43 protein-coding genes and 1 other RNA gene (1 of these 44 cut by a window edge) are annotated in these 55,748 nt (G+C 46.9%); 24 read left to right on the forward strand and 20 right to left on the reverse strand.

What is annotated here, in order from left to right; translation table 11 throughout:
• From L0U89_RS15495 to L0U89_RS15515, 5 genes are all read left to right on the forward strand, one after another.
• Positions 1–195: the 3' end of an ROK family protein gene (locus tag L0U89_RS15495; protein WP_234862352.1), read on the forward strand. 690 nt of this gene lie to the left of the window's left edge; only the last 195 of its 885 coding nucleotides appear in the window; the start codon falls outside the window, past its left edge; the stop codon is at positions 193–195.
• 101 nt (positions 196–296) lie between these two features.
• On the forward strand, positions 297–1,664 hold the full coding sequence (locus tag L0U89_RS15500; RefSeq protein ID WP_234862353.1) for a cystathionine beta-synthase: 1,368 nt from the start codon (positions 297–299) through the stop codon (positions 1,662–1,664).
• A gap of 171 nt (positions 1,665–1,835) precedes the next feature.
• Entirely contained in the window at positions 1,836–4,556 is a 2,721-nt protein-coding gene (locus L0U89_RS15505; RefSeq protein WP_234862354.1) for a PSD1 and planctomycete cytochrome C domain-containing protein, read from the forward strand.
• A gap of 2 nt (positions 4,557–4,558) precedes the next feature.
• On the forward strand, positions 4,559–6,067 hold the full coding sequence (locus tag L0U89_RS15510) for a DUF1501 domain-containing protein (protein ID WP_234862355.1): 1,509 nt from the start codon (positions 4,559–4,561) through the stop codon (positions 6,065–6,067).
• Complete coding sequence (locus L0U89_RS15515) at positions 6,067–7,458, forward strand: c-type cytochrome domain-containing protein (RefSeq protein WP_234862356.1); 1,392 nt, start codon at positions 6,067–6,069, stop codon at positions 7,456–7,458. Before L0U89_RS15510 ends, L0U89_RS15515 begins: the two co-directional genes overlap by 1 nt.
• Here the strand turns inward: L0U89_RS15515 and L0U89_RS15520 are convergent.
• The 5 genes from L0U89_RS15520 to L0U89_RS15540 all read right to left on the reverse strand — a co-directional run bounded on the left by L0U89_RS15520 (position 7,455) and on the right by L0U89_RS15540 (position 13,191).
• Positions 7,455–7,802 carry an ArsC/Spx/MgsR family protein gene (locus L0U89_RS15520; protein ID WP_234862357.1) on the reverse strand — a complete coding sequence of 116 codons (348 nt, stop codon included), beginning with the start codon at positions 7,800–7,802 and terminating at the stop codon, positions 7,455–7,457. The genes L0U89_RS15515 and L0U89_RS15520 overlap by 4 nt on opposite strands.
• Before the next feature lie 279 nt (positions 7,803–8,081).
• The gene (locus L0U89_RS15525) at positions 8,082–9,509 is read right to left on the reverse strand and encodes an AAA family ATPase (RefSeq protein ID WP_234862358.1); all 1,428 of its coding nucleotides are present in this window, start codon (positions 9,507–9,509) and stop codon (positions 8,082–8,084) included.
• Between the two features lie 174 nt (positions 9,510–9,683).
• Entirely contained in the window at positions 9,684–10,979 is a 1,296-nt protein-coding gene (gene hemL, locus L0U89_RS15530; RefSeq protein WP_234862359.1) for a glutamate-1-semialdehyde 2,1-aminomutase, read from the reverse strand.
• 7 nt (positions 10,980–10,986) lie between these two features.
• Positions 10,987–12,660 carry an ABC transporter substrate-binding protein gene (locus L0U89_RS15535; RefSeq protein WP_234862360.1) on the reverse strand — a complete coding sequence of 558 codons (1,674 nt, stop codon included), beginning with the start codon at positions 12,658–12,660 and terminating at the stop codon, positions 10,987–10,989.
• Between the two features lie 150 nt (positions 12,661–12,810).
• Positions 12,811–13,191, reverse strand: a complete 381-nt coding sequence (locus L0U89_RS15540; protein WP_234862361.1) for a hypothetical protein — start codon at positions 13,189–13,191, stop codon at positions 12,811–12,813.
• A 293-nt stretch (positions 13,192–13,484) separates the two neighbouring features.
• On the opposite strand from L0U89_RS15540, the gene ssrA reads away from it, so the two are divergent.
• Positions 13,485–13,889: a transfer-messenger RNA gene (gene ssrA, locus L0U89_RS15545) on the forward strand.
• Positions 13,890–14,019: 130 nt separating this feature from the next.
• Here the strand turns inward: ssrA and L0U89_RS15550 are convergent.
• The 3 genes from L0U89_RS15550 to L0U89_RS15560 all read right to left on the reverse strand — a co-directional run bounded on the left by L0U89_RS15550 (position 14,020) and on the right by L0U89_RS15560 (position 16,659).
• Positions 14,020–14,232 carry a hypothetical protein gene (locus L0U89_RS15550; protein ID WP_008627144.1) on the reverse strand — a complete coding sequence of 71 codons (213 nt, stop codon included), beginning with the start codon at positions 14,230–14,232 and terminating at the stop codon, positions 14,020–14,022.
• 247 nt (positions 14,233–14,479) lie between these two features.
• Positions 14,480–15,175 (reverse strand): ABC transporter ATP-binding protein, encoded by a 696-nt coding sequence (locus L0U89_RS15555; RefSeq protein WP_234862362.1) that lies wholly within the window; start codon positions 15,173–15,175, stop codon positions 14,480–14,482.
• Positions 15,172–16,659, reverse strand: a complete 1,488-nt coding sequence (locus tag L0U89_RS15560; protein ID WP_234862363.1) for a DUF5687 family protein — start codon at positions 16,657–16,659, stop codon at positions 15,172–15,174. The genes L0U89_RS15555 and L0U89_RS15560 overlap by 4 nt, the downstream gene beginning before the upstream one ends.
• 95 nt (positions 16,660–16,754) lie before the next feature.
• Here L0U89_RS15560 and L0U89_RS15565 point away from each other — a divergent pair, with 95 nt between their 5' ends.
• Positions 16,755–17,486: a nitroreductase family protein gene (locus L0U89_RS15565; protein WP_234862364.1), complete on the forward strand. Its 732-nt coding sequence runs from the start codon at positions 16,755–16,757 to the stop codon at positions 17,484–17,486.
• Positions 17,487–17,624: 138 nt separating this feature from the next.
• Here the strand turns inward: L0U89_RS15565 and L0U89_RS15570 are convergent, their stop codons facing one another.
• Positions 17,625–18,887, reverse strand: coding sequence for a replication-associated recombination protein A (locus L0U89_RS15570; RefSeq protein ID WP_234862365.1), 1,263 nt, complete (start codon positions 18,885–18,887; stop codon positions 17,625–17,627).
• Positions 18,888–19,094: 207 nt separating this feature from the next.
• Between L0U89_RS15570 and L0U89_RS15575 the strand changes: the two genes are divergently transcribed.
• Complete coding sequence (locus L0U89_RS15575) at positions 19,095–20,525, forward strand: SLC13 family permease (protein WP_234862366.1); 1,431 nt, start codon at positions 19,095–19,097, stop codon at positions 20,523–20,525.
• Between the two features lie 2 nt (positions 20,526–20,527).
• Here L0U89_RS15575 and L0U89_RS15580 read toward each other — a convergent pair whose 3' ends face one another.
• Positions 20,528–21,448 carry a sugar phosphate isomerase/epimerase family protein gene (locus L0U89_RS15580; protein WP_234862367.1) on the reverse strand — a complete coding sequence of 307 codons (921 nt, stop codon included), beginning with the start codon at positions 21,446–21,448 and terminating at the stop codon, positions 20,528–20,530.
• A 375-nt stretch (positions 21,449–21,823) separates the two neighbouring features.
• On the opposite strand from L0U89_RS15580, the gene L0U89_RS15585 reads away from it, so the two are divergent.
• From L0U89_RS15585 to L0U89_RS15605, 5 genes are read left to right on the forward strand one after another with little or no spacing between them, the layout of a single operon-like run.
• Positions 21,824–22,528: a hypothetical protein gene (locus L0U89_RS15585; RefSeq protein ID WP_234862368.1), complete on the forward strand. Its 705-nt coding sequence runs from the start codon at positions 21,824–21,826 to the stop codon at positions 22,526–22,528.
• Positions 22,525–25,278, forward strand: a complete 2,754-nt coding sequence (locus tag L0U89_RS15590) for a TonB-dependent receptor (RefSeq protein WP_234862369.1) — start codon at positions 22,525–22,527, stop codon at positions 25,276–25,278. Before L0U89_RS15585 ends, L0U89_RS15590 begins: the two co-directional genes overlap by 4 nt.
• The gene (locus L0U89_RS15595; RefSeq protein WP_234862370.1) at positions 25,278–26,426 is read left to right on the forward strand and encodes a DUF4249 domain-containing protein; all 1,149 of its coding nucleotides are present in this window, start codon (positions 25,278–25,280) and stop codon (positions 26,424–26,426) included. Before L0U89_RS15590 ends, L0U89_RS15595 begins: the two co-directional genes overlap by 1 nt.
• Positions 26,427–26,430: 4 nt before the next feature.
• Entirely contained in the window at positions 26,431–27,612 is a 1,182-nt protein-coding gene (locus tag L0U89_RS15600; RefSeq protein ID WP_234862371.1) for a DUF4249 domain-containing protein, read from the forward strand.
• Position 27,613: 1 nt separating this feature from the next.
• Positions 27,614–29,218 (forward strand): hypothetical protein, encoded by a 1,605-nt coding sequence (locus tag L0U89_RS15605; protein ID WP_234862372.1) that lies wholly within the window; start codon positions 27,614–27,616, stop codon positions 29,216–29,218.
• Positions 29,219–29,233: 15 nt separating this feature from the next.
• Here L0U89_RS15605 and L0U89_RS15610 read toward each other — a convergent pair whose 3' ends face one another.
• From L0U89_RS15610 to tilS, 4 genes are all read right to left on the reverse strand, one after another.
• Positions 29,234–31,942, reverse strand: a complete 2,709-nt coding sequence (locus L0U89_RS15610) for a hypothetical protein (RefSeq protein WP_234862373.1) — start codon at positions 31,940–31,942, stop codon at positions 29,234–29,236.
• A 92-nt stretch (positions 31,943–32,034) separates the two neighbouring features.
• Positions 32,035–32,973: a malate dehydrogenase gene (gene mdh / locus L0U89_RS15615; protein WP_008627171.1), complete on the reverse strand. Its 939-nt coding sequence runs from the start codon at positions 32,971–32,973 to the stop codon at positions 32,035–32,037.
• A gap of 179 nt (positions 32,974–33,152) precedes the next feature.
• Positions 33,153–33,677, reverse strand: a complete 525-nt coding sequence (locus tag L0U89_RS15620; protein WP_008627175.1) for a Crp/Fnr family transcriptional regulator — start codon at positions 33,675–33,677, stop codon at positions 33,153–33,155.
• Positions 33,674–34,996 carry a tRNA lysidine(34) synthetase TilS gene (gene tilS / locus L0U89_RS15625; protein ID WP_234862374.1) on the reverse strand — a complete coding sequence of 441 codons (1,323 nt, stop codon included), beginning with the start codon at positions 34,994–34,996 and terminating at the stop codon, positions 33,674–33,676. Before tilS ends, L0U89_RS15620 begins: the two co-directional genes overlap by 4 nt.
• A 49-nt stretch (positions 34,997–35,045) precedes the next feature.
• Between tilS and L0U89_RS15630 the strand changes: the two genes are divergently transcribed.
• The 6 genes from L0U89_RS15630 to porD all read left to right on the forward strand — a co-directional run bounded on the left by L0U89_RS15630 (position 35,046) and on the right by porD (position 41,013).
• Positions 35,046–36,665 (forward strand): OstA-like protein, encoded by a 1,620-nt coding sequence (locus tag L0U89_RS15630; RefSeq protein ID WP_234862375.1) that lies wholly within the window; start codon positions 35,046–35,048, stop codon positions 36,663–36,665.
• A 178-nt stretch (positions 36,666–36,843) separates the two neighbouring features.
• Positions 36,844–37,551, forward strand: coding sequence for a T9SS type A sorting domain-containing protein (locus L0U89_RS15635; RefSeq protein WP_008627191.1), 708 nt, complete (start codon positions 36,844–36,846; stop codon positions 37,549–37,551).
• Between the two features lie 71 nt (positions 37,552–37,622).
• Positions 37,623–38,534 (forward strand): outer membrane protein assembly factor BamD, encoded by a 912-nt coding sequence (locus tag L0U89_RS15640; RefSeq protein WP_040480006.1) that lies wholly within the window; start codon positions 37,623–37,625, stop codon positions 38,532–38,534.
• Positions 38,535–38,547: 13 nt separating this feature from the next.
• Entirely contained in the window at positions 38,548–38,862 is a 315-nt protein-coding gene (locus tag L0U89_RS15645) for a DNA-directed RNA polymerase subunit omega (RefSeq protein WP_008627197.1), read from the forward strand.
• On the forward strand, positions 38,863–40,071 hold the full coding sequence (coaBC, locus tag L0U89_RS15650) for a bifunctional phosphopantothenoylcysteine decarboxylase/phosphopantothenate--cysteine ligase CoaBC (protein WP_234862376.1): 1,209 nt from the start codon (positions 38,863–38,865) through the stop codon (positions 40,069–40,071). It begins immediately after the preceding gene.
• A 39-nt stretch (positions 40,072–40,110) separates the two neighbouring features.
• On the forward strand, positions 40,111–41,013 hold the full coding sequence (porD, locus tag L0U89_RS15655) for a type IX secretion system protein PorD (protein ID WP_234862377.1): 903 nt from the start codon (positions 40,111–40,113) through the stop codon (positions 41,011–41,013).
• A 51-nt stretch (positions 41,014–41,064) separates the two neighbouring features.
• On the opposite strand, the gene L0U89_RS15660 is transcribed toward porD, so the two are convergent.
• Positions 41,065–41,883: an NAD(P)-binding domain-containing protein gene (locus L0U89_RS15660; RefSeq protein ID WP_234862378.1), complete on the reverse strand. Its 819-nt coding sequence runs from the start codon at positions 41,881–41,883 to the stop codon at positions 41,065–41,067.
• Positions 41,884–41,955: 72 nt separating this feature from the next.
• On the opposite strand from L0U89_RS15660, the gene L0U89_RS15665 reads away from it, so the two are divergent.
• Entirely contained in the window at positions 41,956–42,399 is a 444-nt protein-coding gene (locus tag L0U89_RS15665) for a hypothetical protein (RefSeq protein WP_234862379.1), read from the forward strand.
• Between the two features lie 31 nt (positions 42,400–42,430).
• Here L0U89_RS15665 and L0U89_RS15670 read toward each other — a convergent pair whose 3' ends face one another.
• The 3 genes from L0U89_RS15670 to L0U89_RS15680 all read right to left on the reverse strand — a co-directional run bounded on the left by L0U89_RS15670 (position 42,431) and on the right by L0U89_RS15680 (position 47,413).
• Entirely contained in the window at positions 42,431–43,069 is a 639-nt protein-coding gene (locus L0U89_RS15670; protein WP_234862380.1) for a sterol desaturase family protein, read from the reverse strand.
• Between the two features lie 123 nt (positions 43,070–43,192).
• Positions 43,193–44,338: an N-acetyl-alpha-D-glucosaminyl L-malate synthase BshA gene (gene bshA, locus L0U89_RS15675; RefSeq protein WP_234862381.1), complete on the reverse strand. Its 1,146-nt coding sequence runs from the start codon at positions 44,336–44,338 to the stop codon at positions 43,193–43,195.
• Between the two features lie 99 nt (positions 44,339–44,437).
• Positions 44,438–47,413: a serine hydrolase domain-containing protein gene (locus L0U89_RS15680; protein ID WP_234862382.1), complete on the reverse strand. Its 2,976-nt coding sequence runs from the start codon at positions 47,411–47,413 to the stop codon at positions 44,438–44,440.
• A 162-nt stretch (positions 47,414–47,575) separates the two neighbouring features.
• Here L0U89_RS15680 and L0U89_RS15685 point away from each other — a divergent pair, with 162 nt between their 5' ends.
• From L0U89_RS15685 to L0U89_RS15700, 4 genes are read left to right on the forward strand one after another with little or no spacing between them, the layout of a single operon-like run.
• The gene (locus tag L0U89_RS15685) at positions 47,576–47,980 is read left to right on the forward strand and encodes a hypothetical protein (RefSeq protein WP_234862383.1); all 405 of its coding nucleotides are present in this window, start codon (positions 47,576–47,578) and stop codon (positions 47,978–47,980) included.
• Positions 47,977–49,851 (forward strand): DNA mismatch repair endonuclease MutL, encoded by a 1,875-nt coding sequence (gene mutL, locus L0U89_RS15690; protein WP_234862384.1) that lies wholly within the window; start codon positions 47,977–47,979, stop codon positions 49,849–49,851. Before L0U89_RS15685 ends, mutL begins: the two co-directional genes overlap by 4 nt.
• A 3-nt stretch (positions 49,852–49,854) precedes the next feature.
• Positions 49,855–50,646 carry a rhomboid family intramembrane serine protease gene (locus L0U89_RS15695; RefSeq protein WP_234862385.1) on the forward strand — a complete coding sequence of 264 codons (792 nt, stop codon included), beginning with the start codon at positions 49,855–49,857 and terminating at the stop codon, positions 50,644–50,646.
• Between the two features lie 7 nt (positions 50,647–50,653).
• Complete coding sequence (locus tag L0U89_RS15700) at positions 50,654–51,577, forward strand: rhomboid family intramembrane serine protease (protein ID WP_234862386.1); 924 nt, start codon at positions 50,654–50,656, stop codon at positions 51,575–51,577.
• Positions 51,578–51,617: 40 nt separating this feature from the next.
• Here the strand turns inward: L0U89_RS15700 and L0U89_RS15705 are convergent, their stop codons facing one another.
• Together L0U89_RS15705 and rlmN are read right to left on the reverse strand one after the other, a co-directional pair.
• Entirely contained in the window at positions 51,618–54,308 is a 2,691-nt protein-coding gene (locus tag L0U89_RS15705) for a Plug domain-containing protein (RefSeq protein WP_234862387.1), read from the reverse strand.
• 143 nt (positions 54,309–54,451) lie between these two features.
• A complete protein-coding gene (rlmN, locus tag L0U89_RS15710) occupies positions 54,452–55,519 on the reverse strand; it encodes a dual-specificity RNA methyltransferase RlmN (RefSeq protein WP_234862388.1) in 1,068 nt (355 codons plus the stop codon).
• Positions 55,520–55,748: the final 229 nt, after the last annotated feature.

The following is a 55,748-nucleotide window of genomic DNA, read 5'->3' on the forward strand; positions in this document are numbered from 1 at the left end:
GGTGGATCGATTAGAAAAGCTTACCCCTTTTTCAGGGAAAGTATGCTGGCCAATATCGCCACATTCAAGTATCCCTCCGTGAGTGCCAACCTCAAAATCTTGATTTCGGAACTGGATGAAACAGGCATACATGGTGCAGTGGCGCTAGTGGATGAATATGCCGTACCCGCGGAGCCAGTTGAAAAAAGCATCTGAGGCAACCGTTATTTTTTCAGAATAATATTTGGATTCGTCTGCCACGACTCACTTGGGTCTGTAATAATTCGTACCTTTCGGCAGATTTGAACCCAAATAGTATGATCTACAATTCCATTATCGAGACCATTGGCAACACCCCCATGGTTCGCTTGAACAGAATCAATAAGGGCATCAAAGGAGAAATCCTCGTCAAAGTTGAATACTTCAATCCCGGGAACTCCATGAAAGACCGGATGGCCATCAAGATGGTAGAAGACGCCGAAGAGGCCGGAATCCTAAAGCTCGGAGGCACCATCATCGAAGGCACGAGCGGCAATACGGGAATGGGCTTGGCCTTGGCGGCAATAGCCAAGGGATACCGCTGCATCTTCACAATGGCAGACAAACAATCCAAGGAAAAAATCGATATCCTCAAGGCCGTCGGGGCCGAGGTTGTCGTTTGCCCAACCAACGTGGCACCCGAGGATCCTCGATCATATTATTCCGTAGCAAGACGTCTCAACCAAGAAATCCCGAATTCATTCTACCCCAACCAATACGATAATCTTTCCAATTCACTGGCGCACTACGAAACGACCGGCCCCGAAATCTGGAAAGATACGGAGGGTAGGATTACGCATTACGCGGCGGGCGTCGGTACAGGAGGCTCGATGTGCGGTACCGCAAAGTACCTCAAGGAACAAAACCCCGATATCGTGACCGTGGGCATCGATACCTATGGCTCAGTTTTCAAAAAATATAAAGAAACAGGAGTATTCGATGAAGATGAGATATACCCCTATCTGACCGAAGGTATCGGCGAAGACATTCTCCCAAAAAACGTAGACTTCTCACTCATTGATCATTTTATCAAGGTCACGGACAAAGACGCTGCCGTAATGACAAGGAGGCTTTCCCGTGAGGAAGGGCTCTTCGTGGGCTGGTCCTGTGGATCGGCTGTACACGGTGCCTTGGAGTATGCCAAAGAAAACCTCAAGGAGGGTGACGTGATGGTCATCATCCTCCCAGACCATGGCACACGCTATCTCGGCAAAATCTACAACGACGATTGGATGCGCAACCACGGCTTTCTCGAGGACAAATCCTTCGGCACTGCAAGGGACATCATCGCCTCTAGAAATGGCAGCTACAGGCTGGTTGTCTCCCAGAAAAACGACACCGTAAAGGACGCTATCCACCTGATGAATCAAAAGGGCGTATCCCAGATTCCCGTGGTGGAAGATGGTCAGGTTGTCGGGAGCATAACCGACAGCAAGCTGCTTTCCAAAATCATCGAAAACCCGGAGTTGAAGGATGCAAAAGTCTCCGACGTGATGGAAAATTCGATGAAATTTGTAGCCTTGGACAGTACGCTCGATGTGCTCAGTAGTATGCTCGACAAGGAAAAAGCGGTCCTTGTCAGGGACGACAAACACCAGATACACATCGTCACCAAGCATGATCTCTTGGAGGCCATGACCAAATAAAGATTTTTCAGCAATTCATGAAAAAGATACAGGAGGCGCAATACGGTTTCGAGGCCATTCGTCGCAGAAATCGAGAAACCCTGCGTCTCCTACTCCCATTTTCCCCGATTCTCACATCCTGTTTGCGAAAACTCCAAAATTCTGTAATTTGACCGAAATAGCGTCAATTACATGTTTCCCAAAGGATTACCTGTTTTTATCACCCTTGCCTTTCTTTTCCTTGTCGGATTGGTCATTTGGCTTTGGCCGGAAGACCGCGTTGACTTCAGTACGGAAGTAAAGCCAATCCTGAACAAACATTGCATTTCCTGCCATGGCGGTGTCAAAAAAAACGGTGGCTTCAGCGTACTGTTTGAGGAGGAAGCATTAGCCCCGACCGAATCAGGGATTCCAGCCATTATCCCCGGCAGTCCCAACCAAAGCAACCTCATCAAGCGGCTCCATGAAACCGATCCCGAGTTACGGATGCCTTACCAAAAACCCCCGCTTTCTGAACAAGAAATTGAAATCCTGAGGAAATGGATCAAACAAGGCGCAAAGTGGGGAGATCATTGGGCCTATGAAAAAGTAGCAAAACCAGAAGTACCGAATCGTCCACAATGGAAAGAGGGGATCAAAGCATCTACCTTGGATGCCTTTGTAATGGAAAAACTGGATGAAAATGGGCTTCAGTCCTCCGCACCGGAATCCAAAGGCAGGTTGCTGAGAAGGCTTTCTTTGGATATCACAGGCTTGCCACCCTCCGAAGGCCTCGCCAAAGAATGGAAAACCGGGCAAGTGGACTTGGATCAAGTCGTTGACAGGCTGCTTTCTGACAAGGCTTTTGGCGAAAAATGGGCAAGCTGGTGGTTGGATTTGGCGCGCTATGCAGATACCAAAGGCTATGAGCGGGATGTGTCACGGACGATGTGGCCTTACAGGGATTGGGTGATCGACGCACTGAATGCGGATATGCCCTTTGATCAATTTACCATCGAGCAGCTCGCCGGGGACCTTCTTCCCCAACCGACGGACACGCAATTGAAAGCCACAGCCTTTCATCGAAACACCATGAACAACGATGAGGGCGGAACGCAAGATGAGGAATTCCGGGTAGCTGCCGTGCTGGACAGGGTCAATACAACCTTTGAAGTCTGGCAAAGTACCACGATGGCATGCGTGCAATGCCATAGCCATCCCTACGATCCGATACGGCACGAGGAGTATTTTCAAGCAGCAGCCTTTTTCAACAATTCCAGGGACGAAGATACCCACGATGAGGAACCCAAGCTGCGCATGTATGAAGCGACTGATTTGGCTGAAATTGAAACCGTCAAAAATTGGATCAAGGACTTTGGCAAAAAGGAAGATGTTAGATTCTACGGTGATTTCCTCAGATTCCAGGAGCCCAAATACCATGCGCATCTCTGTGAGGACTTTGACAAGGCCGAGCTGATCGATACCAAATGGCTGGGCCTTTGGCCTGGCGGATCAACATATCTGAGAGATGTTTATACAGGCCGCTCCGACCTTTTGCTGCTGAATTATTGGGCGGATGTGGACGGAACCAAGATGAGTATCCGTGAAGACGGTCCAGACGGACGGGTCCTCAGCCAATTTGTCATCAACAAAACCAATGGTCGAGTGACGCGGGCGATACCCTTTTTACCCGTAGATGGAAAGGTTGACCTTTTCATTTCGGCCGAAAATCCAAGAGCCAAAGCCCAACAAAACACCTCAGCGATCGTATGGTTTGCCTTCGTCCCTTCACTTCCCGGAAAAGACAATACGGGACACGCAGGCATGCAGGAGAAGTTTATCAGCCTGCTCAACCAAAAACCGCTCACACTACCGATCATGGGTGAAAACCCAAGCTTCATGCAGCGGGAGACAAGGGTATTTGAAAGGGGAAATTGGTTGCTGCTTGGCGAAAAAGTAGAGCCGAAGACTCCGGCGGTCCTGAACCCTTGGCAAGAAAAATGGCCCAAAAACAGACTTGGATTGGCCTATTGGCTAACTGACGAAGAGAACCCCTTAACAGCACGCACGGTCGTCAACCGGGTTTGGCAGCAGCTGTTTGGTAGGGGCTTGGTCAACACCTTGGAGGACATGGGTACCCAATCCGATACGCCATCACACCAGGAATTGTTGGATTATTTGGCTTGGCAACTGATGCACGAATATGATTGGAGCCTCAAAAAGCTGATCCGGGAAATCGTGCTTTCCAATACCTATCGACAAAGCTCACAAATCACACCGGCAATCCTTGCCGCAGACCCGGAAAACCGCTGGTATGCCCGAGGACCGAGGATAAGGCTTAGCGCCGAACAGATCCGCGATCAGGCTCTGGCAAGTACCGGTTTGCTGAGCAGGAAAATGTATGGCCCGCCAGTCATGCCTGAGCAGCCTGAGGGCGTTTGGCAGACGGTCTATAACGGTGAATCCTGGACAACGAGCGAAGGCGAAGACAGGTACCGACGCGCAGTCTACACCCTGCTGAAAAGGACAAGCCCCTACCCTTCCTTCATCAGCTTCGATGCCGGTAGCAGGGAGGTCTGTCTCAGCAAACGCATCGTCACCAACACACCCCTGCAGGCACTCGTCACCCTCAACGACCCAGTCTACATCGATGCGGCGCGCGAGATAGCAAAAAAAATGCATACACTCGGTGAGAAACCCCAGGAAGCGATCGCGTCAATGTATGGATCGATGATGCTGGAAGAAATCCCACCTGCAAAACTCCAAGCTTTGACAAAATTGTACGAACAGGCATTGGAAAACTATCGCCAGAAACCCGAAATGGCCATTGAGTTGATTTCCCAATCTGAGCAAAAAAATAAAAATACACTTGCCGCTTATGTGGTGGTAGCCAATGCCCTGTTGAACCTGGATGAATTCCTAACCAAACCCTGATTATGCTAGGACTTGAGAGACTATTAAAAGAACTCCAGCACCGCCAATTGGAAGAGCAGACGAGGCGGCACTTTCTCCTCGAATGTGTCAGCAAAATGGGTGGATTGGCACTGGCGCCGCTGCTTTTCTCCTGTGAATCAAATCCCAAAATACCCGCGACTCAGCAGGTTGCCTTGAGTCAGCGTACCCTAAATCCCCTTTCCCCCCAGCCTCCCCCGCACTTGCCCAAGGCGAAGTCGATCATCTACCTCCACATGGCAGGCTCGCCTTCACAGCTAGAATTGTTTGATTTCAAACCTGAATTGGTGAAATACGATGGAAAAGCCTGCCCAGAGTCGCTATTGGAAGGGAGAAAATTCGCCTTTATCCGCGGTGTCCCCAATCTTTTGGGGCCCCAGTCCAGTTTCCGGCAACACGGTGAATCCGGCGCATGGGTCTCGGATTACCTGCCGCACTTTTCCAAAGTCGTGGACGAAGCAGCATTTCTCAAAGCCGTCCATACCGACCAATTCAACCATGGCCCCGCCCAACTATTCATGCATACCGGTAGTCCGCGTCTCGGAAGACCAAGCCTCGGGAGTTGGGTGACCTATGGCCTCGGAACAGAAAACCAAAACCTGCCAGGCTTTGTCGTGTTGACCTCGGGCGGAAAAACCCCCGATGCAGGCAAAAGTGTTTGGGGTTCAGGTTTCCTGCCTTCTGTCTACCAAGGTGTACAATGCCGCTCCAAGGGAGACCCTGTGCTTTACTTGCAGGATCCAAAAGGGATCTCACGGGATTTGAAACAAAACATCATCAGTGCCATCAATGATGTCAACAAATTGGAATATGAGCAGTACGGAGATCCTGAGACACTGGCCCGGATCAATCAATACGAAATGGCCTATCGGATGCAGATCGAAGTCCCGGAAGTGATGAATATCAACGATGAGCCCGCATACATCCACGAACTCTACGGCACCAAGCCAGGTGAGGAAGCATTTGCGAACAATTGCCTCCTGGCCAGAAAGCTCGTCGAAAAAGGCGTCCGCTTTGTCCAGCTTTTCGATTGGGGATGGGACAGCCACGGCACGGATCATTCGACGGCGATCGACTTGGGCTTCAGAAACAAATGCAATGAGATCGACCGCCCGATTGCAGCGCTATTGATGGATTTGAAGCAAAGGGGAATGCTCGAGGATACGCTCGTCGTCTGGGGCGGGGAGTTTGGCCGAACGCCGATGCAGGAAAACCGGGAGGGAAAAACCATGGGCTACAAAGGCCGCGATCACCACGTGGAAGCTTTTACCATGTGGATGGCCGGAGGCGGGATCAAAAACGGCAGCTCCTTTGGCGAGACGGACGAATTGGGTTTTGGCGCAGTCAGTGGCAAGGTCTCCGTGCACGATATCCATGCCACCATCCTCCAACTGATGGGATTCAACCATGAGCAATTTACCTATGATTTCCAAGGGAGACCGTTCAGGTTGACAGATGTAGAAGGCCATATCATCCAAGAAATCCTCGCTTGATGGCATTTCTCGCACTCATAGAACTACTAGGAAGAATGCATCCCCTATTGGTACACCTGCCAATCGGGTTCCTCATTTTTGGGATTTTCCTGATTTTCTATTCCAAAAAAGAGAATAACTTACTCCCGGCCGTACGCCTTGCGGTGATACTTGGGCTATTGGCGGCTATTGCGTCCGCGATAAGCGGCTGGCTGCTCTACCAATCGGAGGGATTCGCGTTTGAAACTGTCCGTGGGCATTTGATAGCTGGTGTGATCACCAGTATACTTTCAGGATGGCTACTTTGGGTATCCCACCGAAGGACAGCGGTCGACCGCAGTATCAAATGGATATCCGCCGCCTTGGGAATCGCGTTGCTGATCACAGGCCATCTTGGCGGCAACCTGACACATGGAGACGATTACCTGGTGGAGGTTCTTCCAGAACCGGTTCAATCATGGCTTGGATATGAACCAGAAGCCCCCAAACCCATTGCCTTGGATCCAGATCAATGGCAGGAGGCCTTGGTCTATGAAGATCTCGTGATGCCCATTCTCCAGCAAAACTGTGTAAGTTGCCACAGTCCCAAAAACAAAAAAGGTGGCTTGATGCTGACTTCCATCGAGGCAATCCAGCAGGGAGGGGAAAACGGGCCTGTTTTGACAAAAGAGAACCCACTTGAAAGTCCCTTGGTCGCGCGCATGCTTTTGCCTTTGGACCACGAGGACCACATGCCTCCAAAAGAAAAACGGCAGCCGGAGAAGGCCCATATCGAATTGCTGAAGGCCTGGATCGCTGCCGGGGCGGACTTTTCAAAAACGCTCGGAGCAGCAGGGATCGAAAAAAACTTGCTTATCCCATTTTTCAAAAAAGAATCCATCCCCGACTTTCCCATCACGGACCTCCCCCCTATTCCGGTGGATAGCCTGAAAGTTTTTGCCGAAAAGGGAATCCTTGTCGAACCCATCAGCCTCGACAACAGCTTACTCAAGGTATCCTGTATCAACTTTGCTGACTTTACCGACGCTGATTGGGAAATGTTGGAGGGTATCGGTTCCCACATCGCTTGGCTGGACCTCAGCGGGACAGCGGTAAGCGACAGCCTAATGGTACATGTTGCAGGGCTTCCCAACCTCACCGTCCTGAAACTCAGCAACACTGCCCTGCGGGGTATCCTTTTGGAAAAACTGAATGCAAATACCAACCTAAAACGGCTCTACCTCAATCAAACGGAAGTCGACTGGAACACTTTGGAAGTATTGAAAACCCATCCCAGCCTCATGGGATTATTCGCCTACAACACACCAGCTTCCAAGAGCGAAACACCCGATTGGGCGAAAAAATGGGGAATCAAACTGGAGACAGGCGGCTATCAGTTACCTGTGGTGGAGACAGAGAAGGTGGTTTATTAAGGTAGCTTCTCCATGAGCCCCTCAAGCCCCGCCACGACACTTCCATCTGGGAACAAAGCGATCGGCCTTTTGATTATGCTGCTCTTTTGTATGAGTAAGGGGAGACCTGTGGATGGGCTATCCATCAAGGCTTTTTCCGCATCCGAAAGCTGGCGAAAGGTGCTTCCCTTGCGGTTGACGAGCGTATCGTAGCCCAGCTTTTCCGCAAAGCTCGACAGCAAAGCGCTATCTGGCGCTTTCTTTTTGTAATCCATCAACTCGTACGCGATCCCCTTTTCTTCCAGTAAATGGAAAGCTTTCTTCATGGTATCACAGTTTTTGATGCCGTAGATTTTGAGTGACATGGTTATGGGTAAAATTTCTTGGAGAATATATTTTTCAATTCTTGAGGCTTTCTTTTTGTCGAAATCGCTTTCAAAAATCAGAAACCTCAACTCGCTAAATCGTTACCAATTTGGCAAGAAATATCTATCTATTGGTCAAAAAGGTCGGGTTCTTCACCAAAATTATCCGTTTTTGAATGGCACAGCATCCTACTTTGGTATAAAAATCCTTACGGTGCCAACCACCAGACTACGGCTGAAAGTCTGCTTGTCAAACTGTTTGGCCTCCGAATACTTCCATTATATCCCTACAAACAAATCATCCATCGTCACTTCACTCTGCACCAGCAGGTTACTGTAAGTGTTGCGATGAAGGCCATAGGTACTGACAAAGGTGAAATGGACTGCTTTCCGCGTTTTGGAGATTTCCTTAAACGTGGAGATCTTGGCCCGCAACTGGTCTGCGTATTCCTTGGTAATCGTAAAGGTATCGAGGTGATACTTGCATTCGCACACTGTGATCACATGATCCCGACGGTCAATCAGGAGATCGATCTGGGCGCCTTTGCCTTCCATCGTCCCTCGCCAGGCAGCATGCTCCGCCTGGATACCGCTGATACCCAGAGCCTTTTTGATCTGTGGAACATGGTCGAGACAAACCTGCTCAAAGGTGAAACCTTGCCATGCCCGATGACTGGGCTGATCGATGAGCTGTAGCCAGTCGGTGCTTTGGGGCCTTTGCAGAAAACGGAAATAAAATGCAGTGAAATAATCCGACAACCTGTAAAGGGTATTTTTTTGTTTCCTGTCCAAGGACGGATAGGAAGTGATAAAGCCGCTCTCTTCCAAATCCTCCAAGACTTTGCTTAGCGTTCCGCCAGACTGGATTCCCGAGACCTTGATGATTTCACTCCGGGACATGCCGTATGTTTTGCTCGAAATTGCCTCCACCACATTTTCATAGACTTCATGCCGCTTGAAGAGTGCTCTGTACAGGTTGTGAAACTCATTGCGAAGCAGACCATTCTTTTCAAAAAAGAGACTTTGAATCGTTTGGGCAGCACTTTTTCCAGGCTCCACGGCACTCAGGTAATAGGGAATTCCACCCATACACATGTAGAGTTGGGTGATTTGGTACCGGTCGAGTTGGCAGTTATTTGACTGCAATAGTTCCTCCGCTTCGCTGAGGGTAAAGGGCTCGATCTTCATCTGGGCAGTCACGCGGTTGTGAAGGCCTCCCGTGCTATTGATGACTTCGGTCAGCATCCAAGAAGCTGCCGACCCGCAGACAATCAGCAAAACGTCCTGCCTATGTGTAGCCCAAGCATTCCAAAAATGCTCCAAAGCGATCAAAAAATCAGACCCGTGGGTTTGCATCCAAGGAAGTTCATCTATGAAAATGACTAGTTTGCCATCTTTCTTTTTGTCTTCCAGATAGGATCTCATTCGCTGAAATGCCTCCAACCAATTGGCGGAGGGCTTATCAAAAAACAAGGGAGACTGCCTGTTCATCTCCGAATCGAAGTTGAATAACTGTTGCTCGGTAGTCGCATTGGCCAATCCACTGATAAAAAAATCAAATTGGTATTCGAAAAATTCCTTGATAAGAAAGGTCTTACCGACCCTTCTCCGGCCATAGACAGCCAAGAATTCGGATTTCTTGCTCTCCAGCAATTTCCTCAGTCGATCCTGAGGAGCTCTTCTCCCAATCAGGTGCTTGTTTCGCATACGTGAAATATTTACAGCCAAAACTTACACAAATAAACAGTTTTTGGCTGATAAAAATATATTTATCAGCCAGAATTGAATGAATTTATTCACTTCTGGCTGCAAAAATTCATTTTTGATTCAAAAAAAGAGGGAACAGATCCCCTTTTTTTATCAATCTGCTCAAAAGACTTACTATCTACCCATCACCTCTATGATCGACTCCCCATGCGCTGTTACGATTTTTCCAACCAAGTCCTCAGTGAGCGCGGTGGACAAAAACAGGGATTCGTATTGGGATGGCGCAAGGTAGATCCCTCGGCTTAGCATGGCTTGGAAATATCTTCCGAAAAGCGCAGTATCTGATTTTTTGGCAGTCTCGAAGTCGTAGACCTCTTGATCCGTGAAAAACAAAGTGTACATACTTCCCAACTGATTGATGGTGAAGTTCAGACCCAACTCATCCAACACCGATCTAAAGCCAGTCACCAGACTATCTCCGATCGCATTGAGCTGCAAAAAAACCTCCGGATGGCTGTCCAAATGCCGCAGCATCGCCAATCCGGCTGCCATCGCAATCGGATTCCCGGACAAAGTTCCTGCTTGGTAAACCGGTCCAGAAGGTGAAACAAAGTCCATGATTTCCTTTTTGCCTCCATAGGCACCGACAGGCATCCCGCCTCCGATGATTTTACCCAGCGTGGTCATGTCGGGAGTAACACCAAAAAGCTCCTGTGCTCCGCCCTTTGCCAATCTGAATCCTGTCATCACCTCGTCAAAAATCAACACGATGCCTTCGCGGTCGCATATCTTGCGGAGTCCTTCCAAATAACCAGGTTTTGGCAATACCAAGCCCATATTGCCGGGAACTGGCTCAAGGATGATGGCCGCGATTTCATTTGGGTTTGCGGCAACAAGACTTTCAATGGCTTCAAGGCTATTGTAGGGAGCGAGCAAGGTGTCTTTTGCCGTGCCGAAGGTCACGCCGGGGGAATCCGGATTGCCCATGGTAATGGCACCGCTGCCTGCAGAGATCAGGAAAGAATCCCCGTGCCCATGGTAATGGCCCTCCATCTTGATGAACTTGTCCCTTCCGGTATATCCACGCGCGACCCGAATGGCGGACATCGTAGCTTCTGTACCCGAATTGACCATCCGGACTTTTTCGACCGAAGGCACCATCGAAATGATCAGCTCTGCAATCTCCACCTCCCGGGCCGTGGGAGCACCAAATGATGTCCCGTTTTCCAATGCCCTCACGATCGCCTCGCGGATCATCGGATGGTTGTGTCCGAGGATCATTGGTCCCCAACTGTTGATCAACTCAATGTAGGCGTTGTCATCCTCGTCATAGATGAAGGCGCCATCGGCCCGCTTGATGAAAAGCGGGTCTCCGCCAACCGCCCTAAAAGCACGAACGGGAGAATTGACTCCTCCCGGTATGAATTGTTTTGCCTTTTCAAAAAGGGCCTTACTCCTGTCTTTTCGCATTTGAGATTTATTTTTCTACAAGCACGCCGTTCTCGAGAAATAAAACTGGAACGTAGCTATTGTTGTTGCTTTGATTGAAATCTGACCCATATAAAATCCTTCCTTTTTGGAATCCGCGCTGGTCAAGATTTTTCCTAAAGTCAAAACCTTTGCTTGGACCGATGGTCTCGGTTACCCAATACAATAACTCGTATCCAAGGTAGGCATTGGCGGGTGGTTGGCTAAGGAACCTTTCCTGAAAACTGGTCCTGAACTTTTCAAGGTTTGGGTTGGAAAAATCCACTGCGTTGTTGCCGATGAAATGAAAGATTTGGTTTTCTAGCATTTCATAGCTGGCAAAATTGAAATACAGCCAACTGTCCATCACCAAAATCGGGGTTTGGATGTTCTTCGCCTCCATAAATCCAAAGGTACTTTGGGCCAAATTGGGATCATCTGAAAGGATCATTACGAGATCCACATCGGCCCTCTCCCCATTGCGAAGTCGAACTTTGTCAAAAAAACCGTTAATTGTTCTTGGATTGACTTGCTCGGCGACGGCAATACGATAACCTTTTTTGTTTGCAATCTCCTCGACTCGTTTGGCAAGTTGCTCGTCTCTTGTGGCATTGGAATAGGCAATTGCAATCCGTTTTCCGGCAATATTGCCACCTGCAAATTCCATGACTCTCCCTGCAATGGATGCCACAGAGGGCCTAAACAAATATGCAAATTCCAATCCCTCGATTTTGTCATCCACATTTGAAAGCGGATTGACAAATGGAATGTCATTTTTCTCCGCAAACTGTGCCACCAATTCGGTCTCTTCAGGATAAATGGGTCCAATAATCAGATCCGCATCCGTCACGAAACTGTCTGCCAAAACTAATCTTAACCTGTTAAGATCCCGTTGGGTATCATAGCTTCTCAAGTTTATTTTGTAGCCCACTTGTTTCAATTCATCTAAGGCAAGCCTAAGTCCTTGGTAAAACTCAAGCACAAAATTTCCCGATCCAAGGCTTGCAATGTCTGTGACACCGGCATAATTGAAGGGTAAAATGATCGCAATATCCAAAGTTTGGGGATTTTTTGTGGTAGGTATATTGCCTGGGCCCGATGAACTGCTTAGCTGTTGCAAAACCCTGCGCTCGTCGGCAGACAGGATCGACTGTTTTTCAAGTTGGCCTTTCATTGCAAGTCGATAGCCTTGGTTTTTTTGGAATTTGCTGAAGTTGGCAACCAAAAAACTAACCGAGGCATTCTCAAGGTATTTCAAACTTGCCTTTTCTGCCTCTGCGTAAATCTTGGTATCCTTGATGTTTTCTATTTCTGTCAGAGCGGCCTGAAAGTTGCCATCTTTGAAGTGAATCAGCGCCAAAAGATACCTGACATCGTCTTTTTGTTGCCAGGAAGCATCCTGGGCCAATGGCATGAGGACGGATTTTGCCAATTCATTTTGATTGTTCTGGAATGCCGCCCGTGCAAAGTGATAATTGGCGTACTTGGATAGCGCTCCGTAGTCTCCCTCCATGTAGGGCCTAAGCAGATTCATGGCGTCATTGTAATTGCCATAGCTGATCAATGTTTTTGCCCTTTTGTAGGAGGCAAGCTGGTCTTGACCGAAACTATAACTGGAAAAAATCGACAAAGACAGGATCAACAGGAAACTGACCTTTAGGGGGGATATTTTCAAGTGGTTCATTGTTTCTTCCTACCAAAATTGGTTCCGAAATTACAGGATTTTTGGCCAAATGAAAAAGAAAGACATACGGGCAAGGGTACATCGCCCCTCCAAAAGCACGCGATATTGACCAAAAAGTGACCTTGAGGAGTTGCAAACAAATCTCTCCTGTTAGGAAGTCATTCGGTTTTTACGGGTAAGATTTTTTATAAAATCCACTTTCCTAAACCGCAACGCTGACCAATCCGCATCAATGGCAATCTGTCTCACGCCTTCGAATCCGTTTTGCCCCAAGACTTCCCAACCCGTATCCCGGTTGATACTGGCTTTATACTTCTTCGAAGTACCCTTTGGATAGGCCATCCAAAAAACCTGGTCATTTTGGATATTGTCCTTGATCTGCGAAAAATTGCGGGCGATTCCCTCTGCAGTAGTCGCGAAAGAAATGAAAAAATCAGCGGCTGCAGGCTTCTCGACCACAATGCCTAGATTTGTCCATTGCATGGCTGTGGGAAGGAACTCCGATGGTATCTCCGCCATGAAAATTTTCATTCCTTCTTTGAAATTTAGTTTGCTGAGTAGTTCGGTCATAAATCCAGATCTTTGAAAGCGAGTCTTGACACAAAAAAGGCTTGTTTAAAACACTCCCATTCCTAAAAATAGGGCTTTTTTTCCTTTCAAAACTCAACCTCAGTAAGAAATTCAATTTGGAAAAACATCGCCAAGAGACACCGCCGACGGCTTCTTCTACAAATCGAACATGCTTCCCCCATTGCGATCCAAAGATGACAAAGGTCTGTTTTGGGAACTAATTTGGGTCTATCTTTGTCACCACGTTACAATTTGGGGCTGACCGGTTTTGACAGTAGGTGTGAAGATTGGGCCCGCATGCAGGCTGAAGTATGTACGGCCTTGAAAGATTCATACGAACACAACTGGCGAAACTTCTTACGCCATGGCTGCCTAATCTCTCCTTAACTCGGATGAGACCGGCTTAAAGGGTTGAGTACCGATAGGCGCTCCCCGGCCACATCCCGCTACCTGTTGCGCTGTCCGGGTGGACTTGGGGTGTCGACTAGACAGCGATGCTCCCTGCGAGGCTGCTAAGCAGGGCTAAGACAAGCGGCTAAGCCAAACATAGGTGTGTCACCCAGCAGTGTTTTGGTCGAAAACCCAACCGGTGACTAAGCATGTAGACGGTACAGTGTTTCCCTATCTGGACGCGGGTTCGACTCCCGCCAGCTCCACAAAAAAATTCCCCCACCCTAACTCCTTCAAATAGGGTGGAGGATTTGGTAAATGGTTAAAAAATACTCCTTCAATCGTATGGGTCAGCGACAGTCCAAATCGTCTGCCTGATACCCAAATTCCCTTTTTTATTTATAAAAGCAGTGCGCTTTTCAGGCCTGCGGCGATTTTTTTGCTGAATGAACTTTGTACTTCTCTTGCGTCGTCCTTTCTGATCGAAAGGAATGAAGTCCTGTCCCTGATGATGTCCCAAGCCATGTCTTTGGCTTCTCGTTCTGTGCCGGCGTCGGTTTGGATTTGAAACTCGATTCCGTTGATTTCCAATTTGATATAGTACTTTGCCATAACCTAAGTGTTGAAACAGTGAGTGATTTTTTGCGAGATATTTAGATTCAACAGCTTTCGCTGTACCGGGCACTATCAAACTGTCTAAAACATATTTGATGGTTCAAAGTACATTTTTTTATATTTCAAAAACAAATATTTCGCAAAAAAAATTTCCAACTTTTTTCAAAATCCCCTTCTAATCATCATTTAGGGGGTTTTTGCCCAAAGTTGGAAATCGTAAAAATTTGGAATCTATTTAAGCCGATCAGGTTCCAAAGTAGCTGTTCAGCGTTTCCACCATGTGTTCTTTCTCCTGCAAATCCTTGATGACCTTCCCTTTTTCGAGCAAGACAATCCTGTCACAGATCTCCGTCACATGGTTGAGGTCATGGCTGGAAATCAGGAAAGTGACCTGTCTTTCAGACTTTTCCTGGAGAATCAATTTTTTCAGGCGCACTTGGGAACTAGGGTCCAGGTTTTCGAAGGGCTCATCCAGCATCACAACCTCGGGATTGCCCAGCATGGCGGCCGCAATTCCCACTTTTTTGAGGTTGCCCTTGGAGAGGTCCCGGATGTATTTCTTTTTTCCCTGGATTTCATCATTAAACAATTCCTGGAATTTCCCAAGGTGCAGCTTCAAATCCTCCACGGAGAGTTTGTAAATCTTCCTGAGCGTCTCGAAATACTCATCTGGTGTCAAGTAGGAAAGCAACATATGCTCGTCCAGAAATGCACCTACCCTTGATTTCCAGTTTTCCGTTTTGCTCACATCCATCCCGTCCAGCAATACACCGCCGCCGGTGGGCCTCACGAGGTTGAGCATAATCCTGAATAGCGTCGTCTTTCCTGCGCCGTTGTTACCTACCAGCCCAAAGCATTCTCCCTTGGGAATCTGAAGCTCCTCCACATCCAAGACAACCGCGTTCTTGTATTGTTTTTTGAGTCCCTGTACCGATATCATAGTTCTTGTCTAAATGAAGATGAAATTTCGTATTGATTGGCCATTACTTTCCTTACTGCGATTTTGGACAAATAGGGATACGCCACCAAACCCGCTGCACCCACTACGCCCAATGCGAGCAATCCGACATATTGGTCAAAAATCAAGGCAAACGGCAGGTAAATCGCATAGGGTGCCCCCATCATCGGAATGATCATCAGAAACTGGGCAACACCCACGCCTTCGTAGTTGAACATTGCACCTTTGTTGAGATCCATGGGTTTGGGTTTCCAAAGCGCCAGGTTGATCACCATATGGATAATCACGCCCACATTGAAAAGAAACGTGGCGATGTGGATCAGCAATATTTCCAAACCGAAAAACACGTAGGGAACCGATGCGAGAAAACAAATGACGGAAGTACCGATGAAAAGAAGGTATTTCCCCTTTACCAAAGCCTCCAACCCGCCTTCTTTCAACATGTAGAAATCGAAATTGGAAGAATTCCAGCTGAGGAAAAGCTGCCCGTACTGAAGCATAAATATCCCCGTGATAAATGACCCTACAAATACAAAGAAGTGGCTGAAGCCCTCCTCCGTCTTGTATTGTGGATTTGCATAGAAAATCAATCCGTACAGCAGGAAAAATCCAGCCAACATGAGATAGGTGCGGCTTTTCTTATGGCGAATTATAAGTTTCCATTCCAAATTGGCGAGCTCGCCAGCCAAGCCGAATCTATTGAATACGCCAAATTCCTGATTGACAAAGCGGACCTGTTCCTCTTCCATCAGGTCTTCCAGATAGGCATTTTGGTAGTAAAACTTATATGCCAAGTAATACATGCCGAGAAAAACCCCAAAGAGACAAATCACCGGAACAGCAGAAACCAGAGACCAATCAAACAGAGGCTTCACCCAATCGCCCAAATTGAACCAACCGAAATAGGTAGAGCCTGAAGTCAGCAACAAAATGCCAAATATCACCGCGAGGCCTTTCCAACTATCCTCAAACTTTTGCTTGAACCATAGCATCAGCCAATGCAGCGACCAACTGCTCAGGCAGACAGAAGCCAGCCAAGAAAACGCCGCAAAACTCCCGAACCTAGGACCTACCTCTTGAAAGGCAAATGGTGTAAACATCAGCGGAGCAATCAGGCTGAGCGGAGAAACAAATGACCTACCAAGCAAGAAATGGATGATTTTGCTCTTTTTGATCGGCAAGTGCAGAAACCGCTCCAGCTCAATCACAGGAAGTTTCTGGACAAAATACCGATAGATAAACTCAAACAAAAAGAAAAACACCAAGTAGCTCGATAGGGTGGCGTAGGAGTCTTCCTTCTCGAATCCTTTTTCGATGATGACTTTAAGAAATAATCCCAAAGCAAGGACATATCCCAACAACAAAACAGCCAAAAACGCCAAGAAAACAGCCACAAGGGCGCTCTTGGCAAAGGCGGTAGAGCGGATTGTTTTCAAAACCTCAAGTCTGATCAATTCTACAACCATAGCAAAAATGGATTTAATAGGTTTTCAAGTAACTTTAGCGACAATATAGCCAAAGATGGCCATTGCCGTCAACTCACAATATTTAATTTGACCCAATGAAGGAAAATTTACAGGAATCAGGATTTTTCAGTTTGGTGCAGGCACGGCGCTCCGTGCGGGTGTTTAACCAAACCGAACCTTTTGATTTTTCGGCTGTAGGCCGCAGCATCGAAGCTGCCGTGCTGGCACCCAACAGTTCCAATATGCAGCTATGGGAGTTTCATCGGGTCAAGGAAACCTCTCCATTGAAGGCGCCCCTAGCCAAACTTTGTATGGGGCAAAAGGCCGCAACCACTGCAAGGGAACTCGTATTGATCGTCACAAGAAGGGATTTGTGGAAAAAAAGGGCGGCTGCCAACTATGCATACATTGATGATTGCTACAAAGACTCCGACCCTGTCAAAAGAAAACGTGGCCTATCCTATTACAGCAACTTGGTGCCGAAGCTTTATGCTTGGTACCCATTTTGGTCCCTCCTCAAGCAAATAGCCGCTTGGGCTATTGGACTGAAAAGGCCCATGGTGAGGGAAGTCTCAGAGGCAGACGTCCGCGTATCGGTGCACAAAAGTGCCGCCCTGGCAGCGATGACTTTTATGTATGCCATGAAAGCCGAAGGGTACGACACCTGTCCTATGGAAGGATTTGATTCCAAAAGGGTGAAAAAATTGCTTGGCCTACCAAAATCCGCCGAAATCAACATGATCATCGGCTGCGGCAAGTCGGCACCGGACGGCGTATATGGTCCAAGGTTTAGGGTGCCAATGGAAGATGTTGTGGTGGAATACTAGTTTGGAAGTACGAAGTCGGAAGTTTGATTCAAGAAGTGAGATCCAAGAATTGAAAGTCGAAAGAAAAGGACTATCGACTTGGGGCTTCCCAAACCTCGAATGCCGAATATCCAATTTCGAATCACGAATCACAAAAACCTAATACCCATACTTTCCCTTCCACCTTTCCTTCAAAAACTTTCTCAATTCATTCTCTCGAGCATTGTTGCCGGGATCATAGAACTTGGTGTTTTTGAGCGTATCCGGCAGAAATTCCTGTGCGAAAAAGTTGTTTTCGTAGTCATGGGCGTATTGGTAGTTTTTCCCATAGCTCAAATCCTTCATCAACTTGGTCGGCGCGTTGCGCAGGTGCAGCGGCACGGGCAAATCCCCTTTTTCGGCGACTGCGGCTTGGGCTTGGTTGATGGCAAGGTAAGAAGCATTGCTTTTGGCGGAGCTCGCCAAATAGGTCACACATTGGGCAAGGATAATCCGGGATTCGGGATAGCCGATCATTTTCACTGCCTCGAAGCAGTTGGTAGCGAGCAGGAGCGCATTTGGATTGGCATTTCCGATATCCTCAGAGGCCAATATCACCAAGCGCCGTGCGATGAATTTCACATCCTCCCCGCCTTCGATCATCCTCGCCAGCCAATAGACGGCCGCGTTTGGGTCGGAACCCCGAATGGATTTGATAAAGGCGGAAATGATGTCATAATGCTGCTCGCCCGATTTGTCGTACAAGGCGATTTTTTGCTGGGCAATTTCGGTGACTTTTTGATCGGTGATGATGATTGGCTCTTCCTCGATGCTATCCACCACGATTTCAAACAAATTGAGCAACTTTCTCCCATCCCCACCCGAAATCCGCAACAAGGCCTCCGTTTCCCTCAGCTCGATTTTCTTTCGCTTAAGAAACACGTCCTTTTCCATGGCCTGATACAGCATGGCCTCCAATTCGCTTTTCCCAAGCGGATTCAGCGTGAAAACCTGACAGCGTGAAAGCAATGCGGCATTGACCTCAAAGGAAGGATTCTCGGTCGTCGCACCAATCAGTCGGATAATTCCTTTTTCTACCGCACCAAGTAAGGCATCCTGTTGGGATTTATTGAAGCGGTGGATTTCATCGATAAATAAGACAACCCCAGTCTGGAACTTGGCCTTGTCGATGACTTCGCGAATTTCCTTCACTCCGGACGAAATCGCACTCAGCGTGTAAAATGGCGCCTTGATCTCATTGGCGATGATATTGGCAATCGTAGTCTTGCCGACTCCAGGAGGTCCCCATAAAATCAACGAAGGGATATTGCCCGCACGGATTGCCCTAAAAAGAAAAGAATTTGGACTCGAAAGGTGCTCCTGACCAATCAAATCCTCCAATCGGTGGGGCCGCATCCGTTCGGCAAGGGGAGTCTGTTGCATCGTAGAAATCAATTGATGGGGAGATTTCAAAGGTACAAATTCCCTTGTCAAACCATCAATTTCGCAATTTCAAAACCACGCAATCGGTAGCGAAATAGAGGTTTTTCAATAGGCTACCCTTATTGGTACAAGAACTGCAATTCTTCATGTCAATGATTCAATAGTTTACAGATTTGATTAACTTGACTCGGTCGAAATTGCATTTTTATGTCCCACACGGATTCTCGAAAAGCCTCAATAAGGCTTTATAAAAAACTCAAATACGGTTGGATACTCGCCACCACCACCTTCACGGGAAACTTTATTCTCGCTTTTTTGACCACCTACTTCTTCCGAAGCCTGGGCTATGCCGATGATGTCAATTATGTGTTTTTCTTGGCGATTCTGGCTGTAGGACTTTGGGTAACGGAAGCCATTCCACCTTTTGCGGTGGGCATATTTATTTTCTCAGGACTTTTGCTCGGCTTTGGTACGGACTTGATCCTAGTCGAGCACAAAACACCGGTCGAAATGTATCTCGGTACCTGGACAAGCAACGTGATTTGGTTGCTTTTGGGCGGGTTTTTCCTCGCCGAGGGCATGAGTATCGTAGGTTTGGACCGCTCTTTATTCCGGTTTACAATGCGGAAGTTTGGAAATCAGCCCAACCGATTGCTCTTAGGTATCCTGCTTACAACGGGCGTTGCCAGTATGGTCATGTCCAACACCGCCACTACGGCAATGATGGTTTCCTCCATTCTACCCTTGGTAAGGCTTCTCGGCAAAACCTCTCCCTATTCCAAAGCCCTATTGGTAGGGATACCCGCAGCGGCGACACTTGGAGGAATGGGTACCATCATCGGTAGTACACCCAATGCGATCGCTGTCGGCGCACTACAAGAAAAGGGACATTATTTGACATTTGTAGACTGGATGGTTTTTGGTATCCCAATGGCTTTTGTGACTTTGCTGATTTTTTGGTGGTTTTTGGTCAAAACACTAAAACTAGGTGAGGTCACTTTGGACTTGACGGAGTTAGCCAACAAGCCGAAAACCCCCTTCACATTCGAACGTGGAGCGGTGGTTTTTACCCTTGTTATAACGGTCGGCATGTGGCTGACCGAGTCCATACATGGCCTTCCGATTGCTGCGACCTCCGGCATTCCCATAGTTCTCTTGACATTGTTTCAGGTCGTGAAAGCAGAAGATGTACGGAGGCTTCCATGGGACACGCTGATGCTGGTGGCTGGTGGCTTGGCACTAGGCATTGCCATGGTGGACGTGGGTCTTACGGACATAATCATGGATGGGATCACCCACATGGACATCCCATTGGCTGGAGTTGCGGTGATTCTCTCACTCGTCGCGGTTGGTATTTCCAATATCATGAGTAACACCGCGGCTGCGGCGATATTGGTGCCATTGGGGTTATCTTTGCCGGGTGTGTGGGGAATTGCCACACCGCTGGTTGTTTCGCTCAGCTGTTCGTGTTCCTTGCTTTTACCTGTTTCTACGCCTGCGAATGCGATTTCCTATTCCACAGGATTGATCGAGCAGAAAAGCTTCTTCCCTGGCGGTGTGTTGATGATGGTTTTGGGACCGCTGATGGCTTTTGGAACGGTGATGCTTTACGCGTATCTGTTTGGCTATTTTTCCTGAAATCAAATGGATTTGACCAAAGCTTTCATTTTATCCAGCCCAGTCTTTGCTACTTGAAAAGCATCCTCTTTCCAATAGGTTTGGTTGAAAAGCTCTAAGGAAAGCACTTTCGGCCCACCCATATTTTTCAGGTCGGTCAATATCTGCTTCATCGGTGCCGCTCCGTCACCCGGATACACCCGATCCTTATCTTCCTGTTTTTCCCTTGGAATACTTGAAACAAAATCATTCATGTGAAAAATCTCCACCAAATTCCCATTGAGCATCTTAAGCCCTTCATAGCCCGAACCTCCCCGAAACAAATGGTAAACATCCGGCAATATCCTTGCATCCTTGTCATTGGCAACAGCCGCCACCATAAGCACCTGGCCTAAGTGGTGAAAATACGGGAAGGCGCCCCAAAATTCCAACTGCGGCATTACGCCTGTTTTTCTTCCCAAATCCAGCAAAGCCTTGTAACGCTCGCCTGCCTTGAACAGGTCCAGAGGTGCGGTCACACCTGCCGCAGGTGCAGCAACCCTCGTGCAGCCAAGTGAGGCCAATAGGTTCATTTCCTTTTCCATCTGTTCCATGCCGACCTTTCTTTTGGCATCGTCATCCACCATCCATGGCGCAAATCCAATCGCATTTTCAAAAGTCAATCCAGCATCAGAAATCAATTTCTTCAAACTTGCGGCGGTATTCCCTTGGGCAATAAATTCCTCCAGATCACGGATCCACAATTCGACCCCATCATATCCCGCTCGGGCAGCAATATCCAAATAGCCTTTCAGGCCGGGCTTTTGGCCCATAATGGTGCTGGTATTGAGGCAAAAGCGAAACTCGGATTTTGCTTTTGGGGGCGTTGCTGGTATAGCCGATGTAAGTATCGCAGCACCAGCGCCGAGTCCGATGGATTTTAGGATGTCTCTTCTTGTACTCATGGTTGGAGTATATTGGTTATTGGTTATTGGTTTCTTGTTCAAGGTCCGCCGTTTCTATGATCCATCCAATTCACTTGAAGCGCGATGTAGGCCTCAGAGCGACGGCAAAGGGATTGGTTTTTTTGTTGAACCTAGCCAATCGTCGATCCGAGGCTCCGATAATAGGCGATTGACGTATAGTCCTGCTTTTTGGTTCTTGAATCTTTTTTCCCAAAAAAGAAAATTTACATTTGCCACAAAAACCCGAATCTGTGCCTTGAAAATAGTTTTTTGCCAAAAGAAAAATCAACCATTTATGTAATTGGGGCGTAAAATGGGAATACTCCAGACAATTATTACCTATCTTATCCTGCCTATTGAACCTAAACCAACCGCATGAAACACATTTTTACGCTAGCTCTTTTTCTTTTTGGATTTTGGGGAGTCTCGGTTTCACAGGAAGGATCGGTTGTTTCAAATATCTACCAGTCAAATATCCCACTCCACCAGGAGACGATCAGCGGCGGATTCTATGTGGACCCACCACCCAGCATCCAAGGTGATCCTTACTTTTCTTCAAAAAACTTCGAAATCGGCAACCTGACCGTCAACGGGATTACCTACCAAAACGTCCCGCTGCTATACAATATCTATTCCGACGAAATCATTACATTCCATCCTGAGCACAGGCAAAGAGTGCTTATCAAAACAGACAAAATCAACGCGTTTTCTTTTCTGGAGAAGTCAAAATCGAATTTTGTCAAAATTGCCGAGAACCCCGATTACAGTCACCACGGAAACGGATTTTATGAGATTATCGCTTCCGGAAAGGTCGACCTACTTGATAAACATTACAAGACTCGGAAAGAGAAACGTGAACTGAGCAAATACACCAGTGAGTTTCTGGAAAAAAATGATTTCTGGTTGCGAAAAGGCGGTGAGATGCGTCTTGTGAGAAAGAAAGGTGAAGTCTTCGATTTTTTGGACTTGGAAAAAAAAGAGGTACGGAAAATGGCCAAACAGCAAAACTTGATTTTCAAATCCGACAAACGAGCCTACCTGTTAATGGTCGTATCACACTATAACGACCAGAATCCATGAGCATCCGGGCAATCATCTTACTCATCCTCATTGGAATTGGGAGGCTTGGTTTCGCACAGGAAATAAGCCAAGACGGACAGCGCATTACGGGCCTTTTCCCCGGAATCAGCTTCGAACGCTTCGCCAGCCAAATCGAATCAAAGACCGAATTCAGGTTCTATTTTGACGATAAGGCACTTTCAGAAACCCAGGTCAATATCAGCGCCAAGGAAAATACGCTTTCCCAAATCCTGACAGGGATTTTTGAAGGCTCGGAATTCAGGTTTTTCATCGATGAAAGAAAACGGGTATTCATCACTCAAGGAGCTCCCTTGGACAATAGCCTCAACCCGGACTTTTTCAAAACACTCGAAGACCAACAAACCCTCGACAGCCTACAGCGGCAAAAGGACATCGACAGGGTGTATTCGAGAAACAAGCTCTACATCCTCGGCGAAACGAATCCCAGTAAAACAGGGACTGCAACTCTCCGCGGCAACATCACTTCACTTGAAAATGGGACGCCCGTCAACGGCGCCATCGTTTTCGAAAAAGTCAACTACACCCGCGCTATTTCCAACGACAAGGGGAACTATGAAATCAAGTTGCCGACTGGGAGACATGTCCTGTTTATACAAAACCTCGGCGGTTTTGTGGAGCAGCGCCAAATCAACCTCATGGGAGACGGTATTCTCGATATTTCGATCGAAGAAAACATCATCTCACTCTCCGAGGTGACGATTTCATCCGAGAAAATGAGCAATATCGGCAGGCCTGAAATGGGCGTACAAAAGCTCAATATCGCCTCGATGAAAAAAATCCCGGCGGTCTTGGGAGAAGTGGACGTCATCCGTAGCATCCTGACCTTGCCGGGCGTACAGACTGTGGGAGAAGCAAGCGTAGGCTTCAACGTCCGAGGAGGTGCAGCCGACCAAAACCTGATTCTCTACAACCATTCGACGATTTACAATCCCTCACACCTTTTTGGACTCTTCTCAGCATTCAACCCAGATCTCGTGGAGTCAGTTGACTTGTACAAGGCCGGCGTGCCCGTCAAATACGGCGGCAGGCTGAGCTCGGTCCTCAATGTCAACGGCAAGTATGGAAATCCCGACAAGGTGACCGTTCGTGGTGGGATTGGCTTGCTGACAGGTCGATTATCAGTCGACGGACCGCTTGGTCCCAACACCTCATTTTCCCTGGGCGCTCGCTCCACGTATTCCGATTGGCTCTTGAAAATCCTGGAGGAAAACACTGACTTCCAAAATGGTGCGGCCAATTTCTACGACTTTGACCTCCATTTTTCACAAAAAATCGGTCAAAAAAATGTTATCCGCTTCAACGGCTATGGCAGCAGGGACCGCTTCCGATTTGATCCAGACACAACTTTCCAATATCAAAACCAGAATTTCAACCTTGGCTGGACACATTATTTCAACGAAAAGCTAGAAATGGAAGTGGTGCTGGGCAGGGATTCGTATGAGTTTGGAATCGAAGGTCGGGACAATCCCTCCAATGCCTACAACTTTGGATTTGATATCAAACAGAATTTCGCAAAGGCCAATTTCCGGTATGAATTGGACGAACGGCATACGCTTCAGTTTGGTATCAATACACTTCAATACCAACTGAGTCCAGGATCGATAGCGCCCGAGGGACCGGAATCCATCGTCGTTCCAAAGACAGTAAGTCAGGAACAAGCTTTCGAAACGGCCATCTTCCTCGGCGATGATTTTGAGGTCAATGACAAACTCACGGTCAATTACGGCGCGCGATACGTTTTCTACAGCTTTGTAGGCCCCAATACGGTCAACCTCTACCAAGAGGGAGTCCCGCGAACCCCGGCTTCCTTGATTGGTGAAAGGACCTATGGGTCGGGTGAAACTATCCAATCCTACAGCGGCCCTGAGTTCAGAATCTCGGGTCGCTATGCGATCAATAATATTTCCTCGGTGAAATTGGGCTACAACACCAATAGGCAGTTTATCCATTTGCTGACCAATAATGCGGCCATCGCGCCGACGGATATATGGAAACTCAGCGATCCGCATATCAAGCCGCAATGGGGAGATCAGATATCCTTGGGCTACTATCGAAATTTCAAAGTTGACAAATATGAGTTTTCGGTAGAGGCTTACCACCGAAACATGAGAAACCTTATCGACTTCAGGTCAGGTGCGGTTTTGATTTTGAACGAAGCATTGGAACAAAGCGTCCTCAATACCGATGGCAGGGCTTATGGTGCGGAGTTTTTGCTGCGCAAAAACCAAGGAAAACTCAGTGGGTGGGTATCATACACTTATTCCCGCTCACTCCTGAGAACGGCCGCTGCCGAAACAGCCGAAAAAATCAACAACGGAGAATGGTATCCAAGCAATTTCGACCAGCCTCACAATGTCGTTTTGGTAACAAATTATGCCTGGAGCAGAAGGTTCAGTACTTCCCTTCTGGGCAATTACAGCACGGGTAGGCCAATCACCTTGCCCGTTGCCAAGTTCAGCTATGGAGGTTCGGAGCGGGTATATTTCTCCGAAAGGAACGCCTACAGGATCCCAGATTATTTCCGCTTGGATTTTTCGATGAATATCGAAGGAAATCACAAAGTGCGAAAACTGGCACATTCCTCTTGGTCCATCGGGGTATATAACCTGTTGGGGAGGCGTAACCCGTATTCGGTTTATTTCACTCCTGTCAACGGCGTGCTGAAGGGTTATCAGTTGTCGATTTTCGCCGAACCGATTCCATTTATCACTTACAATTTCAGGTTCTGATGGGAAGAAAGCCCGCCTTTTTGTTCGATTTTCTGGTCCTGATCGCAATTGCTACCGCGTGCAGGGACCCATTTGAACCCGAAGTAACGGATGCTGATTTGGGAATATTGGTTGTGGAGGGATTTATAGAAACCAACGGGGAGGAATCAAATATCACGCTAAGCAGGACCACCCCCATCGGCCAAGCTGCTGCAAGTAGGCCAGAAACGGGCGCAAGCGTCAGACTTCTGTCTGAAACAGGTGACATGTGGCTATTTTCGGAAACAGCCGCGGGCGAATACAAATTATCGGAAACGCTGGACAATTTGAAATTATATGAGCTGGGCATATCACTACGTGACGGAAGCAAATTCAAAAGCAAACCGATGAAACCGATCGTTTCGCCTGAGATCGAAGAGGTCGGATTCCTACGTGATGAATTTGGTGTAGAGATTTTTCTTAGCACCCAGGGCAATGAGGAAGCAGAGTATTTCCTGTGGGAATATAAGGAGCACTGGATATTTTTCCCTGGGGTGATTTCTTTCCTAAAGTTCGAAAACGGAAAGGTATCAACCCGAGGCGAACATGAACGGATTGACAGGTGTTGGACTTCGAATATTTTCCCGAAAATCATCCTGCAGGATGCTGCGCGATTTGAAAACAACACAATACTCCAGCGGGAACTAGTCCGCATCCCCAATATGTCCGAAAAGTTGAGCCGTAGATATAGCATTGAGATAACCCAAAGGGCATTGGACCGCGAGGCCTATGATTTTTGGGAAATCCTGCGAAAAAACTCGGATGACATCGGGGGTATTTTCAGTCCGCTCCCGTCTATTATTAAAAGCAACATTATTCCCGTCGAGGGAACTTCCCGCGAGGCGATTGGCCATATCGGCATCGGCAAATCATCGAGCAAACGGATCTATATCAACAATGCTGATGTCGCCCCATGGCGAGTGTTTATACCGGAATATGAGCTTTGCATTATTTTCCCTGACACAATCCCCCCAAGCCAAGCACCACTTCTCTTTAACAACAATACATGGGTCCCTGCACGGGAAATTTGGGACGGACCCGCTCTCTTGGGCTACCATGCTGCGACTAGACAATGTACGGACTGCACCCTGAGAGGAACAAACAAAGCCCCGGACTTCTGGGAAAATTGAGACGATGAAACGAATTGGAAAAACATATTGCCTACCGATTACCAAGCTGACAGTACTTTGTTCCGTAATTGGAATCATGCTTTTGGGAGCTTGCCGCGATCCATTTGAGCCTGAAGTGACGGAAACGGATTTGGGGATTTTGGTCGTGGAAGGATTTATCGAAACCAATGGGGAGGAATCCAAGATTATCCTCAGCCGCACTGCTCCTGTCGGACAGTCCAGCCAATTTTCAAAAGAAACTAGTGCATCGGTAAGACTCAATTCCGAATCCGGCGAAACCTGGTTTTTTGAAGAAAAAAACATGGGGGAATACTCGCTCACCGCCACCTTGGACAACAACGTCAGGTACCGCTTGGAAATAAACTCTGCAGGTGGACGTCAATACCTCTCCGAATGGATGCAGCCCGTCGTTAGTCCTGAAATCGGCGAATTGGGTTTTATCCGTGACCAAAACGGAGTGGAAATCTACGTCAGCGCCCAGGGCAATGAAGCCGCGCAGTATTTTTTGTGGACATATGAGGAGCATTGGATTTTCCGTCCGGCGGTGAGGACAGTGTTCAAATATAACCCGGAGACCAAGAACGTGGAGTCACGCAGGGACGATGAGCGCATCGATCTTTGCTGGAATTCCAATGTCTTCCCAAAGATCATCCTTCAAAACGCTGCTAGATTTGAAAACAACACGATACTCCAAAGGGAGTTGGTGCGCATTCGCCCTAACGACGAGCGCTTGATGCAGCGTTACAGCATCTTGGTGAAACAACGCGCCATCAACCAAGAGACTTATGATTTTTGGGAGATTTTGAGACGGAACTCTGATGATATCGGAGGCATTTTCAGCCCGCTTCCCTCCCTTATCCGCAGCAATATCGAGCCGATTTCAAATCCCGATGAAACCGTCATCGGCTTTGTCAGTATCGGCCAATCGGCAAGCAAAAGACTATATATCGATAATGCGGATGTGGCACCTTGGCCAGTCACCATTGAGGACTATAAATTTTGCAGGATGGAAACGGACACTATTTTAGTGGCAAACTATTCCTCCGCTTTTGGTTCGGGGCAAAGACTGCCTGCAGCACCAGTGATGGTGGAGACCACCACAATCGGCTTTTACCCCGTCAGGCGAGACTGTGCGGATTGTACGCTCAGGGGCTCCAATGTAAAACCAGAATTTTGGGAGGATTGAGATGAAAATAAAGAAAATAGGTATGCTTTTGGCGTTGACCCTGTGGTCAATATCGACTTTTGCGCAATCCGTGGAACCCGAAATCCTACAGGCGGTCATTGGGCAAAATATCGCCGTCACGGGAGAAAAAGTCTGGTTTTATGTCGAGGCGAAAGACAAGACCGGCAAAAGCGGCTCAAATATCGGCTATGCCGAACTGGTCAATCGCAACGGAATTCCTTTGTTTCAAACCATTTTCCAATTGGCAAATGGTGAAGCCCAAGGCTATTTGGACATACCCTCCCAGATTGATTCTGACCATTATTTGGTAAGATTTTATACCCGAATCAGCCCGCTGTTAGGTACCGATGGAGTGTGGAACCAGTTCATCACGGTCATCAACCCGAAGTCACAACAGCGAAAAATCACCCAAAATCAAGTTCACAACAGGTATCAATTCAAACAGCCGAGCACTGACGGCAACTTGGATTCGACCAAACCAAATTCAAAACTCAACCTTGTAGAGGCTTGGACCGAACAACCTGTCCTCCTGAAATCAGCATTGGTCAATCCCTTTCTGCCAAATAACGCCAAAGGCTATATCGGTGGGGAGATTTATGACGCGCTACCGAGTGATTACCCGCTGATTCCTGAGCCGTTTGGACATGTCGTCTATGCAAAAAACCTCCAAGAGTCCCAAAATCCTTCGGAGACGTTTTACCTTTCAGCCCATGGCGAGAAATCATTCTTAAACTCAGCCAAGGCTAAGCCAAACGGCGATTTGTTCTTCGAACTTGGTGCCATGAAAGACTACCGGTTTTTGATCGTCCAATCCAATCAGGCCGAATCACCGATGAGTTTTGCGCTGCAATCACCTTTTGTGCCGCTAAGTTTGAAAAGCGATTTCCATTTCCCACCCTTCGTCGTGGAAGAAAGCCAAAAAGAATTCTTGTTGGATTTGGTGACGGCTTCCAAAGTCACAGCGGCCTACTATCCAAAGCAAACGCTCGAGAATTTCCCCATTGTAGTAGGTTTTGACGAAGACAGAATTTACAGACTCGACGATTATACCCGGTTCGAAACTTTTGAGGTTACGCTGAGGGAATATGTGCCGGAAGTAATGGTCAGACGCCAAAACAAAAAAGCACTGCTGAAAGTCCTTAACAAACCTTTGGGCACGGTATTCAATGAAAATCCATTGGTTTTGCTAGATGGCATGCCCGTGTTTGATATCGATGCGCTCATAGAATTTGATCCGGTGAAGATCGAAAGCATGGAAATCATGGCGCGTGAATTTTTATTCAACCATGAAAAGTTTGACGGGGTGATCAATATCCATTCTTTCAAAAATGATTTTGGCGGATTTGAATTGCCCCCAAATGCGATTTACCTGAATTATCCCCTAATTCAGCAGCCAACGACGCTGGTGTCACCCCATGTGAATTCCAATTTGGGTACGGCGCGTTTTCCAGATTTCAGAAATTTGTTGCATTGGGAAATGTATCCAAACAAACCCTCAGCAGTCTTCACCTCCGAGGTCGAAGGCAAATATGAACTGACGCAGGTCTTGCGCGATTCAGATGGCAGATTGAAGCTCGTACAGGAAGAATTTGAGGTGAAAAACTGATTGTACCCAAAATAATCAAAGGGGAACACGGTATTCTATCCATTGGCTACCGTGAATGGAAAAAATGGCATATTCATTCTTCCCTGCGGGCAAATCAATCGCCAGTGGAGAAGTACCGGGCAGTGGTCTTTCCAAGTGCATTTTGCCAGCCAAATCATAGAGATAGATAAACTCCTGCTGCCGGTCGATTACAACCAAGATCTCATTGCTGGGACCAAAGTGGAAATATTGGAAAGACAAATCTTTGGCATCGATGCGCTGCGAAAACAGCGTTTGGTAGGACTCATCCAAGACCGTTAATTGATTGAACTCCTGTACGACCAACAGGTATCTCTCATTTTTTGGATCTTTCACCAAGTGGAAGCTGCTCTCGCGGTCAGGTCTTGGCAACTGTGTCCGCTCCGTAATTTCTCCCCGAAAATTAGCCATCACCACTTCCCCATTTGGACTGACGGTCACGATACGAGTTTCCTTGGCAGAATTCCCCTCAAGGATTGCATATTGGGTTAGGATTTCGTCAGCAAGCTTAAATGGCGCGCCCGGCTCGTACTCTCCCCTCCTGTTGAACAAATGCCAATGTCCCTTTCGGTCGATTACAAACATACGGTCACCCAATCCGGGAACCCGGAAATGCGTCGGATTTGACACAATCGGGTCAGGAATCACCTTGGGATTCCAGCCATCCAAAATTTTTCCTTCCCTGTCCAATAAGTAAATCTCGCCGGACGCGCTGGCTAGAAAATACCGATAGTTGCGGTCATTCTCGTAATCCACCAAGTTGAGGTAGGAAATCCTGCCAGTTGGAATATTGACTGGAAAACCAGGCAAAAACTCACCCAAACGATCCACAGCATACAGACTGTTGGCCGTGGCAAAAAGTAGTTGAAGCTTGTTGTTTTTATAGTAATCGATTTGGAAAATGTCCGAAATGATCGGTCCATCTAGCATTTTGGAGAAGACTTCCTCCCCTTCCTCGGTAATCAAGTGCACCTTATCCGATCGATTCTGGACAAGGAATTCCAGACTGGCATCATTGAAATTCCGCAACCCTTTGGTACCGAAAGTCAGCTCTTCTTCGAAGGTAACCGTCTTGATTTCATGCATTGCGAGCTGCTGTTCTCCACCTGTCTTTGTGTCCCGATAGCTAACCTTTCCTGTCAAGAAATGGGAAGAATTCGACACTGAGACCTGAAGGCTAAGCTTTTCGAACTGAAAAGCGACCGCAGCATATTTCTGAAAAAATGCCGCCCACGATGGACTCACGAAATCCATCCATGTCGGCCATGTATTGGAGAAATCCAGCTCCCAATAGGTCTGGAATCGGGATATGTCGCTATTTTCAGAAGGAAATCCGGTCGATGTAATGCTTTTGCCATTCCCTGAATCCATTTCGTCCAAATAACGCTTCAAAACACTGTTGCTGTTGGCCATCAAGATATTTCCTTCCAACACCGTGATGAAGGTATTGGGAAAGCCCGAAAAATTGGCCCGAAACAAATGGGTCGGAAATTGATCCAAATCGATCAGGAAAATTTCCCTTCCCCGATAAAAATCAACGTAGGTTGATCGTTCCATCCCTTCGGCAATTCCAATGACAAAATCCCGCAGCATCTCTGTCTGTCGGGCTGCAGAATCTGTCTGAAAAACAAGGATCCTGTCCCTGCGATCAGAAAACGACTGCCCCATCTCGATCGCCAAATGCATGCCCGTAAACCCCTCCAAAAAGCCCCTATCAATCAATTTATTCTCCAACTCACCGGATACCACTGGGTTGAGGACAAGATTCTCCCCCATTATTCCCGACAATTTTGAAATATGATCAAAGCTAAATACCGAGAAAGAAGCGGCGCTATTGGGTACCAAACCAAGCCAATTGGACCAGGTAGCTTCGGAAATATCGGATGTTTCGATCGGAAAACTTGGATCAGAATACAGTTCGCCGGAAAAGCGAATTTCCGATCCGTCTATTTCAGGATGAATAACCGCCGCCAATTTCTCAGGCCAGGCCACGAAGACTTCTCCTCTTCCTTCCTTTCCCAACACGCCTGCAAATCCCTGGACACCGGCTTTGGTCAGAATCAAGGTGATGGGTTCTCGATTCTTAAAAAGTCTGTCGCCGTAAAAATCACCCATGTTTGGAATGGATTCGCTTTGCACGTTTCTTATCGCCTCCTCCAACAAAAATGACGTGAAACTCAAAAGCACCAAGTTGTCGATACGGGCGACCGAAAGCGTCCTGCTGCCGTCCTTCGCCTTGATTTCCCTGATTTCCACATCACTGTAAAGTCTCGTGGCGGAGACATACCTATTTGAAGTGTTGGATTCAATGATTGACCAAAAATCCTTGAGCGCTTCGTCACTCGCTTCCAGTACAAACAGCCAATCCATTTCATCTTTGCCTACTGCCTGTAGAGATGCAAGGAACTTTTTGTTTTTGAGGAATTTTTGCAATCGACCTTGCTGCCCTGCCAAACTATCCAAACCCACCAACATCGATTCCGCATTTCGCACCGCGGGAATGGTCGTCATTTCTTTCCAGAATTTTTGGGAAACCAGCCCATTCCAAAATCCAACCGGATCATCGACACGCAACAGCAACAAGGATTCTTCCGAGGTTGCCTCGAAGGATGACCGCAAAGGCTTTCCGAAAAAATATCGAAAGGCCAAAAAGGCCGAAAGGCCAATCAGCAATATACCCAGACCTACTATAATTCTCCTTTTCAAACCTGACATTGATGATTCCCAATCCGAATTCCAATAAAATAAAAAAATCCCGATTAGCGTCGGGATTTTCTCTATTGCAAACGTAAGGAATGTTATTTGGCGGACAACTTGTCCAAAACGTTCATTACTTCTTTCACGTGACCCCTTGATACCTCAAGAAGGGCTTTTTCCTCGGCATTCAAATCCAGTTCGATTACCTGCTCGATGCCGTTTTTCCCGAGGATGACAGGCACGCCAAGGTAGCAATCGTCAATGCCATACTCTCCGTCCAGCTTGATGCAAACTGGGAATACACGACGCTGGTTCTTGACGATGGACTCTACCATTTGTGCAGCTGCCGAACCTGGCGCATACCAAGCGGAAGTTCCCATAAGTTTCACCAATTCACCGCCGCCAAACTTAGTCCGCTCGATGATTGCATCCAATTTATCCTTTGCGACCAATTCGGTCACAGGAATTCCAGCCACAGTGGTATACCGAGGTAGTGGCACCATGGTATCTCCATGTCCACCCATTAGAATCGCTTGGATTTCCTTGGAAGAGATATTCAGCTCGTCAGCCAAAAATGCCCTGTATCTCGCGGTATCGAGGATTCCAGCCATACCCATCACCTTTGTCCTTGGCAACTTGGAAGTGATGTGTGCTTGGTAAGTCATCACGTCAAGCGGATTGGAAACTACAATGATGATGGCATTTGGGGAATATTTGACAACATTTTCCGTCACAGACTTCACGATTCCGGCATTGGTTTCGATAAGGTCGTCACGGGTCATTCCGGGCTTCCTTGGAAGGCCGGAAGTGATGACTACCACGTCAGAATTGGCAGTTTTGGAATAGTCGTTGGTGCTACCAACAGTCCTGCTGTCATATTGGTTGATGGGGGCTTTTTGCCAGATATCCAAGGCTTTTCCCTCTGCAATACCTTCCTTGATGTCCACGAGGACGATCTCCTCGGCAATCTCCCTATAGGCCAAAACATCGGCACAGGTTGCGCCCACATTGCCTGCACCGACCACGGTTACTTTTGTCATGATATTTGGTTTATTTTTAGATGAAACATTGATTTCAAAAGTGGCGCTAAGTTATTAAACAAAGCCTTCCAAATAAAAGATTATCCAACAATAGTTGACCACAGGTGGGTTTTGGAATGCAAATGGCAACGGGGAGTTGACTTCCTTCCACCAATCCAATTTCTCCGAAAACAAAATTCCTATTGAGGGGTCTCGAACATTTCCCCGAGGTTGAAAAACCCGAAGGAATTCTTGTAAGACTTAAAGAGCCGACGATTGTTCTCGTTGTAATATTCCGCCAAGGAAGTCATGATTTTTGCCTTGATGGTAGGATGGCTATCGAATACTTCCTGGATCGCAAAATGCGGAATCACCATCAACTCAGCCTGGTCCGAATTGACGATGGCTGTATATATCCTGGTGGCATTCTCAATAAAGGAATTTTCCCCAAAAGCTTCCCCGCGACGCGCTTCTTTGATGACTTCAAAGGTATCCTTCACATCCAGCGTCAAATGGATGATACCCTTCGTGACAACATATAACGCTTGACTCGGATCACCACGGAAGAAAATCACCTCTTCTTTTGCGTATTTGCGATATTGGATGGCAGGAAGAAACCTAGCCATTTCAAGGTTTTTGAGCCTTTCGAAAAAATTGACTTGGGAAAGAAACTGAAAAACCTCTAGTTCCTGTTCACTGAAAGTCCTGGAAAATGGATTGATCATTTTTGAGTTTTTTTGAAATAAAGCACCTCTTTTGTGCGCTCGTCTATTTTAAAACGGTCAGAAATCCGATAGCCCATCACCCAGACGATTTCTTCACCAGAAAGCATGACAAGCACCTGCTTTTTCTTGATAAGCGGGACTTTCAAATCTACCAATAAATCGCTGACTTTCTTTTCCCGATCCATGCCGAGCGGCCTGATTTTGTCTCCTGTCTCCCATTTTCGGATGCGAATCGGGAACACCAGCTTCCCGAGGTCAAACATGGCATTATCGGGCGCAGGATCGATTTCGACCGGGGCCAGCAGTTTCAATATGTCATATTCAAAGTCCCAAATCCTGCAGGAAATATCATGAACATTGACTGCTTTCTCCTGCCAGTCAAAACTAGATTGTCCTAAAATGAGAAAATCCCGGTCGCAGTTCAGCATATAGCCTCCCGCAATAAATGACTTCCCGGCTTCCGCCCTGTCCACGGCAGCGATGATATCTTCCGCATCATGCATCGAAAATCCAAAATCCCTGATCCAATAATAAAGCATCGAGATTCTCCCAGCCTGCTGTCCAATATCCTGAATAGCAAGGTATTGGAACCCCTCCTCTGACTTAATGTGGTATTTTTTCCATTCTTCATAAAGTGAAAAAAATGCCCTCCCCGTATCCTTTAACCGCTGAAAACTCCCAGCCATCTGCTGCAGGCTTCCAGGTATTGCGCGCTCAAACACCGGCAAAATCTCATTTCTAAGGACATTTCTCTTGTATTCATTACCCGCATTGCTACGATCTTGCCGCCAAGCAAAGCCATTTTCCTTCATGAAAGCATGGATCTGTGCTTTTGAAAACGGTAATAATGGGCGTATAATATGTCCGCGGATATCCGCCATACCGTAGATACCTTCGATACCGGTACCTCTCAGGAGATTGAGAAAAATGGTTTCCAATTGGTCATCGGCATGGTGGGCGACAAGGACTGCCTCGAGACCGTTTCGCTCCAACAAAGACTCGAACCAAGCATACCTAAATTCCCTTGCTGCCATTTGGGTGGATAGTCCCGTGGCCTCCAAGGCTTCTTTACTGGTGTGCGTAACAAAAATCGGTACTTGCCATACTTCTGCTAAAGCACGTGCAAATCCCTCGTCAGCCTGACTCTCCTCACCGCGGAGACCGAAATTGACATGGGCGACCGCAAATCCGATTCCAGACCGCTTCAAAAGCTGACCAAGACAAACACTGTCTATCCCGCCACTTAATGCCAAAAGGTACGTTTTGCCCGAATCCAAAAGTTTTTTCTCCCGTAAGTGGTCTTTAAAAAGCGCTTCCATAAGTCAAAAATATCATTTTTGGTTAATTTGCGCCCACATCGGTTTCCAAATGCTCCAAAAGTTTCTTTTGTCCATCGCCTGCCTGTTTGTTGTGGGACTATCAACTGTCAGTGCCCAAAACACACTCGAGATTTTAAATGCGGAGCTTTTGCAGGGAGCGGGCGGATTTGAGAGACTGATATCAGATGTGCGGATGAAGCACCAGAATACGCTGATTTACTGTGACTCGGCGCATTTTTTCAGGGCTGAAAATCGCGCGATACTTTATGGCAACGTGCGCTTTGTGGACCAGGAAGATCCCGTGACTACTACCAGCCGGTATGCGGAATATGACGGGGCCACAAAAGTTGCAAAATTGCGCACAAACGTAGTCTTCAAGAACCAGTCGACCTCTTTGTACACTGATTTTCTCGATTACAACAGAGTCACGGGTGTCGCAAATTATTTCAACAAAGGAAAAGTCGTTGACAGCGTCAATGTCCTGACTTCCAAGGAAGGAACCTACGAAACCACATTGGAGAAGATTACTTTTTCGAGAATGGTCGAATTGATCAATCCCGATTACACCCTTCGAACCAATTTCCTGATTTACTATACCATTCCGAAAACCTCCGAAACAGTCGGGATCACGAATATTATTGCCAAAGGTGGGGAAAGACTCAACGCCCAAAAGGGTAGCTATTATGACACCGAAAACAAGATCTTCAGGTTTTATGATGGTGAAGTGGAAACCGAAACCAGCAGAGTATACGCTGAGACGCTCTTCTACGACGAAAAAAAGAAATATTACGAGGGTAGAGCCAACGTAAGCGTGTACAATAAGGAGCGGGAAATCGAAGTGTTTGGGGAAGAAGGTAAATATTGGGAAGACCGAAAATACAGCATTGTCGTAGGGAATGCGCTCGTGAGGAAGTATTTTGAAAAGGACACCATGTACATGTCGGCAGACACACTCATTTCACAGGACAGTGACAAAGCCGAGGAAAAACAGCTGTTGGCTTTTCATAATGTAAACTTTGTGAAGTCTACCATGTCGGGAAAATCGGATTCGTTGGCCTATGTCTATTCGGATTCGACCATACACTTATACCGTGATCCGGTCATTTGGGACAATAAAAGCCAAATCTCCGCGGACAGCATCAGGTTTTTGATCGCAAACGAGGAAATCGACAAAGTCTATCTCACCCAAAAAGCGTTTACAATCAGCAAAGATTCCATCGGCAATTTCAATCAGATGAAAGGGCGAAAAATGACGGGCTATTTCAAAGACCAAAAAGTCAGCCGCCTGCATATCCAAGGAAATGGGGAGTCCATTTATTTTGACCTGATCGGTGATTCAACCTTACGCGGGATGAACAAGATGCTGTGCGCCAACATCATCATGTTTTTCGAGGAAGGTAAATTGATTAAGGCAAACTGGCTGGTGAAGCCGGAGGGCGAATTCAAACCACCTCATCTGATCGAGGAGAAAGACCGGAAATTGGAGGGGTTCAACTGGCGGGAAAGTGAAAAGCCGAGCATGGAAACCATCAATAGCTGGCGAATGCCGAAAAAAAGGGGAAAAAATCCTTTTAATTTTTTTGATGGCCCGGATATTGTGATTCAGGCCCCGAGTGATGAGGAAATACAAAAACTATTGGAGGAAAAAACAAAATCCACCGATAACTAACTCGTTGAAAATCAACCCGTCTCAAAAGATCGCGTCTGCAACGGATTTTCTCCGGAAAAATTTTAAAAAGGTTAACAAAATTTAACCGCCAATGTATCAAAAGACCAAACCTATTTGGTATCTTTAGTCGTATTAATCAATGATTTAACGCTTCGTCGCCTATAGAATTCAACTTTACATGAAACGATTCTTCCTGACATTTCTCACCGCATACTTTTTGCTGACGGGTTATTCGTCGGCACAAGTGAGGGTTTTGTCGGAGAGCGTTGAGTTCAGCGGTCGTATCGGAACTTCACAACGGAAATCGCTCATCATCCAAAACGAAAGCAGTCAAGTCAAAGACTATAATTTGAAATTCTTGAGAGGAAACATTGGTTCTTCCCAAAACATCAAATTGTGTATTTCGGACAAATGCTACGATCCACGACGGGATTTTGCAAAAATCAAACTTACCCTTCAGCCGGGTGAGATTTTCACAGATCTGTACATTGAATTCGAAATGGGCATCTCAGAGACAAAAGGCAACTTCGATCTTCAATTCGTGAATGCAACGAATCCTCGCGACGTTTTCGTGATCGAATCGGTCTATGAAGTTTTCAACCCATCGATAGACAACACCAACCACAAAGACATCTCCATCGGCAGTGCCTATCCAAATCCAAGTAGTAGGTCTGCACAGATTGATTATGAATACAAAAATCCAAACGCTTCGGCTAAGATTACCATCAACAGCTTTATAGGTAACCCGGTGGCAGAATATACCCTGGATCCAACACAGAAAAACATTGTCATCAACGTCTCCGACCTCAATCCCGGGGTTTATTTTTACACTTTATTTGTTGACAACAAAAATATTGTGACCAAAAAGCTCGTTGTCAAGAAGTAGAAATGACGCTCTCCCCCACCCTTCATTGGTTTAGAATGAATTATACCCTATATTTGCGCCTCCAAAAAGCGATGAAAAAAAATTTCCTATACGTTCTCCCTGTATTGATTTTGTTGACCGTGAGTTCTTGCGGCAAATTCTACAAGCTGGAGAAAAGTACCAACTGGGAAGAGCTCTACGAGGCGGCTAACAATTATTATAATGCTGGAGAGTATAGCAAAGCCATCATCCTTTACGATAAGGTGTTACCCGTCATTCGTGGGAGTGAACGCGCGGAGTTGGCGGACTTCAATTACGCCTATTCTCACTTCCGGATGAAGCGTTACATCGAGGCGGCTGGCTATTTCAATACCTTTTATCAGACCTATAACAGAAGCCCCATGGCGGAAGAGGCACTGTTTATGAATGCCTATTCTTTGTATTTGGATGCGCCTGATTATAACTTGGATCAGAAAAGCAGCCGAGATGCAGTGAATGCGATTCAGTTATTCATCAACAGATTCCCGCAGTCTGATTCCTATGAAAGGGCGACTGCCATGATTGAGGATCTGCAAGTGAGATTTGAAGAAAAGGCCTACCAGGAATCCATGCTCTACCTCAGGTTAACTGATGGTTTATTCCCCGGTGATTTCTACCGTGCCTGCATCATCAATTTCCAAAACTTCGCAAAAAATTACCCAGACTCAAAATACAATGAAGAATTGGGATATAAACTCGTCGAAGTAGCCTTGGCTTATGGCAAGGGCAGCAAGTTTGACAAAAAAGAAGAGCGCCTGAATGACGTATCCAAATACGCAGATCAGTTTAAGAGAAGATACCCTGACAGCAAATATGTGGGAAGAGTAGAGGAGTTTGAAAAAACAGCACAGGCAGAGATTCTGGCGTACCAAAAACTCAAGAAAGAGTACGATGAACAGCTTGCCCGCGCCAATGAAGAGGCTGCAAGCGAACAGGCCACCGAAAACAAGAAAAAGAACCAATAAAAATCACAATAATATGGCAGTGAATCCTTCGATCATCACAAGAGATTTGGATAAAGTATCCGAGCCGACCGGGAATCTGTACGAATCCATCCACGTGGTTTCCCAAAGAGCCAAGCAGATTTCCTCCATCATGAAGGAGGAATTGAATACCAAGCTTTCCGAATTCGCCTCCACCGTGGACAATTTGGAAGAGGTTTTCGAAAACAAAGAACAAATCGAAATATCGAAGTTCTACGAAAGGATGCCGAAACCGTCCACATTGGCGATGGAAGAATTCATGGAAGGAAAACTTTATTTCAGACATCCGGAAACTTCATCTGAAGAATAAATGCGGCTGAAAGACAAGAAAATCCTATTGGGAGTCACCGGCAGCATCGCCGCCTACAAGTCGGCGATTCTCACAAGGTTGTTAGTCAAAGAAGGAGCAGAGGTACAAGTCATCATGACTTCCTCTGCTCTTGATTTTATTACCCCACTGACACTTGCCACACTTTCCAAAAGGCCAGTCCACCACCGATTTTATGAGAACAATACAGGCCAATGGACCAACCATGTAGAGTTGGGACTGTGGGCTGACTTGTTGCTGGTGGCGCCGATTTCGGCAAATACCTTGGCGAAGTTTGCCAATGGCATTTGTGACAACCTCCTCGCGGCCACCTACCTGTCTGCAAGATGTCCAGTGATGCTGGCACCTGCCATGGATTTGGATATGTACCAGCATCCGTCCGTGAGGGAAAACATTACCAAACTAAGTCAATTCGGTAATCTGATTTTGGAAGCCGAAGACGGCGAATTGGCCAGCGGTCTTTCTGGTCAAGGAAGACTGATGGAACCAGAGCATATTCTCGAAAGGGTATTGGAGTTTTTTTCTCCCGAGACCGAATTTGTTGGAAAGAACATATTGATCACCTCCGGCCCTACACAGGAAGCCATCGATCCAGTGCGGTTTATCAGCAACCATTCCTCGGGAAAAATGGGCGCTGCCATCGCCCTTGCCTTCGCTGAAGCGGGGGCAAAAGTACATTTGGTGTTGGGCAAAGGAGCGGTGAAGCCAGACCATCCCAATATCCAGATTCAATCGGTACGGAGCGCCCAAGAAATGTATGACGCCTCCGCCAAGCTTCATCCAGCCATGGATATCTGTGTGTTTGCGGCAGCTGTCGCAGACTATGCACCCAAACATGTTGCGGCCGAAAAAATCAAGAAGGACGGCGAAGGAATGGTCCTCGAATTGGCTAAAAACATTGACATCGCATATACCTTGGGACAACAAAAACGGTTTCATCAGATCCACGTGGGTTTTGCCTTGGAAACTGAGCGCGAAGAATTCCACGCCAAGCAAAAGTTGACCAAAAAGAATTTTGATTTGATCGTTTTGAATTCAACCAAAGATGAAGGTGCTGGCTTCCAGTTGGATACGAATAAGGTGAGGCTGTTTAGGGAAGACGGATACTCGGTAGAATCCGGCGTACTTCCAAAAACAGAGGTTGCCAAACTCATTTTGGAAGAAATCAAGAAATTGCCTGTTAAAATTTAGGCATTAGTCCTTCGTTATCTTTAGCGATCTGAATCAATCATGAAGATACAGCTACTACTCGGATTGTTTTTTTTGTGCCTGACACAAGCCCTCAGCCAGGAGCTTAACATTTCCGTCATCATCAATAGTGACCGCGCAAGGACTCAGGAAACCCGGGTATTTGAAGACATGAAGGTGAGCTTTGAGCAATTCATGAATGGCAGGACCTGGACCAACGACCAGTTTCAGCCCCAGGAAAGGATCAAAGGCAACATGCTGATTACCATTTCGGACATGCCCCAGATTGGCTTCTATAACGCAACGGTGCAAATCCAAAGCGTCCGGCCCGTGCATGGTACCGGCTACGAATCCATGGTTCTCAATTTTATTGACAGAAACTGGTCATTTGAATACCTTCAGTCCCAGCCCCTTGAATTCAACCGATTCACCTTCCTAAACAATATCAGTTCGCTTCTGGCCTACTATGCCTATATCATGCTCGGGTTTGATTACGACAGCTTCTCACTCAGGGGTGGCGACCCCTACTTCGAAATCGCCAACACAATCGTCAACAACGCCCAACAATCCCCGAGACCCGGATGGGGAGCCAGCCCAAATGACCGGAGAAATAGGTATTGGCTAATCAATGACATTTATACTTCCTCGGTCTTTTCATCCATCCGGGAGGCGATTTATCTCTACCATCGGAAGGGGCTCGATCTGATGATCACCAATCCCGAGGAAGCCTATATCAATATCCTAGAGGCTATTAGGCTGGTTGTGGAGGCAAATGATGCCCAGCCCAACAGCATTTTTACCATTGCCTTTGTAGACGCGAAAGGCGATGAAATCAGCAAAATTTTCAGGAATGCGCCAAAAGAAATCAGGGCTGAAGCAGTGGCCTTGATGCTAAGGGTAGACCCTAACAATGCAAAACGATACAACGAACTCTTGAAAGGCTGAGACCCGACTTAAATTCAAAACTGCTGTATTCACTGACTTTGGGATTGGAAATCACATTTCATACCAAAAATCCATCGGATCGGGATAGCCAAATTTGAATCCAGTCTCCAGTATTTTTTCGGAAGAAATCACCTTTGAAGGCATCGTCCCTCTTGGCGCATAGCTATTTGGTGCAGGGAAACCCAGCTCGACCGCGTTTCTTTCATAGATATCACGTCGGCGTGGATGGATTGGTGCTACGGCATTGAAAACCGCTCCAAAGAGTTCTTTCTCAATAACCCATGCAGCCAATCTGACAGCGTCATCACGGTGGATAAAGTTGACGGGCGTATCACCTACCACATTGTCCTTTCCCGAAAAATACCTGCCCGGAATCCGATCGACTCCTAAAAGCCCGCCATATCGAATTACCGAACAATGAAGTCCCTTGTCTTCGAACCATAATTTCTCCGCTTGAAGGATTCCTGGGCTACCCGAATTTTCTTTTGTCAGTGGATAATCTTCTGAATATTCAAAATCTGCATCAGGATAAACTGACGTAGAGCTTGCAAAAATCACTTTCCTGATACCTGCCTGCTTCGCCATTTCCTTCAAAAACTTGTTTTGCTCCAGGTAAAAGGAATCCGAATTCACTCGGCTTTTGGGCGGGATATTGACGAACAGCACATCAGCCACGAAGAGGCTTCCAAACCCTGCTCCTTCCGGATGGGGTGAAAAACGGAGTACAGCAGCATCGATTCCCTCCGCTTTCAGTGAAACGGACTTCTCCGTGGATGTGGTACTGCCCTTGACGAGTAAGCCTTGTCTCAAAAGATGTTGTGCCAAAGGCTTACCCAGCCAGCCAAGTCCTACAATCGATACTGTTCGCATTTTCAGTTGTTTTTTAAAAGTTTTTACTAAATTCAAAAACCGTATTTAGGCAAAATTAATCCCCATAAAAGGATGGAAATTTATTTTTTTGGAAAGGATTTTGGAATCAGGTTAGCCATCATGGCGACGGTTTTTCTTTTGCTTTCCTGTAATGCAAGCGAAAAGGACCAAATCCAAGGAGATTGGTACAGCTTCGACAAGGATTCTGTCTATTTTGAGTTGTACATTAACGACACGATGATTGTCCTCAATCAGCCGCAGATTGGACCAGTTGGTTATGATTATGAAGTGAAAGATGACAGATTGATTGTGAGCAATTCGGTCGGTATGGAGCGGATTTGGAAATTGGAGGAAATTACTTCAGCATCGATGACAATGTCTGATAGCCTCGAGCGGCTTCAATATTTTCGCTTGAATGTTGGAAAAAGCTTTTTCAATAGCCTAGTTGATTCAGCAAGTTTCAGGGAGTTTTCAGAAAACTTCAATACCCGGTTTGCTGTACAAAGCAAAAAATGAAAAAACCCTCCGGCTTCGGAGGGTTTTTCAGTTAATAACTTTTCTTCGGCATTGTCCCCAGAATGTAATCCCAAAGCGGGGAACTCACGCCAAATGCCGCATCGGGATCTTTGTAGTGATGTATTGAATGATTCACCCAGAGTACCCTGAAGAAGTTTCTCGGCGGCTGATATGCATGGACCATGTAGTGAACACCCAAATACGCCGCATAGCCAATCATGAATCCAGGCAAAAAGAATAATCCATAGTCTCCCATCAGGAATGTAAACAAATAGTAAAAGATCACCGCATACACAAGTGTTATGAATGGAGGAAGTGTCAACCTGTCTTTATCTTTTGGATAATCATGGTGAACCCCATGCATGTTATATTGGATTTTGTCTTTTATAGGTGTATCGGGAATCATATGGTAGATATACCTATGCATTAGATACTCTAACAAAGTGAATCCTAAAATCCCTAAAATTAGAACGCCAAAGCCCGCATACAGCGATATGTCTGTAGTCTTGAAGCCCCAATAAAGGGAAATGCCTCCGGTTGCAAGCCACAACGTAATTGGAATGGAGATATGAGTTCTGGTAAGCTTTTCCAGGATAGGGTTTTTAAACATTTGCGCAGAACCATGATTGTCTGGCCTGTCCAATCTCCCGATTTTTTTGAGTGTAGTCATATTGTCGGCAGCTAAAAGGTTGAAGGATGAAAATATAATTTGGTCTAGTTTAACGTATGCAAATTTAATTTGTTGACTTCATTTGTCAATCAAGCACTTCGATATTTAGTCTTATGATCTTTGTCAGACTTTGGCTGTTGCAGGCCTAGTCTTCTCCAAAGTGCGCTGATAAACTTCCTCGTAAAGTGGCAGGATATTGGTCACGTCAAATTCACGCGCCCGATCCAAAGCGCGTCTTTTAAATCCTGGAAGATTGGCGTCATCTAAAATGTATAATGCCTTTTCAGTCATGGTTTTGACGTCTCCTACCTCACAAGTAAATCCTGTCACACCATCAATGTTTAACTCCGGTATCCCACCGGCATTTGAACTCAAGACGGGTACTTCACAAGCCATCGCTTCCAAAGCCGCCAAACCAAAGCTCTCCCGCTCTGAAGGCATCACAAACAAATCGGCAACAGAAAGAACCTCCTCTACTGCCTCTAGTTTACCTAAAAAACGGATATCGTCACAGGTTCCGAGGTCTCGACATAGTCGTTCCATTCGGTCACGCTCGGGCCCATCTCCAACCAAAAGCAACTTGGCTTTGATTTTTTTCCTCAATTCATAAAAAACATGAATGACGTCTTCCACGCGCTTCACTTTTCTGAAATTGGAGGTGTGTACCAAAAGCTTTTCGTCATTTGGGCATATCGCCATTTTAAAATGCTCCTTTTTCTGCCTTTTGAAGCGCTCTAGATCGATAAAGTTGGGAATAACTACAATATCTTTTTTGATTTCGAAATGCTCATAGGTGGATTTTCGTAGGTCCTCGGAAACGGCCGTTACCGCATCAGATTGATTGATACTGAACGTCACCACCGGAGCATAGCTTGGATCTCTGCCCACAAGGGTAATATCGGTACCATGCAAAGTGGTGACGACCGGAATATGAATCCCCTCTTCTTTCAAAATCTGCTTGGCCATGTAGGCCGCCGAAGCATGGGGGATGGCGTAGTGCACATGCAACAGGTCCAATTTCTCATACTTGACTACGTAGACCATTTTGCTGGCCAAGGCCAACTCGTAAGGAGCATAATCAAAAAGTGGATAACTTTTGATATCCACCTCATGGTAGAACAGGTTCTGGTTGAAAAAATCGAGACGGGTTGGCTGGCTATAGGTAATGAAATGGACCTGATGGCCTTCCTTGGCCAAGGCTTTTCCCAATTCCGTCGCTACCACCCCACTCCCACCAAATGTCGGATAACATACTATCCCTATCTTCATGCTGGCTTGTGTTTGTAATTTCTACAATGCTAACAACACTTCTAATACTCCGTTTTGTTCAGAATGCCGCCAACAAATTTTCCTTCCCAAATGGGCGGTTCACTGACGCATGGACTGGTAGATGACATCGTGAATCTCTTGCCGGACATTATCCTTGAGCAAGAGGTTGTTTTCAGCATCTGGATGGACACGATTGGATAGAAAAACATAGACCAAGTTATGATCGGGATCTGCCCATGTACAGGTACCGGTGAAGCCCGTATGTCCGAAGGTATTTTTCGAGGCCAAAACTCCGGCACTGCCACCCTTACCGCGCTCGGGTTCCGGTTTGTCCCAACCCCATCCTCGTCTGCTTTGGGCGGATTGGCGTTTCGTGAACTCACTCACTGTCTGGGGATCCATCATATCCACATCGGCATATTTACCTCCATTCAGCATCATTTGCATCATGACGGCCAAATCACCGGCTTTTCCAAACAATCCCGCATGCCCCGCAACTCCCCCATACATGGCTGCCCCCGGATCATGGACATATCCTTGGATGACTGTTTTTCTGAACGCAACATCATCCTCAGTCGGAGCCACCATGTCAATGCCGTATTTTTTGAAAGGATTGAAGGTCATCGTGTACAGCCCGAGGGGTTGGTAGATGTTTTGGTCGAGAAACTCGTCCAAGGGCTGATTGGTAACCCGTTCGACCAAAGCCTGCAACAGGTACATCGTCAGATCAGAATAGACGTAGCTGTATCGATTTCGGCCTTGCTCCTTTTGCCGTAGTTTCGATTGGATGGTCCAGTGCCAGAGGCTATCTCGAAGGGAATTCATTCCATACATGTTGTTTGAAACAGGGGTCGTGAAACCCGGCTCAGGCTTTTCCCGATAATACTCTGACTTCCATCGCCCCGATTCCACGGTCTTTGCATAATGGGGAATAAAGGCCACCAAACCTGCCTCGTGTGCCAAAACATCCTTCAAAATCAAAGGGCCCTTATTTGTACCTTTAAGTTCCGGCAAATACCTCTCGAGCGGCTTGTCCATATCTATCTGGTTGCGGCTGGCCAAAAACATCACTGCCTGCGTAGTCGCCAAGATCTTGGTCACGGAAGCCAAATCATAGACCGTTTCGGTCGTGACTGGTTTTTTCTTAGTGTAATCATAGTAGCCATAGGCTTTTTCAAAAACGACCTGACCATTCTTTGCCACCAAAACGACGCCACCCGGGAAAGCCTTTTTTTTGATACTGATATCCATGATGGTATCTATTCTTGCCAAGACATTCCGGTTCATTCCTTGGCTTTCGGGAAATGTATATGAAAGCCGATTCAATCCTTCCAAATATCCTCCTGTGCCCATCCTATAGGTTGTATTTGTCGAAACGGGCAATATTCCGTGAGCATCCCTTGCCCCAAAAATCAATTCCGGAACAAGGCGCTGCGTTGTCGAATTGTTTTCAAAGGCAATCACATGGTGTGAAACGTCCGGTAAAAACTTAGTGGAATAAGCGTTGCCGAAAACTACCAGCGTCACATCCTGGCGCTCTGACAAGCGCTTCAAAAACTGATAGTCTGAATTCGCCATCCCAAAACTTCTGTTGGGATTGTTGGTGATGCCCATCATAGCGATCACTATGTGATTGTATAGCGCAAGTTGCTTTGCGAGCGTGTCCTGACTGGCTTGATCGGCAGCCTTTCCAATTTCGAAATGGGCAAATTTGGCATATTTGTCGAGCCTTTTCTGAAACTCTTTGCCGTCTCCACCAATGGTTAATGAAGCGAAGTTTTTGAGGTCCAAATTCCTAAATGGCAAAAGATTGTTCTTGTTGGAAGTGACGGTGATGGCGCGGGCATAAAGCCGCTCGGCCAAGATTTCGGCAGCAGGACGATTGATGCGATTGACTAGGTCTCTTGTATCTATCGGCTTCCTTTGGCTGAGCCCAGCCCAATACTTAGCCTTTAAAATCTTCTGTATCCTGGACTCTACTTCTTCTTGGGAAATCTTCCCGTCCTGGATAGCCTGTAGGATCATCGCCTTTGCCTTTGGGACGTCCTGGGAATACAGAAGGACATCATTTCCGGCCAAAAGCGCCCTCAAGTCCACTTCGCCTGGTTTGTGATATTTGGTGACACCCTGCATGTTGAGCGCATCTGTGAAAACCAAGCCGTTGAAATTCATTTGGGTTTTCAGAAGATCGCTGACCACATACTTGGAAAGCGTTGTTGCTTGGTTAGGTGAACTATCCAGATTTGGGACGTGGAGATGGGCAACCATCACGCTCATCAAGTCGTTTTCGATCAATTCGCGGTAAGGATATAAGTCGATATCGATGATGCGCGTGACTGAATGATTGATCACTGGCAAGGCATAATGTGAATCGTTCTCCGTGTCTCCGTGTCCGGGAAAATGCTTGGCATTGGCCATGATTCCATTGTCCTGAAGGCCTCTCATGTAGGCCAGGGATTTGCGGGTGACCAGTCTTTTCTCCTCTCCGAAGGCCCTGTATCCGATCACTGGATTATTAGGATTGGAGTTGACATCTACGACAGGGGCGAAATTGATATGCATTCCCAACTCTTTGAATTGGTGGGCGATCTCCTTTCCCATTTCGTAGATCAGTTCATCGTCAGGCAAGGCACCCAGCGTCATGGCCTTGGGAAATCCGATAATGGAATCCAAGCGCATATTCACGCCCCACTCGGCATCCATGGCTACAAACAGCGGGATCTTCGAAATTGATTGGTAGCGATTTGTCAAATGCGCCTGTCGGACCGGCCCTCCCTGGAAAAATATCACACCTCCGATTTGGCTTTCGGTGATCAACCTCTCGATTTCGGCGACATGCCTCGCGTCTTTGTTGGAATAGGCGGCCACCATGAAAAGCTGCCCCAGCCTTTCTTCAAAGCTCGTATTCCGAAAAATACTGTCCACCCAAGCCATCTGACTTGATTGGTCGATCACGGCCAAGGGATCCTTTGCCTTCCTGAATATCTCTTCGGCGGGCTTCTTTCTACCAAAAACTGCCCCGGTAATCAGGAGAAGCAAAAATCCCATCCACACCAGCCAAACTTTTCCCCCCATGCTCCTGTTTAATTTTTATTGCTTGTGATTAGGTTTAACTTTGTATGAATATACATCGTTTGCACAAACATTACGAAAAAAAACCGCGCTTAGTATGATATTGTGATGGTCGGAACGCAGGTTTTTTTCTAATATTCCCAAATTCATTGAATCGGTCCAAACATGAAATTCCCTTCCATATTTAGAGTAGCCCACCCGCAAAGATTTGAAATCAAGCCGCGTTATTACGACCCGGTAAAGGAAGAAATCGAACAGCGAACCTCTCGGATCAAAAAAGAACTCCAAGCCGAAGGCAAAATTCCGCTCGATGGGGATGATTTGGACAGCGATTTCTACTCATCTTCTATCCGTGGGGCATTTGCCAGTGGAAGTCAAATCCGGGGAAGGAGCACATCTCCGTTCAATAGTGCCGGTCTGATGCGCTTGGTCATCTTTGTACTTTTGATCGTAGCAGTCTTTGGGTATATCTATTTGGGTCCTGAAGCTTTGTATACCATGGCTTATTTGATTGGTGGATTGGCATTGCTGGTCGTCTTTTTCAGAATTAAGGGCAAATCAGGGAAATGAGCGATATCATCCAACTGCTTCCTGATGCGATTGCCAACCAGATAGCTGCGGGTGAGGTCGTCCAAAGACCAGCATCGGCCCTCAAGGAAATGTTGGAAAATGCCGTAGACGCCGGTGCCACCCATATCCAGGTAATCGTCAAGGAAGCAGGGAAAACGCTCATTCAGATGATCGACAACGGAAAAGGCATGTCCATGACCGATGCCCGAATGTGTTTCGAACGCCATGCCACCTCCAAAATCCGCACTACGGAGGATCTTTTTGCCATCCGCACATTTGGCTTCCGGGGAGAGGCTTTGGCTTCCATAGCTGCAGTGGCGCAGTTGGAGATGAAAACCAGGCAAGCGAGTTCCGAACTAGGCACGCTGATCCAAATTGAAGGGTCCGAAGTCAAGAAACAAGAACCTGTTTCGTGCCCAATCGGCACATCCATTTCGGTCAAAAACCTGTTTTTCAACGTGCCGGCACGGCGCAATTTCCTCAAGTCCAACCCAGTCGAAATGCGCCATATCGTGGAGGAATTCCAAAGGGTTGCGTTGGCATACCCGGAAATTGGATTCAGCTTGTACCAAAATGACCTTGAGCTTTTCAAACTTGTTCCTGGAAAACTCAGCCAGCGCATCGTGGGCATCTTTGGCAAGTCCTACCAAGGACAATTGGTGGCGTGTCGGGAAGAAACCCCACACCTCAATATCCACGGATACATCGGAAAACCGGAGGCGTCGAAAAAGACGCGGGGCGAGCAGTTCTTCTTCGTGAACAACAGGTTTATCAAAAACAACTACCTCCACCATGCCGTGGCCAATGCCTACGAAGGACTGATGGGTGCAGATATGCAGCCGTTTTATGTGCTTTTCTTGGACATTGACCCAAGCCATATCGACATCAACGTCCATCCGACCAAGACAGAAATCAAGTTTGACGACGAACGGACCGTGTATGCCGTGATCCGGTCGGCAGTGAAGCAAGCCCTAGGCGCCCACCATGTCGTGCCATCGCTCGATTTCAGCTATGATGTCAATTTTACCGAAAATTGGAAAAAAACTCCCGGGCAAGCCGAAATGCTGACCAGGGAACATATCATTCCCACAGATGAGGGCATCCAAGAAAACCAATACAAGAGCTTTCAAACTCCCATGTTCAAGAAACAGGCTGTTTCGGGTTGGGAGAAGCTATTTGAGGGACAGCAGAAAAACCTGATGATTTCCGAGCGGGAAATTCCTGCCGAAATTCCAGAACTTGAGGATATCCTCACCCTTCCTTCCAAAGCCAACGAAGACAGGTTTCCCTTTCAGGAAAGTCATGCTACGGGAAACACATTCCAAGTAGAAAACAGCTATGTCGTGGCGCAGCTTTCGTCCGGTTTGGTCATTATCGAGCAGCAGTCTGCCCACGAGCGCATCCTTTTTGAGCGCTACAGCAAGCAACTTACCCAAGCTGCAGGTGCATCACAGCAGTGCTTGTTTCCGTCCCATATCCAACTGAGTCCTGCAGACTTTGCTTTGGTCATGGACATGCAGGAGGAACTCAGCCGATTGGGATTTTTGATTGACCCGTTCGGGAAAGATACGTTGCTCATCCGTGGTGTTCCTGCAGATATCCAGGTTACCAATGAGAAGGCTTTGTTTGAGGGGCTTTTGGAACAGTTCAAGATATTCAAATCCGAGCTTTCCGTCGATAAACGCGAAAGTCTCGCCCGTGCCATGGCCAAGAGATCCTCCATCAAAAGAGGCACAAAATTGGATACCGCAGAGATGGAAACCATCGTCGGACAACTATTTGCCTGCCAAAATCCAAATTATGGCCTTTCAGGGAACAAAACCTTCATCAAAATAGATTTACAACAGATCCACGGCTTTTTCAACAAATAGCTCATGTTCAGACCCATCACGCCCATAGTCAAGAATCTCCTGATCATCAATATTGCGCTGTATGTCGTGGCAGCCTTCGTGTTGCCCAACCTCTCGGCGATTTTTGCCTTGTACCATATCCAAAGCCCAAGATTTATCCCGACACAGTTTCTGACCTACATGTTCATGCATGCTGATGGTTGGCATTTGTTCAGCAACATGTTTGGATTGTTTGTGTTCGGCCCTTTGTTGGAGGAATTTATCGGCCCCAAGAAGCTATTGACGCTTTGGATGGTTTGTGGCGTGGGTGCGGGAGTTTTGTATTCGGGATACACCAGTTTTCAGACTGCGCAGATAGATGCACAGATTTCTTCGTTTTATACCAATCCAAGTCCAGAGCTATTCACGGATTTTGTGAAAGATCACAGGAATATGTTTAAGAATTCCGTGTATGACTTTATCGATGCCTATGACCGCAATCCTGATAATCCTGTACTCATCCAGCAGGCAAAGGACAATCTAATGGCTGTTCGGAGTAATTCCATAAGTTTCCCGATGGTGGGAGCCTCCGGGGCATTATTTGGCGTGCTGATTGCATTTGGGATGTTTTTCCCAAACACCCAGCTGATGTTGTTGTTTCCTCCTATACCCATCAAGGCCAAGTACTTGGTCTTGGCCTATGGCGTTTATACGGTATATTCAGTCATCATTGACAATCCACAGGACAATGTGGCCCATTTTGCCCACCTCAGTGGATTGGTAATTGGTGCGGGGTTGGTATATTATTGGAAAAAAAGCAGGAAAAGTTTTTACTGATCGGGCTATGTACGAAGGATTCTGGTATAATCTCAAAAACGCATTTAGGCAAAACAACAACAGCCTGTACAAGATCATTGCGATCAACCTCTTGGTGTTTGTCGTGATGTTGTTTGCCAGGGTGATTCTCAATTTTTCCGGAGGTGCATCGATCTATGAACTGCTGCGCACCAATCTGATGATGCCGGCGGCGATTCCTCAGTTGTTGCTAAAGCCATGGACAATCATGACCTACATGTTTTTTCATGAAGGTATCTTCCATATTCTTTTCAACATGCTGTTCCTGTATTGGTTCGGGATGCTGCTGCATGAGTATTTGGGCAGTAGAAAACTGGCCAATATCTATATTCTGGGTGGAATCGCAGGTGGCCTTTTCTACCTGTTGATGTACAATGTTTCCCCATTTTTTGCGGATGTACTGCCGAATGCAAAGATGCTTGGTGCAAGTGCTGGCGTGTATGCCGTCGTCGTGGCAGCGGCCACGCTTTCGCCCAACACGACTTTCTTCCTACTATTGCTTGGCCCGGTCAAGATCAAATACATCGCGATTTTTTATGTGCTGATTGCATTTGCCAACTCAGACGGCAGCAATGCCGGGGGAGAACTGGCCCACCTGGGCGGGGCGGCCCTCGGGTTTCTTTATGTCAACCAACTGCGAAAAGGAAGGGACATGGGTGGATGGATTCAGGCGATTGGACGGTTTTTCGAAAAACTGTTTGCCAAAAAACCCGCAGTAAAGGTGACTTACCGTAAGGAAAAAGTCAGCTCTTCCGAATCCTATCGAAGCTCCAAATCGAGCGGTGCGGCCGCAAGATCACAGGAGACCACCCAAGAGGAAATCGACCAAATCTTGGACAAGATTGCTGCCAAGGGTTATGATGCGCTCAGCAAGGAAGAGAAAAGGAAACTGTTTGAGTTCAGCAAAAAATAGCTGTAATCCTTCTAGGCATTGACCAAAGCTCATCCAGACATCAAGGCGTTATTTCTTTTTCAAAATAGGATAGCTTGCCGTTTTTGTCCATTCCCTGAATCACGAGCTTGTAACCTTGTACAACGTCGCTGTTGAAAAACTCGATCGTGCCTGAATTGCCATCGATTGCAACTTTCGGATTCCAATAGAGCGTCGAGCGAAAATCCGGTTTGGGGCTGTTTTCTTGATCATACTTCGGCATGTAAAATTCCCTAGCTGTGGAATATCCCGGAAACCTCAAATTGAACACCCCTTCACCTGCTTCCAATACTCCCCCGCCACGCTTGGTATAAAACGCGATCGCACCACCTGCGCCCGCCGAACCAAAAATCGCCAAACTCGCACCATCCTTGAATACATCGACTGCCGCTAAATCCCTCGGGCTGATCGAGCTGATAAACTGTGCGTCCACTGGCACGTTGTCCAATAGGAAAATCGGTGAAACCGGATTGAGGGATCCGGCGCCACGAATCGTCACCGTCGGGGCACCCATCGGATTGGGCTTGATGCTGACACCGGAAAACCTTCCTTGGAGCAATTGCCAAATATCATAGTACCCCTCAAAACCTCCAATATCAGAGGGAATCAGGCTTGCATCTCCCTTGCCATACATCCGGGTGATGTTTTCCTGCTCGGGCTGGTACTTTTGCGCCTTCACCACAAATTCCACTATATCCACGGTTCCCATCTCATCAAAAGCGGCAGAAGACTGTCGGCGCTTTTCTGCTTGCGTCAAAAACTCCTGCAAATACCGATCAGCCTCGAAGCTCTTTTGCATCGGAACAAATCCCTCCCATTGCTGGTATTTCGCCAAAGGCGGGTCAAGCTCGAGTTGGACGAGTTCCTTGAGTCTTTTGTCCCTTACGGTCAATACCAATTGGGTGGTATCCGTAAAAGTCATGTCGTCGATGATAAACTTTCCGTTTTCGGTATATTCCACTGCAAGGAAATCCTGTTCGTTACCTTTGCTGAACACATTGATAATTCCACCTCCAAGACCTTTTTTGTTCCCGTCCTTTGGGGAAACCGTACCTGTGATATTGATGCCCTGCTCAATGAAATTGCTGTTGTTGAATTTCTTGGATAGAACTTCTTCCCAATCAAAGCGCCTCCAACCATGTGTCAGCATGACGAGTTCGATACCTTCATGATCACGATCCTGACCAAAAAGCCTGATCGGCTGATGGATTTTTCCTTGGAGTTCCGATTCGAGTTTGAGATAAGAAAGAATGTTGGAATTCGACTGAAAGGATTGTTCCTGTGCGTCGATGACGGACACAGAATAGTTTCCCCCTTCAAATCCTTCCCCGTCCACTTGAAATGACCAGGTATTTTTCGCCCTTGGCGCTAAATTTACTTGTGGGGTGTTCACGGTGAGTGCACGCTCGTCTCTCCCAGAAATGTATACCAAGCGCTCCGCCAAGGGAGTTCCCCCAGGCTCAAATACGGCAATTTGATTGATTCCAGATACCAATTGGGCTTTTCGGATGCGAGCGCCGGTGACGCCGTTTGCGAGGTTGATCACCTGCATATGGCCAATGCGGCCCCGGGCATGGACTACCAGTAGGGCTTCGCCTGTTGGTGATATTTGTCCAAAATCTCTGGCTTGTATCAGGATATTGACAAGGGCTTCGTTCGAATTGTCCACCGTGAGGTTAATGCCAGAAGCCTTGGTTGGAGGCAAATCGACCGTGCGGGAATTGCCATCGATGGTAATTTCTGCGGTATATTTTTGCCCTATTTCAGGAGTCAAGCTAAATACTCCAAGTCCAGATGTGTTTGTTTCAAAAGGTATTTTTTCCGTTCCGTTTTGTACCAGGCCGGAAATTTTGGCTGGAGTGCCATCAGGATAAACAGCCCTGACGGCGACCTTATTTGCAAATCCTGCTACCAAGTCACCTCCCTCTGGCAAAAACTGAATATCTACACTTCGACTGGCGAAGGGCAATACAAACTGACGCTCGACGCGGTATTCCTCGTTTTCCTCCCAAGTTAGAACCAAAGTCGACACCACAATCTCGCTTCCGATCGGAACTTGAAATCCTATCGTCCCTTTTCCCTCAGCATCCAATTTTAGGGCATCTGTTTTGATATCTGTAGAGCCGATTTTCCAAGTAGCGGATATCTTACCTGAGGTCAACGGCTTGAGCGAGCGATCTAAAACCGTAACCGATCCCTGATAGCTTGTACCTAGGTTGGTTTCCGATTTTTCCCAAACAACCGCTGGTTGGAAGCTGAGATTGTATGGCTCGAAAACTTGAATTGTCGTCGAAAACACCGCATCATTCCCAAATCCGCGCATCCAATGGGAATAAGCTTTTACCTGATAGACGCCTTCCTGAATAAAATTATCCAGACGAAATTCACCTGCGCCGTGCCCCTCCTTGATTTCAATCGCCTTTTGTTGGATAAGGTTTCCCGTATTATCGAGCAGATCCACGTAAAGAACTTTGCTCAAAGGCGATGGTACATCCGGGCTTCCTGCCGTCAGATAGCACGAAAACCAGATATTGTCGCCAGCGGAATAGATATTTTTATCCAAATGCAGAAAGGCCTTCTCCTCAGGAAAATCCGCGACGTAGGCTTCCATGTTGGCCAAAATCTTTTCCGTCAATTCTGCGATACCGAGCGGCTGTTGGTTGATAAATGGGAAGAAAAATGGCACAACAAAAAAAAGCAGCAGGTTTTTCATAAAGGTTGGTTTACTTAAAACAAAACTTTGAACACGTGAAACTACGTCAAACTTATAGTTAAGTTTTGTTTCATCCGAAAAAATCCTACTCAAAAGGACAAGCGGCTAGTTAAGCCTTTGAAATCCAAAAAGAAAAATTTCCCTCAGGCCATACCCAGTTGCGCCACCTCATTTTTGTTGGCAAGCTGGCCACAAGCCGCGTCAATGTCCTGACCTCTGGACTTGCGGACTTTGGCTACGATGCCGTTTTGTTCCAAAATGCGCACGTACATATCCACCGCTTCTTGGGATGCCTGCCGATATTCACCCTCATCGATCGGATTGTATTGGATGATATTGACTTTGGAAGGGATGATTTTGCAGAATTTGGCCAAGGCCCGCGCATGGGTCTCGTCGTCATTGATCCCATCCCAAATGACGTATTCGTACGTCACCTTCCGCTTGGTCTTTTGGTACCAATACTTCAAAGCTTCCGCCAAATCCTCGAGGGGATTTGAATCGTTGATCGGCATCAGACGGCTTCGTGTCTCGTTGACGGCGGAATGCAGGGAGATGGCAAGGTTGAACTTGACTTCATCATCTGCCATTTTCTTGATCATTTTGGGAATGCCCACGGTCGAAAGGGTAATCCGCCTTGCTGCCATGCCGAGGCCTTCGGGAGAAGTGATTTTATCGATCGCCTCTACGACGTTGGCATAGTTGAGCAGCGGCTCGCCCATGCCCATGAAAACGATATTGGTCAGTGGTCGGTTGAAGTACGTCTCGGCCTCCTCCTTGATCGCGACCACTTGGTCGTAGATTTCATCTGGGTTGAGGTTGCGCATCCGCTTGAGGCGGGCGGTGGCGCAAAAGTTACAGTCGAGGCTACAACCGACTTGTGAGGAAACACAGGCCGTGATGCGCTTGGAAGTTGGAATCAACACCGACTCGACGATTTTGCCGTCGAACAGCTTCACGGCATTTTTGATCGTGCCGTCGCTGGAATGCTGCATCAGGTCCACGTGGATATGGTTGATGGAAAAATGCGCCTTGAGCATCTCCCGGGTTTCCTTGGAGATATTGCTCATGTCGTCGAAGTTCTTCAATGATTTGTTCCAAAGCCATTCATACACCTGCTTGGCACGGAACTTCTTTTCGCCTTTTTCGACAAAGAATTCCTCCAACTGCTCCAAACTCAACTTCCTGATATCTTGCTTTGCGGTACCTTCCATGGTGCAAAGGTAGGGGAAATAAGATTTCAGATTTGAGAATTGAGATTTGAGATTGGAATGTCACGTCCTGAATTTACTTGACACTTTTTTCATTGTTTTTCCTTTGTTTTCAATCCTCTTAAATGCTTCAAAGTCCAAGCGGTGAAACCAGTCAAGGCCGACGCGTAGCGGCGTTCATATAGCCTTGACGGGTTTCCTGCTTGGGCTACCTTTGCGTTTGAGAGATGAA

Origin of the sequence: Mariniradius sediminis, assembly GCF_021491425.1 — a bacterium.
Taxonomy (GTDB): domain Bacteria; phylum Bacteroidota; class Bacteroidia; order Cytophagales; family Cyclobacteriaceae; genus Mariniradius; species Mariniradius saccharolyticus.

Excerpts from the sequence above, each read along its gene's own strand:
- L0U89_RS15500 (WP_234862353.1), top strand. The coding sequence starts at position 297 with ATGATCTACAATTCCATTATCGAGACCATTGGCAACACCCCCATGGTT.
- L0U89_RS15505 (WP_234862354.1), top strand. The coding sequence starts at position 1,836 with ATGTTTCCCAAAGGATTACCTGTTTTTATCACCCTTGCCTTTCTTTTC.
- L0U89_RS15510 (WP_234862355.1), top strand. The coding sequence starts at position 4,559 with ATGCTAGGACTTGAGAGACTATTAAAAGAACTCCAGCACCGCCAATTG.
- L0U89_RS15515 (WP_234862356.1), top strand. The coding sequence starts at position 6,067 with ATGGCATTTCTCGCACTCATAGAACTACTAGGAAGAATGCATCCCCTA.
- L0U89_RS15520 (WP_234862357.1), bottom strand. The coding sequence starts at position 7,802 with ATGTCACTCAAAATCTACGGCATCAAAAACTGTGATACCATGAAGAAA.
- L0U89_RS15525 (WP_234862358.1), bottom strand. The coding sequence starts at position 9,509 with ATGCGAAACAAGCACCTGATTGGGAGAAGAGCTCCTCAGGATCGACTG.
- hemL (WP_234862359.1), bottom strand. The coding sequence starts at position 10,979 with ATGCGAAAAGACAGGAGTAAGGCCCTTTTTGAAAAGGCAAAACAATTC.
- L0U89_RS15535 (WP_234862360.1), bottom strand. The coding sequence starts at position 12,660 with ATGAACCACTTGAAAATATCCCCCCTAAAGGTCAGTTTCCTGTTGATC.
- L0U89_RS15540 (WP_234862361.1), bottom strand. The coding sequence starts at position 13,191 with ATGAAAATTTTCATGGCGGAGATACCATCGGAGTTCCTTCCCACAGCC.
- L0U89_RS15550 (WP_008627144.1), bottom strand. The coding sequence starts at position 14,232 with ATGGCAAAGTACTATATCAAATTGGAAATCAACGGAATCGAGTTTCAA.
- L0U89_RS15555 (WP_234862362.1), bottom strand. The coding sequence starts at position 15,175 with ATGATATCGGTACAGGGACTCAAAAAACAATACAAGAACGCGGTTGTC.
- L0U89_RS15560 (WP_234862363.1), bottom strand. The coding sequence starts at position 16,659 with ATGGTTGTAGAATTGATCAGACTTGAGGTTTTGAAAACAATCCGCTCT.
- L0U89_RS15565 (WP_234862364.1), top strand. The coding sequence starts at position 16,755 with ATGAAGGAAAATTTACAGGAATCAGGATTTTTCAGTTTGGTGCAGGCA.
- L0U89_RS15570 (WP_234862365.1), bottom strand. The coding sequence starts at position 18,887 with ATGCAACAGACTCCCCTTGCCGAACGGATGCGGCCCCACCGATTGGAG.
- L0U89_RS15575 (WP_234862366.1), top strand. The coding sequence starts at position 19,095 with ATGTCCCACACGGATTCTCGAAAAGCCTCAATAAGGCTTTATAAAAAA.
- L0U89_RS15580 (WP_234862367.1), bottom strand. The coding sequence starts at position 21,448 with ATGAGTACAAGAAGAGACATCCTAAAATCCATCGGACTCGGCGCTGGT.
- L0U89_RS15585 (WP_234862368.1), top strand. The coding sequence starts at position 21,824 with ATGAAACACATTTTTACGCTAGCTCTTTTTCTTTTTGGATTTTGGGGA.
- L0U89_RS15590 (WP_234862369.1), top strand. The coding sequence starts at position 22,525 with ATGAGCATCCGGGCAATCATCTTACTCATCCTCATTGGAATTGGGAGG.
- L0U89_RS15595 (WP_234862370.1), top strand. The coding sequence starts at position 25,278 with ATGGGAAGAAAGCCCGCCTTTTTGTTCGATTTTCTGGTCCTGATCGCA.
- L0U89_RS15600 (WP_234862371.1), top strand. The coding sequence starts at position 26,431 with ATGAAACGAATTGGAAAAACATATTGCCTACCGATTACCAAGCTGACA.
- L0U89_RS15605 (WP_234862372.1), top strand. The coding sequence starts at position 27,614 with ATGAAAATAAAGAAAATAGGTATGCTTTTGGCGTTGACCCTGTGGTCA.
- mdh (WP_008627171.1), bottom strand. The coding sequence starts at position 32,973 with ATGACAAAAGTAACCGTGGTCGGTGCAGGCAATGTGGGCGCAACCTGT.
- L0U89_RS15620 (WP_008627175.1), bottom strand. The coding sequence starts at position 33,677 with ATGATCAATCCATTTTCCAGGACTTTCAGTGAACAGGAACTAGAGGTT.
- tilS (WP_234862374.1), bottom strand. The coding sequence starts at position 34,996 with ATGGAAGCGCTTTTTAAAGACCACTTACGGGAGAAAAAACTTTTGGAT.
- L0U89_RS15630 (WP_234862375.1), top strand. The coding sequence starts at position 35,046 with ATGCTCCAAAAGTTTCTTTTGTCCATCGCCTGCCTGTTTGTTGTGGGA.
- L0U89_RS15635 (WP_008627191.1), top strand. The coding sequence starts at position 36,844 with ATGAAACGATTCTTCCTGACATTTCTCACCGCATACTTTTTGCTGACG.
- L0U89_RS15640 (WP_040480006.1), top strand. The coding sequence starts at position 37,623 with ATGAAAAAAAATTTCCTATACGTTCTCCCTGTATTGATTTTGTTGACC.
- L0U89_RS15645 (WP_008627197.1), top strand. The coding sequence starts at position 38,548 with ATGGCAGTGAATCCTTCGATCATCACAAGAGATTTGGATAAAGTATCC.
- coaBC (WP_234862376.1), top strand. The coding sequence starts at position 38,863 with ATGCGGCTGAAAGACAAGAAAATCCTATTGGGAGTCACCGGCAGCATC.
- porD (WP_234862377.1), top strand. The coding sequence starts at position 40,111 with ATGAAGATACAGCTACTACTCGGATTGTTTTTTTTGTGCCTGACACAA.
- L0U89_RS15660 (WP_234862378.1), bottom strand. The coding sequence starts at position 41,883 with ATGCGAACAGTATCGATTGTAGGACTTGGCTGGCTGGGTAAGCCTTTG.
- L0U89_RS15665 (WP_234862379.1), top strand. The coding sequence starts at position 41,956 with ATGGAAATTTATTTTTTTGGAAAGGATTTTGGAATCAGGTTAGCCATC.
- L0U89_RS15670 (WP_234862380.1), bottom strand. The coding sequence starts at position 43,069 with ATGACTACACTCAAAAAAATCGGGAGATTGGACAGGCCAGACAATCAT.
- bshA (WP_234862381.1), bottom strand. The coding sequence starts at position 44,338 with ATGAAGATAGGGATAGTATGTTATCCGACATTTGGTGGGAGTGGGGTG.
- L0U89_RS15680 (WP_234862382.1), bottom strand. The coding sequence starts at position 47,413 with ATGGGGGGAAAAGTTTGGCTGGTGTGGATGGGATTTTTGCTTCTCCTG.
- L0U89_RS15685 (WP_234862383.1), top strand. The coding sequence starts at position 47,576 with ATGAAATTCCCTTCCATATTTAGAGTAGCCCACCCGCAAAGATTTGAA.
- mutL (WP_234862384.1), top strand. The coding sequence starts at position 47,977 with ATGAGCGATATCATCCAACTGCTTCCTGATGCGATTGCCAACCAGATA.
- L0U89_RS15695 (WP_234862385.1), top strand. The coding sequence starts at position 49,855 with ATGTTCAGACCCATCACGCCCATAGTCAAGAATCTCCTGATCATCAAT.
- L0U89_RS15700 (WP_234862386.1), top strand. The coding sequence starts at position 50,654 with ATGTACGAAGGATTCTGGTATAATCTCAAAAACGCATTTAGGCAAAAC.
- L0U89_RS15705 (WP_234862387.1), bottom strand. The coding sequence starts at position 54,308 with ATGAAAAACCTGCTGCTTTTTTTTGTTGTGCCATTTTTCTTCCCATTT.
- rlmN (WP_234862388.1), bottom strand. The coding sequence starts at position 55,519 with ATGGAAGGTACCGCAAAGCAAGATATCAGGAAGTTGAGTTTGGAGCAG.